Below are 57,671 nucleotides of genomic sequence, written 5' to 3'. Positions count from 1 at the left end.
TTAAGGCATTAGCTCGGGAGTTAGAAGTTCCTGTTATAGCACTGTCTCAATTATCTCGTGGCGTTGAGCAACGTCAAGATAAACGTCCGATGATGAGTGACCTTCGTGAATCTGGAAGTATTGAGCAAGATGCCGATATCGTAGCATTCTTATACCGTGAAGATTATTATGATAAAGAAACAGAAGATGCAAATACAATTGAAATTATTATTGCAAAGCAACGTAATGGCCCAACAGATACTGTAAAATTGGCGTTTAAAAAAGAATTCAACAAATTTGTTAGCGTTGACTGGAGTGCTGAGGCACCAGCAGGAGGCTATTAAACAACAAAACACGAACATTGATGTCTGACGTATATGATATGTTCGTGTTTCTTATTGGTTTTTGTTGACTATACTCGTTTTCGTTGTTACAATAAGTCTGTTTGAATCAGGACACTATGAAAGTGTCTGACGGAGGTGCTGATCATGACATCAGTTGTAGTAGTAGGAACACAATGGGGAGACGAAGGTAAGGGTAAAATTACTGACTTCCTATCTAAAAAGGCAGATGCAATCGCTCGTTATTCTGGTGGCGATAACGCAGGACATACAATTCAATTTGAAGGCGAAACTTATAAACTACATTTAATCCCTTCAGGTATTTTTTATAAAGAAAAAACTTCAGTAATGGGTAACGGTATGGTTATTAACCCTGAATCTTTAGTAAAAGAGCTTAAAGGTTTACAAGATCGAGGAATTGATACTTCTAACTTACGTATCTCAAACCGTGCTCAAGTTATTCTTCCTTACCATATTTATCAAGATAAGGTAGACGAAGAATCTCGCGGAGATGCAAAAATCGGTACTACTTGTAAAGGTATCGGACCTTGCTATACAGATAAAGTTCAACGTATTGGTATCCGTATCGCGGATCTTTTAGACAAAGACGTATTTGAAGAGAAACTTCGTAATAACTTAGAAATCAAAAATCGTTTATTCACTAAATTCTATGAAGTAGAACCTTTAAAATTCGAAGATATCTTCGAATCATTCTATGCATACGGCCAAGAAATCGCTCAATACGTAACAGATACTTCTAAAGTATTAAACGACGTATTAGACGAAGATGGTAAAGTATTATTTGAAGGCGCACAAGGTATTTTACTTGATGTTGACCATGGTACTTACCCATATGTAACTTCATCTAACCCAGTTGCAGGCGGTGTAGCTACAGGTGCTGGCGTAGGCCCATCTGCAGTAACACGTGTAATTGGCGTATCAAAAGCTTATACTTCTCGTGTTGGTGATGGCCCATTCCCAACTGAATTATTTGATGAAGTAGGTCATCAAATTCGTGAAGTTGGTCGTGAATATGGTACAACTACTGGCCGTCCACGTCGTGTAGGTTGGTTTGACTCAGTTGTTGTACGTCATTCTCGCCGTGTATCAGGTATTACAGATTTAGCTCTTAACTCAATTGACGTATTAACAGGTCTAGATACAGTTAAAATCTGTACTGCATATGATTACAATGGTGAAATCATCACTGAATACCCTGCAAACCTTCACATTATTGAAGGCTGCAAACCAATTTATGAAGAACTTCCTGGTTGGACTGAAGATGTTACAGGATGCAAAACACTAGAAGAGCTACCTGAAAATGCACGTAACTATGTAAAACGCGTTAGTGAATTAACAGGTATCCGTATTGCAACATTCTCTGTAGGTCCAGACCGTGAACAAACAAATGTATTAATAGATGTTTGGGAACAAGCATAATTGATAAATTAAATGGAGCAGCTAGCTTTTGCTAGCTGCTTTTTTATGCACTTTTACTTTAGGAAGTTATGCTTAGCACATTTGTTGATGCAAAGCATTATTTGGGTTCATATTAGAAATGATTAAGTCTTACTAAATTGTTAATACTTTCAAATCAACTATAAAACTGATCATATCAACTTTATTCGCCTTTTGAAAAAATTTATGAATAATCTTAGTTGAATTAAAAAGTAGAAAAAAGTCTAAAATAATTTGGATGAATATGTACTTTAGAATGTGTTTATTGATTAAATATGAGTCCTTTTAACCTTAACATTAGGAAATCCTGCTTGTTTACTTTATGTTAAACTTATATAGATTCATTCTTTTTATTGTCGATTAATAGCATATTATTGCCTAGGAAATACTAAACTTTTGGAAAAGCGAAAGATGCGAATAATATTAAAGCATGGTAGAGTTAGTATATAGAATTTAATCTAACAGTAATCAACAACCTATACTGACTGTAAGAAAGGGGAAAAAGACTGTGGATAAAACAATTTTAGTAGTAGATGACGAAAAACCGATTGCAGATATATTACAATTTAATTTAATAAAAGAGGGCTATAAAGTAGTCTGTGCCTATGATGGTGATGAAGCATTAGAAAAGGTAGAGGAGTTAAAACCAGATTTAATGCTTTTAGATATAATGCTGCCAAAACGTGATGGAGTGGAAGTATGCCGTGAAGTGCGCAAAAAATATGATTTACCAATCATTATGCTTACAGCAAAGGATTCAGAAATTGATAAAGTTCTTGGCCTTGAACTTGGTGCTGATGATTATGTGACAAAACCTTTTAGTACACGTGAATTAATCGCCCGTGTTAAAGCCAATATGCGTAGACATCAAACGATTACAACAAATGAAGAAGTAGTAGAAGAAAATAATGATATCGTTATCGGTTCTTTAGTGATTCAACCAGATGCATATCTTGTATTAAAACGTGAGGAAGCCATTGAATTAACTCATCGTGAATTTGAATTACTTCATTATTTAGCAAAACATATTGGTCAAGTAATGACGCGTGAACATTTACTTCAAACGGTTTGGGGATACGACTATTTTGGAGATGTACGAACAGTTGATGTCACCATTCGCCGTTTACGAGAAAAAATTGAAGATAACCCAAGCCATCCTACATGGATCGTCACACGTCGTGGTGTTGGATATTATTTAAGAAATCCTGAACAGGAGTAAAGAATAATGCAAAAGGTTCGTTTTTTTAAATCGGTACAGGTCAAACTTGTACTGATTTATGTGTTGCTCATATTAATTGCGATGCAAATTATTGGGCTATATTTTGCAAGAGGATTAGAAGAAACATTAAAAGATAACTTCGAAACATCCATTACGGATCGTTTAAAGCTTGTAAACTTTAGTGTAAAAGAGGAAATATTAAAAGAGCGAACGGATAAGGACCCAACACTTGAGCAAAGCTTGAAGACTGTATTAACTGGATTGAAATCAGAAGATATTAAGGAAATACAGGTAATAGATGCACGCAACCGGATATTAGCATCATCAGATGTGAGCAATCAATCGATTGTTGGTCAGCGCTCCATGGAACCACTTGTTCTCAAGTCGCTAAGTTCCAAAACGCCAACTGACACAATTGCACTTGACGAAAAGACGAGAAAAAGGGTTTGGGTAGTTGCGACTCCAATAATAAATACGTCTAATGGAAAAGTATTAGGAACAGTATATGTAAAATCAAATATTGAACGAATATTTGAACAGATGAATGAAATTAATCAGATTTTAGCTGTGGGTACTGCATTAGCATTAGCTATTACCATTATTCTAGGGATTTTTATTGCTCGAACAATCACTAAGCCAATTTTAGATATGCGTAGACAAGCACAGGCAATGGCTAAAGGCAATTTCTCTCGTAAAGTTAGAGTTTACGGTAATGATGAAATAGGACAATTAGCAATTGCTTTCAACCATTTAACGAATAGGTTGCAAGAAGCACAGTCTACAACTGAAGGCGAGCGAAGAAAACTAGCTTCAGTTTTAACAAATATGACAGATGGTGTCATTGCAACAGATCGTAAAGGGAAGATTATTTTGATTAACACGCCAGCTCAGAAACTTTTGAATGGCGAACAGGATGAATTAATGGGGAGACCATTAGTTTCTGTTTTAGGATTAGAAGAAGAGCATACATTTGAAGATTTAATTCATATGAAGGATTCTATTAATCTAGATTTCAGTTCTCAGGATCGTCCTTATATTTGGCGTGCTAACTTTTCTGTTATTCAAAAGGAAACGGGCTTTGTTAATGGGGTAATTACTGTATTGCACGATATTACAGAACAAGAGAAGATTGAGATGGAGCGTCGTGAATTTGTATCAAATGTTTCTCATGAATTACGCACACCACTTACAACAATGCGAAGCTATTTAGAAGCGTTAGCAGATGGAGCATGGCAAAACAAAGAGATTGCACCTCAATTTTTAAATGTTACGCAAACAGAGACAGAACGTATGATTCGTCTTGTGAATGATTTACTACAACTTTCACGTATGGATAGCAGAGAGTATGAAATAAATGCAGATATTGTAGATTTTAATAAATTCTTTAATCGTATAATTGACCGTTTTGAAATGTCGAAATCGAAAAACGTTGAATTTCAGCGTATATTACCTAGTACACCATGCTATGTAGAGCTTGATACAGATAAAATCACTCAAGTAATCGATAATATTATCTCTAACGCTTTAAAATATTCACCTGATGGCGGTAATATTCGCTTCGGCATGACAGCAAATGATGGCGTACTGACTGTAATGATTTCGGATGATGGTATGGGGATTCCTAAAGAAAATGTAGAGCGTATTTTTGATCGTTTCTATCGAGTAGATAGAGCGAGAGCACGTTCTATGGGTGGCACGGGCCTTGGTTTAGCTATTTCTCGGGAAATGATTTTGGCGCATAACGGTAAAATTTGGGCGGAAAGTGAAGAAGGAGTCGGAACAACCATTTTCTTCACATTACCTTATGAAGATGAAGAGGCAGGTGAGTGGGATTGAAACATATCGAACAGATAAAATCAGTCTTACTCTTTGTCATGGTGCTATTAAGTATTACATTAACATTTTCAATTTGGACCTATAAGCCAAATTATGACCCAATAGAGAAAACACCGCCTGTTCCTTTTTCCGTTGAAAAGAAACTCCGTCTTGTAGATGTCATTAAACCTTATCGAATGGTTTTTCATGAAAATGGTGAATGGCGTGGAACAGATCGTTATGACGAGATGAAAAGCATTTTGAATCAGATGCAAAGTTGGCAAGTATCAAATCCAGTACTAGTTAGTAATAATATGAATAGTACGAGAGTAAACAGATTGGTAAGTGGAGATAATCAATTTACACTATTCTTCCCTGGAGAAATACCTTACTCAATCTTCCGAAGTCTTTTGCCAACATCTCAGGATAAAGTAATTGATATGTCCTTTAATCAAATGATTGTTGGCTGGAATCAACTTTCAAATACGGAAGAGTTAACCGTGTTATTTGTCAATACAACGAAAAAGCAAGTATATAAAGCGAAAATCCATGTTAATAGTGAATCCATTTTTATGAAGCAAGTTGTAGAACAATCTCATAACTTAGAAGAGTATATGGCATTTACACGAGAGCAAGGAAGTACTATTTATTTACCTGCAAAAGAATCTACTATGGTGAAGTATACGTATCTAATTTCTACGTCATCTATAGAGCGATTTAAGAATGCGTTATTTTTAAATACGAAAATTGTCAAAAACAGTGTAGATGATGCAACTGCGGAAGAGAATTATACAGATGGTGTATCGATGATGACCGTGAATAACAATAAAAGAGTATTAGATTTTGTCAATACAGCAGCTTCAGACCATCCTGATGTATTAGATAAATCAAAGTTAATATTAAATACATTTGATTTTATCAATCAACATGGCGGATGGACTGGTGATTTCCGATACGATTCATTAAATATAGATACTAATAAAGTTGTTTATCAACTTTATATGCAGGATTATCCTGTATATGCTGATTCACTCGTAACTTCTACACAGATTGAAACAATATGGGGTAACAATGATATTGCCCGCTATATTCGTCCTTATTATAAATTGGTATCAGTTCCTGAAAATGAAGCCTTAACGATCATGAATGGACAAGGTGTTGTAGCGGAGTTAATGAAATCTAATATAGTAGACTTCAATGACATTGAAGAAATTCGTGCAGGTTATTTTGTAACAAAAAATGATCGACCAAATGTATTCATCCTTAAACCAACGTGGTTCTATTTAATCAATGGTAAGTGGACAGCTTTATCGCCTACTAATATTGGAGGTGACCAAGTTGGATTGGAATAAAACGAAAACTATTTTCATCATTGTTTTTTCGATATTAAATGTTTTCCTTTATACGATGTATGTGAAAAATTACAATGAAGATAAGGAAGTCCAACTTCTTGGTGGTGATACGGATATCTCCACACGTTTAAAGGATGAGAATATTACCGTTAAAAGCCAGCCTGTAGAAGGAGAAAATGTATCGTATATTTCAGGTAAGATTAAACAATTTACTCCAAATGAATTGTCTTATCTACCAAATCAACATATTCAAATTCCAAACGGCACAGTAATAAAATCAAAAATTACTAATCCATCACCATTGACAGAAATTACAGAAGACACATTGACCCAGTTCGTTGAGAAAAATCTTTATAAAGGTAGTTCTTATAAGTTATGGAAGATTGATATGGATGAAAAACAAGCAATTTTCTTCCAAAGTTCTGAAAACCGTATGATTTACTACAATCAAAATGCCGAGATTATACTTCATTGGAATGATGATTTAGAAATTACTCGCTATGAGCAGACGATGTTTGACTCATTAAAAAGCTTTGGCGAAAAATATACGCTCTTTTCATCGCAACAGGCCATCAAGGCTGTTTTTGATCAAGGCTATTTAACTGCCAATTCAACCATTACGAAAACACAGCTTGGATATTCTACACTTGTACTATTAACAGAAACACAAGTGTTGTCGCCTACCTGGTATATTCATGTCGTATTTCCGAAAGACGAAAATGGTGAAAAGAAAGAAGCAGATTACTTTGTTAATGCGGTAGATAATTCAATTGTAGATATCGAGCAAAATGCAAAAGAAAAAGAATTAGAAAAGCAGTAAGGAGTCTTTACGATGCAGTTCAGTGTATTAGCCAGTGGTAGTACGGGCAACTCCATATATGTAGAAAGCGGAGAACATTCTTTTATCGTGGATGCAGGATTAACAGGTAAAAAAATGGAGCAGCTATTTGATAAAGTTGACCGTGATATAAAAAAACTAAGTGGTATTCTAGTTACACACGAGCATTCTGACCATATTAAAGGTGTTGGTGTACTAGCTAGAAAATATAACATTCCTGTTTTTGCAAATGAGAAAACATGGCATGCCATGGATGGTTTAGTTGGTGACATTCCTGTCGAACAACGATTTCAATTTGATATGGAAACCATTAAAACGTTCGGCTCTTTAGATATCGAGTCATTTGCGGTATCTCATGATGCTGTAGATCCAATGTTCTATTGTTTTCACGAAAACGGTCAAAAGCTTGTTGTTATTACAGATACAGGCTATGTGAGTGATCGTATGAAAGGAATTATTAAAGGTGCAGACTCATTTGTCTTTGAAAGCAATCATGATGTCGGTATGCTACAAATGGGACGATATCCTTGGTCTATTAAACGCCGTATCTTAAGTGATCTTGGCCATGTAAGTAACGAAGATGCAGCTGTTGCCATGAGCGAAGTGGTGGAACAAAAACCAACTCGTATATATCTTTCCCATTTGAGTAAAGATAATAATATGAAGGATTTAGCTAGAATGAGCGTTTCACAAACTTTACAGTCATGTGGTATTATGCCCGGCGAATTTGTAAACTTGTATGATACAGATGCAAATGAGCCAACAGAACTAGTCACTATATAAAATAATTCTCCCCCATTTTTGGGGTTTTTTTATGCGTAAATGGGGAAATTAAGATAAGTAACAAAAACATTCTTTATAATTTTGAACTGATTTTTAATTTATTTTCATCTGATTTTAATCTTTGTAGGTTAAAGTATAAGTAACAAAACAGAAGAACACAGAAAGGAAGAGCATAATGGGATATTACGATAATGATGAAACAAAAAGTCGCAGAAAAGGTGGCAATAAATCCGGCTATTTCTTTAGTGGAGTGGTTGGCGTGATTGTTGGTGCATTACTTGTTTGGCTCTTGCTACCATCTATGGTAGGTTATTTGCCAAATAGTTCAAATGTGAATACGGCAATAAACAAAACAACAACACCACAACTATCAACATCAATTAACACTGATGTAACAGATGCAGTGGAAAAAACAAAGGATGCAGTTGTAGGAATTACAAACATTCAAGAAACTCAAAATGATTTATGGAGTACGTTCCCATTCCAAGATGGAGGTAGTAGTAATTCTTCCAATAAAAAAGGTAAAAAAGAAGCAGTTGGCAGTGGTTCAGGTGTTATCTATAAAAAAGTAGGTGACACAGCATACATCGTGACAAATAATCACGTAGTAGAGGGAGCTAAACAACTAGAAGTAACATTTTCAGATGGTTCAAAAGAAGAAGCAAAACTAGTTGGTAAAGATATATGGACAGACTTAGCTGTCATTTCAATTCCAAGCAATAAAGTAAAAACTGTCGCAACATTTGGTGACTCAGATAAACTAAAACAAGGTGAATCAGTCATTGCAATTGGTAATCCACTAGGCATGGATTTCTACGGATCTGTAACGACCGGCGTTATTTCAGGAACAGACCGTACAGTGCCAGTTGATTTAAATGAAGATGGTACTGAAGATTGGCAATCTGAAGTATTACAAACAGATGCAGCCATTAACCCAGGTAACAGTGGTGGAGCTCTAATCAACCTAGCAGGACAAGTAATCGGCATTAACTCAATGAAAATTGCCGAATCTACAATAGAAGGATTAGGATTCGCTATTCCAATTAATACAGCAATTCCAGTTATTGATGAATTACAACGAACTGGTAAAGTTGAAAGACCTTCAATGGGAGTTGCACTAATCGACTTAACAGATGTTCCAGTTTATCATCAAAGAAATACACTTAAATTACCAGGAGAAGTAACATCCGGCGTTGTCGTTAGTGAAGTGATAAAAAATTCATCTGCTGCAAAAGCTGGTTTAGAACAATATGATGTCATCGTTGAAATGGATGGCGAAAAAATTGATAATTCAATTGACCTACGCAAAATACTTTATAACAAAAAGCATGTTGGCGATCAAGTAAAAATCAAAGCGTATCGCGGCGGGGAAATAATTGAAAAAACAATCACATTAGCGGATAGTTCAAAAAATCATTAATGTGGATAATTAAAATAACAAGATAAAATAATAAAATATGCACAAGCGAGCAAGGAAAGAGAGCACCGGTCTTTCCTGCTCGCTTTTCATTTGTTACAATGGGTTGTGGATAACAATCGATAAATTGTGCATAAGTCTGTGGAAATCAGAGAAATCGAAAGGATGAAATATTTTGAAAATATATAGCTGTGAAACGCATATAGGACACGCTTTAGACATGTTTGTGGCAACAGAAAAAGAAGTGCCGATAATGGAAAAAATAAACGAGGAAGAAAAGTTATCCACAAATTGTAGTTATTGCGATGAACAAGCGACATATATTGTGGCGAACGAATGAGCGTATACAATATATTGGATTAGCCTGTGGATATGTGCATAACTTTTGTGGATAAATTGTTTGTAAACTGAATGTAAAGGTGGATAACCTGTGGGTATTACGATTATAAGTGTTGGGAAATTAAAAGAAAAGTACTTGAAGATGGGGATCGAGGAATATGCCAAACGCCTTAGCGGCTACACAAAAATTGATCTCATTGAAGTTCCAGACGAAAAAGCACCCGAGCAACTAAGTGAAGCAGAGATGGAAATCGTCAAAAAGAAAGAAGGAGAACGTATTCTTGCCAAGATTGCACCAGACAGTTACGTAATTGCTCTAGCGATCAACGGCAAAATGCGAAGCTCCGAAGAACTATCAAAAGACATCGAAAATCTCATGACATATGGCCACAGCAAAATTGCCTTCGTCATTGGTGGTTCACTAGGATTGCATGATGATGTACTAAATCGTGCGGACGATAAACTATCATTTGGTAAAATGACGTTACCACATCAATTGATGAAGCTTGTTTTGGTAGAGCAAATTTATCGTAGCTATCGGATTATGAAGGGTGAACCGTATCATAAGTAAATGAGGTTTTATTTTCCTTTGACCGAGTTGTTGCCTTACAAATAAAAAGCCATTCCGCTAAAAGTGTTGTGGAATGGCCTTTTTATTCTAATTTTCGTTCTTTGTAGTAAAATCAGGTACGAGCCAATAGATGAGCAATCCGGCAACCGTGGCGTAGGCGATACCATGGGCATATCCAACTCCGATGATAAAGATAATTGCGACGATGACTAAATTTTTCATATTAGCCAGACTAACTTTTTCCTCAATGATGTGACGGATCCCCATTCCTGCAATCATACCAAACAACAAGATACATATGCCGCCCATCACTGCAACTGGAATGGATTGGATAGCAGCTCCAACTTTACCGAACAAGCCAAGAAGAATCGCAAGAACAGCAGCACCTTGAATAATCCTACTTGAAAACTGACGTGTGATGGCTAGAACCCCGAGATTTTCCGCGTAAGTAGTTTGTGCAGGTCCACCGATGAAGCCGGAGATTAATGTTGCAAGGCCATTCCCCCATAGGATGCTTGAAAATCCAGGGTCCTTTGTCACTTCTTTTCCTGTAATCTCATTTAGAACAAACATATGTCCAAGGTCTTCGATGATGGTAACCAAGGCAATCGGCGCCATTCCGAGGATCACAACCCATGTGAATTCCGGCATGACGAAATGTGGAAGAGCAAAGGCAGGTGCTCTGGCGATGGTGTCAAAATCAACAAATCCACGCATAGCAGCATAAGCATACCCTATTGCAAGACCAATTAAGAGCGGGAAGAGGCGGATCATCTTAGTTCCTGCAAGCGTAGCAATAATCGCTGCAAGAAGGCTGACGATAGCGACATCCCATTGGGTAGAAGCCATGTTGGTCACCGCAGTGGTTGCAAGCGAAAGACCGATTATACTTACAACCGGTCCGACGACAACTGCAGGAATTACTTTTCGGACTTTTTCAAAACCGATAACTGAAATGATAATAGATACAATGGCATAAACAATGGAAACGCTGATAAGACCTGCAACTGCTTGACCTGGTGAATTTAACTTCCCCACATACAATGCTAGCGGAGCAATAAAAGCGAAGGATGAACCTAGATACGTAGGAACCTTCCCACGTGTAATAAGATGGAAAATCAAGGTTCCTAAACCGCTGGCAATAAGTGCACTTCCTGGATCAAGACCGGTTAGTGCTGGAACCAAAACTGTTGCACCAAACATTGCTAACAAATGCTGTAAAGATAATGGTATCGCGCGAAAAAAATTTTTCAAACGTGTCCCCCCTTTACTATTGTCTTGCTATATGTTATTTCTCCTATGTAATTTTTAGAATAAAAATTACATAATAATTTGATTTAAAATTCTATGAGAAGTGAAGTAGATATTTCTTAATAGGTAATAAGAAAAACTACCCATGACGAAAGTGATTATGATAGACTTAAAGTAACAAAATTACCAAGTGAAAAAGGCAAATCATAGGAAACTATGAGACGCAAAGCCAAGGGCCTGACCTATGAGAAATATTTCTTGTGGAAGGTAGCCGGTTGCCACAAGGAATCATAGTTCTACTGATCTATGGACCTTGTTTGAGGTTCCTTTTTTATGGCCTTTTTTACAGGAGAGGTGGAGATTATGATAGGTAGAAAAAGAAAGTTCGGTTCAATGATTGCTATACTGTTTCTTTTGATACAGCTTGTTTCACCATTAGGGAATGCATTCGCAGCAGACAGTGGAGTTCTTTTGCCACCAAGCAATCTTGCTTATAAGGCAACTACCCCGGATGATGGAAATTTAGTATGGAGTTCTGTATATGGTGCAACAGGTTACAATGTTTACGAAATTACCGATGGACAGCTAATCTTACTTGGTAAGGCAACAACCAACAGTTACTCTTTAAACAATTTATCTGAAGGTACTCACAGTTATGTTGTTTCGACATTGAGCACATATGGTGAATCAGGTCCATGTGCCCCGGTGGATGTTACCGTTAGTTATCCAACAATGGTAGCACCAACCTCTTTAACCAACACTATTCAAAATGGAAATGACATTGTCCTTAATTGGGGAGCCTCTTCTCATGCAGAAAATTATAAGGTTTACCAATTAGCCCAAAATGGGACAAAAAAGCTCTTAACAACCACTACATCCCGTTCTTACACTATTGTAAATGCGAATGAAGGGACTTATACCTATGTGGTTTCAGCTGTAAATTCGCTGTATGGGGAGTCAACCACTTCAACACCAATCGATGTAAATGTTGTTTATCCAGTAATGAAAGGACCTACAAATCTAACTTTTATTTTAACAAATGGCAGTGATATCAATTTAAAATGGATAGCAGCAACCTATGCCAATAGTTATAAAATTTATCAGGTTATTAATGGACAGGAAGTTTATCAGAAATCTGTTACATCAACCAGTGCCCAATTTACAAATATGTCACAAGGGGACTATGAATATAGGGTTTATTCTGTAAGTGACCGGTTTGGGCAATCTGGAACAGCTGCATCTATTAGTCTAAATGTAAGTAATGTGTCAATGCTACCACCTAGCAATGCCGTTTCTACAATAAAAAACTTGAATGATATTGTTTTATCATGGGCTTCGGCCTCTTATGCTGACAGCTATAATGTTTATCAAATTATCGATGGTCAGCGAGTATTGAAAAGTACAGTAACCAGTACCACGGCTACCTTTACTAATATGCCTGCAGGAGATTATACATATGAGATTACATCGAATAGCAGTCGATTTGGTGAGTCAGAGGTAGGCAGTGATGTTTCGTTAACACTGGATCCTGTTATTATGGAAAAACCAGACAGATTCAACTACCAGATTAATAATGGAAACGATATTTCTTTAACCTGGCAACCAGCTGCAAATGCTACAAATTATCGAATCTATCAAATTGTGAATGGACAAAAGGTTTTAAAGAGTACAGTTACTGGTACTTCCATATCCTATACCAATATGCCGGCAGGGGATTATAGCTATCAAGTATATTCATTCAATAGCCGTTTTGGGGAATCTGCTGAAGGAGCCTCTCTTTCTTTTCCCCTTATATTGCCAACAATGGTGGCACCAGCAAATCAAGTATCTAACATAACGAGCCCTACTAGTTTTTCAATTAGTTGGGATGCATCACCATATGCAACTTCCTATAAGGTTTATCAAATTGTAAACGGGACAAAAACTCTTAAAAACACGGTATCAGGTACAAGTATTAATTATACGAGTATGCCGGCAGGTCAATATCAGTACGAAATTCATTCGTACTCTTCAAGATTTGGTGAGTCAAGTGACGGCAGTTCGGTATCCCTTAATTTAACTGGCCAAGCAATGGGTACGCCAACCAATCTTGCCTATACCATTTCAAACGGCAATGACATTAAATTGACTTGGAGCCCAGTTCAATATGCAACCAATTATAAAATCTATAAGGTTGTTGCTGGTTTTAAAATCTTACAAAGTACGGTTACTGGAACAAGTGTGACTTATACGAATCAGCCCGCAGGGGACTATGATTATATAGTAGATTCCTATTCCTTACTATTAGGTGAATCGCCCCAAGGGGCTGAAGCACAATTCACATTAGCTTGGCCTACTATGACTGCACCAACGAACCTTTCTGGAACTACTCCAAATATAAGTGATATTGCTTTGAAATGGGATTCTGTTCCGTATGCAACAAGCTATAAAGTTTATGAAATCATTGATGGTCAGGAAGTATTTCAAAGAACGGTAACAACTGCTTATACGACTTTTTCAAAGGTTACTGAAGGAACCCACACGTATGTGGTCCATTCCTACAGCAGTCGTTTTGGTGAATCAGAGCGAGGAAGCAGTGCAAGTTTCACGATTACTTTTCCAAAAGTTCAAGCACCAAACAATTTGACTTATAGCATTGCGAACGGAAATGATATTACTTTGAAGTGGAATGCTGCTACCTATGGAACGTCGTATAGTATTTATCAAAATGTAGATGGGCAATTAAAATACCTAAAAACGGTTACAGGAACTTCTACTACTCTTGTAAACATGCCAGAAGGTGATTACACCTATGAAGTTCATACCATCAGTGATCGTTTTGGGGAAACTACTAATGGCAGTGTTGTTTCACTTTCAATCGTTTTTTCAACAATGCAGGCACCTTTAAGTCTTACAAAAAATATTACAAATGGAAATGATATTGTTTTAAGCTGGCCGTCAGCCACGTATGCAACAGCCTATAATATTTACCAAAGAATTGATGGGCAACTACTCTTAATAAAAACGGTTACAGGCACTTCTTTAACTCTTGCAAACATGCCTGAAGGTGATTACCAATATGAAGTGCATTCCTACAGCAGTCGTTTTGGAGAGTCGGAAAATGGCAGTGATGTTTCATTTACCCTAGTATTTCCAATTATGCAGGCGCCAGTTGCAACATACTCTATTGTAAATGGAAATGATATCACCTTAAAATGGAATGCTACTTCATATGCAACAGGATACAATATCTATCAAATTATAGACGGGCAAGAGGTATTGAAGAAAACAGTGACAGGAACATCAACCACCTTTACTAATATGCCAGAAGGCAATTATATCTATGTGGTCCATTCCTATAGCAGCCGTTTTGGTGAATCCCCAATAGGCGGAACGGTAAGTTTCAATTTAGATTGGCCAATTGTTCAAGCACCAGCACTTCAGGGAACGATTTTTAATGCAAATAACGTAACCTTTTCATGGAATTCAGTTTCATGGGCAAATGAATATCACTTATATGAATTAAAAGGGGATACGAAGGTTTTACTTTATAAGGGGACCTCTTCTAGCTACACTGCCTACAACTTATCTGAAGAGCCCCATTTGTATCAAGTCACGGCTTATAGCACTCGATTTGGAGAGTCAGGTTTGTCTAATCTAGTATCTGAAAATATTATTTACCCAGACATGCAGGCACCTATTGCAACTTTGAGGGTCACTGGTCCAGCTAGTGCGGTGATATCCTGGAATTTTGTCACATATGCAAATGGATATAATATCTACGAGTTAGTGGATGGTATACCGGTGTTGCTTGCAAATAATATAAACAATCTTTCGTATACTTTATCCAATCTTTCATATAAAAATCATGAGTATTACGTTACTTCTTCTAGTAATTCATTTGGGGAATCTGGTCCATCTAATTCTGTTATCGCCAAGTTAATTACAGATACGTTACCACCTGTAACAACAGCAGATGCCGCATCTAATTGGACAAAGGAAAGCCAGACGGTAAAATTAACGGCAACGGATAATGAATCAGGTGTAGCAAAAACCTATTACTCGATCAATGGCTCTGATTATGTTGAAGGAACCTCCTTCACGGTTGAGCAAGAGGGGATCAACGAGGTTTCATTCTACTCAATTGACAAAGCAGGCAATAAAGAAGATGTCAAAACAGTCGAAGTAAAAGTGGACAAAACAGCACCAGAAACAAAGGCAGATGTACCAACTGAATGGGTTAATAAAAACGTAAAAGTGAATTTATTAGCAACTGACAGTGAGAGCGGAGTAGCGAAAACCTATTACTCCATTAATGGCTCTGGTTATGTGGAAGGAACCTCCTTCACGGTTGAGCAAGAGGAAATCAACAATGTTTCATTCTACTCAATTGACAAAGCAGGCAATAAAGAAGATGTCAAAACAGTCGAAGTGAAAGTGGACAAAACAGCACCAGAAACAAAGGCAGATGCACCAACTGAATGGGTTAATAAAAACGTAAAAGTGAATTTATCAGCAACTGACAGTGAGAGCGGAATAGCGAAAACCTATTACTCCATTAATGGCTCGGATTATGTGGAGGGAACCTCCTTCACAGTTGAAAGAGAGGGGATCAACGAGGTTTCATTCTACTCAATTGACAAAGCAGGCAATAAAGAAGATGTTAAGAAAGTGGAAGTAAAGGTGGATAAGACAGCACCAGTAATCACTACCAATTTTAATGACTATTATAAATTGGGAAGTACATTCCAGTTAGATTATGAAACACAGGATTATTTATCTGGGGTAGCAATTGAAAAGGTACTATTCACTGCTCCTAATGATCCTTTGGGAAAAGTTGTGAATAGCTTAAATCAAATCATCTTAAATAAGCCAGGAGAATACACTGTTACGATTTTTGCAACCGACTATGCTGGAAATCTTCAAATTATGAAAAAGACATTTACTGTTTTCATTCCAGCTTCTATTGAAGTAACTCCAAACGTAATTAAACCAAATACAGGAGTATTTACACTTCGTGTAGATTTGCCTGAAGGGTTCCAAGCTAACCAATTTGATTTGGATACTGCCCAGTTAAACGGGGTTAAAGCATTAAGTAGTAATAATGGGTATTATAACCAAGCGAAGCAAGGGCAGTTTAAATTTGAAAGATCAAACTTTACATGGGCTGCAGGTGAGCAAGCTTTAGAGTTCCGTTGTAACGTTAATGGTTACTTAGTTATTGGTCAAACAGTTGTAAAGGTACTAAATTAACAATTTAATAACCTATTAGAGTCAGATTTCTCCTAATACCGAAATACTGTATAGATGATACTGTATTCTACGGTTGAGACGTCTGGCTCTTAATTTTGATTTCTAATTGAAAGTAAAAAAGAGATAAGTTTTTATATGAGGTGTTTGAATATGGAAGTAAAAGGGTATTGATTCGCCATCAAAATGCAGGTTCACTTATCGCTGTTGTTTCCGATGTACAATCACTTCAATAGCATTTTGAAATATATTAATAAACACTTGTTTAATTTCGTTCGGGTTACACATTATTTGGTTAATATGATGTAATTCTGAGTGAATAGTAATATTTTTCAGGTTTGAGAGTTTGGAAACCATGGGAAAATATCAAAAAAATCAACTTCTGATTTTTTATTGATCCATTGGGCAGAAATTTAGTTGTATGTTTTAGGTGTACCTTTTAATAGTTTAAGAATTTCTTTATGAAAGATAAAAATAAAACCTCATTAAGATGCGCTGCGGCGAACCGTATCATAAGTAAATGAAAACCATAAAAAAAGCCAAACCCTCTTTATGAATGGGTTGTGGCTTTTTATGATTATTTATGTTGAAGTTACAAAGTTCATTCGACATTTCTCAGGGAGTGACAATGGGTTATTTTTTATAATTCTATTTTCTAATCGCAACGTTTCTCTAGATTTTTAGCCGTTTTACTTTGATCAACATCTTTTTGGTTTTTAAAGGTCCCCATGAGAAAATCATAGGCTGGGTTCGTAACACCATACCAGTAATTTTCATTTTTGAAATGATGCCATAAATGAACCTTTTTCATCCAACGCCCCCATGGAGATATTGGCCGAAGAGGGCGATGGGCGATATAATGCTTCCATTCATAAAATAATAAAAAGAGCATGATACCTGCAATGAATGCGTTTGTAAGTACAAAGCTAGATGAAAGAAAATAAAAAATGGCTGCTACAATTGCAATGTTTGGCAAACTATACCATAAGGGTAAAAATAATAAATGTAATTCGTTCGGATTTGTATGGTGGTCATAATGTAAGCGTTTAAGCATTTTTAATAAAAATGCATTCTTTGGTGGTTTCAGATGAAAAAGAAACCTGTGTGTAACATACTCAGCTAAGGAATACATAATCATTCCCAGAATAAAAGCACCCCAAATTACGATAGAGGTTAAATGTAGAATCATAAATCCAAAGCTAATGAGGAATAGACAGCTCATAATTAATATATCAGGGTAAGAAAAATATTCTTTAAAATATTTCAATCTCATTTAGCACGCCTCCAGCTTTCTTTATTTTTTTCTATCTTTCCAGAGAGCCAAGCTTTTCACCATTGTTGTCTTAGACAACTTTTCCGCTTCCATTGCATCTCCCTTTAATGCAGAATTTAATAAGTCCTGGTAATAGTTGAAGGACAACCCACGATGATCTTTTACAGAAAAATATCTTTTCGCCATATCTACATAAAAGGAATCGAAGCTATTTAAAATGAGTAGAAAGATAGGATTGGCAGCAAGACCAGCACACTTTTTTTGCAAATCCCAATCAAATGTTGCATAGCTTTCTGCACTATCTTCAAGCTGTTCTAGATTCGCAAGGAGAGCAACCACTTTAGGTTGATTAAACGTAACAGCATCACGAATATAAGTCGGAGTCAAAGAAATTCTTAATTCTAATAAGTACATGATAAATTCATCTGTAATGGTATGATGATTCTCAACAATATTAACAAGAGTCGTTAGATTCCCATTGCGCCAATAATCATTAACAATCGCAGGCATTCCTTTTCTCCCTGTTATCCATCCACCCCTTCCTAAACGTTGAAGTGCCTCCCGAATAGTTGGACGACCAACACCAAATTCTTTTGCAAGCTCTCTTTCCGGCGGTAAAGTACTTCCTACAGAATAAACACCAGCCAATATGGATCTAATTAATTCATTCTCAATTTTATCTGAGGAGCGTTCCTTTTCTTTCAAATCCTCGTCCCCTTTGTTTTATGGTAATACAAGTTAAAGTCAGTGGTAATACCAAAAATTATAATTAAATTTGAATTTTCTGTCAATAAGAAGGGGGGATTTTTTATAAATAGTGAACCGTATCATAAGTAAATGAGGTTTTCTTATACGGAGCAAAGTCCCATTAAAAAATGACTAAGCTTATCCAGATTGGATAAGCCTGCTTCATAATGTATTTTCTTATAACTCTATTTTTCGGTTAGGGTTTTAGGGATGCCTTGATTTTTGAGGGGAATTTCCTTTCTAAGTTCCAGTTTTCTATATAAAAGTGCAAGAAGCATTGATGGAATAGTACAAACAATCATGCCGATAAAGGCATATCTTGGCTCAATTTCGTATAAATAGCCACCGAAAATTGTAAACACGGCAGTGCTCCAGCTAAGAGCCAGCGCTGAATACATGCCTTGTACTTTCGGAATCTGCGCATGTGGGATGTTTTTGATTAGGTATTTCATAAAGGCATAATGCCCCATAGCAAATGAACATGCATGCAAGGTTTGCGCGATACAGAAAACAATTACATTAGGAAAGGCAAATACTAATATCCAACGTACGGAGGAACCAAGTGCTGCCAGTGCAAGTAAGGAGCCTACTGAAAAGTTATGAAATCTCCGGTCTGCAATTGAGAAAAAAATGATTTCCGCTATTACGGCAATGTTAATAATTATACCTATTAAATATTTGGGTGCATGGATTTCTTGTAAAAAGAGATAACCATAATTGTAATAAGAAGCGTGTGCCGCCTGCAGTAAAATCACAATGACGAGCACCAAACCAAAGTGTTTGATGCGAAATAATTTCAGCATACCGCCTTTTTTTGTTTGATCCTCTGGCGGTTTTTCAGATAAAACAACGGGTGCACGCATAAAACCAAGACATACGAATACCAATATGCCGAGTAAAAGCGCCCATAAAATCACTTCATCCCCAAACGCTCCCGTAAAGATGGTTAAGATCATACCTGCCACGACAAACCCAATGGATCCCCACGAGCGGCTCTTCCCGTAATGTCTTAATTGGTTACTTTGGACGAGGACGCCAGCAGCGCTATCTAAAGCAGGCATCAATGTTGGATAAAAAAAATGGAATATTAATGTGACTATAAGTAAGCTGGTAAAGGAACCTGCCGGAATATAACACAGAATAGCAATCAGCGTACCGATTCCTGCTCCATTTAATAAGGTTTTACTACTAAATTTCCCTGATAAATAAGGAAATGCAAATAATGTGGAAAGGCCTCTTGCAACTAGGCCTAGGCTCATAATCAAACTAGCTTGAGGAACCGTAATCCCTTTTGTATGAATCATCCACCCTGTCCAATAGGGCAGAAAAATCCCCCATGTCATAAAAAAACTAAAAAACTGTCTACTCATCCAGCGTTGTGTGTTCATTCTGTATCCCCCTCATTGTTTGCATGATATCATGGAGATACGTACAATAATATGAGATATCTCATATTTTGGGGTGGATTATGGAAATTTATAAAAATGAGAAAAGACAAAGCTATTTGAAGGAGTATTCCATTGAGCATTTATTTTCCTTTCCTATTGAAGGATTTATAGAAATACATGAATATAAACGCGATGAATGGATTATTCAAGAAGGCATGAGACCGGATTTTCTATTTTATTTAATTGAGGGAAAAGCAAAAACTTATGTAACACATAAAAATGGAAAGGTTTCCCTGATTAATTTTATCAACACGAATGAGTATATTGGGGAAATGGAATTGATAAATGAGGTGTACTATACAAAAGGGATCCAAGCATCCACTAAGACCATTTGCTTTGCACTTCCTTTTCAGCGCTGTCGTGCACAAATGCTAGAAGATGCGAAATTTCTACGCGAACTAACCAAGTTTTTAAGTTTAAAAGCAACAAAATTTTCTACGAAGTATTCGCAAAGTCTCGCCTTCCCGCTTGAAAATCGTCTTGCGGATTTTATTTTACAAACTGCTGATGAAGAGGTATATAAGGAGAAACACGTAACTGTTTGTGATTTTTTAGGCGTCTCCTATCGACACTTATTGCATGTGCTTGCACAATTTTGTGATAAAGGGTATTTGCAAAAGGAAGGACGTCACTATCGCATTCAGCAACATTCCACACTATATGAACTTGCAGAGATGTTGAAGAATAGTAATATTTAGGTAAAAGTATATTGTGAAGTGAAAAATGTAATTGGAAGCAAAAAACTCATTTAAATACGATAAGGAGAACGTGGGGAATTAATGGTGAAAAAATTTAAGAAGTTTTACTTAGAGATTACGAGTGTATGTAATCTTGCATGCAGCTTTTGTCCGCCAACAGAACGACAGAAGCAATTCATTTCTGTGGAGGATTTTTCTAAGAGATTAGACCAAATTAAACCGCACACAGACTACATTTATTTACATGTAAAAGGTGAGCCACTGCTCCATCCTAAAATTGGCCAATTGTTAGACTTAAGTCATGAAAAAGGGTTTAAAGTTAATATCACAACCAATGGAACATTAATTAATAAAAAGAGGGAAAAGTTATTAAATAAGCCTGCGCTAAGACAGATGAATTTTTCGCTTCATAGTTTTGATGGTCATGAAGGCTCTACAGATAAGGAAGGATATGTGAGAAGTATACTTTCTTTTATTAAAGAAGCGACGAGCCAATCAGATTTGATTGTTTCGCTCAGACTATGGAACTTAACGCAAGACAATAAGACGAATCTGGAAATACAGCGAAACAGACAGTTGTTAGAAATCATTGAGAAGGAATTTGATTTACCATACAAAATTGAAGAGAAGATCACACCAGGAAGCGGCGTGAAAATTGCAGATCGCATCTTCATCAATCAAGATTACGAGTTTCAGTGGCCTGCGTTACATGAAGAAGAAGATGATGGTAAGGGCTTCTGCTATGGCATGCGAAATCAAGCAGGTATTTTAGCAAACGGAACTGTTATTCCTTGTTGTCTAGATGGTGAGGGAGTTATCAACCTCGGTAATATTAATGATAATTCATTTTCTGATATTATCGAGATGGATAGAGCAAAAAATCTTGTAGATGGTTTTTCACGAAGAGAGGCAGTGGAAGAACTATGTAGAAAATGCGGATATCGCAAAAGGTTTGGAAAATAGATAGGTAAAAGGTTAGGATTTAGTAAGTTAGATAGAGTTATTCTAACTTATTACTTTATTTAGATATAACTCGGTGAACCGTATCATAAAAATGCAAAAGAGAGTTCAATGTTAATATAAAAGTGAAATTGAACCATTAATAAGCATATGGTCAGTATTTATTGAAAAAGTATCAAGGAACAACAAAATGTTCTTGATACTTTTTTTATTAATTATTTATAAAGGGTTAACTTTAATCGCATTAATTATGCCATGGTAAGTTTTTTGTGCTTCTGAAGATACAATAGGAAGCATGCCGTGCACTTTTTGCTTCCCTCTTAGCTTATTTCTTTAGTTTTTGGTCTAAAAGATGACTAAAGAAAGTTAGAAGACTTGCACAGATTGCAACTATTCCACCGACCCATGTGACATTCATTAAATTTCCTTGATGATATACAATTCCGCCTAATGCAGAACCAAAAGCGATACCTACGTTACTTGCCACTGGCATAAGCGAAGCAGCAAGTCCTGTTGCTTTTGGCTGATAAATTCCGGCAAGGTCTATTAAATAAAGCTGAGTGGATGTTGTTAAGAGGATGGACATTAACGACATTAAGCCAATGTTTGCAAGTCCTAAAATATAATGATTTGTAGTCCAAAATAAACTTGTCAGAACAACTGCTTGCACGAGAAAAACAAACCTAAGACGACCAATTGCGTTGTGGTTGGCAATTTTGCCTGCGAGGATGTTGCTGAAAATCGAGATAAATCCGTAACCAAACAAGATTAAACTAATTGAATGATTTGGCACTTCCATTCCCTTCAAGATAGGAACAAGGAACGTAAAGACTACATAAGTTGCGCCAAATCCGAGAGCAGGAATAAAAAAAGCCATCAAAATTCTTGGCTTGGTCAATAAAGAAAACTGATCCCGTATCGAACTGCGCATTTGGCTGAGCTTATCAGGCAAGACGAGAAAGGATGCCAAAAACGCCAATCCTCCTAGGAAAGTAGTTAACATGAAAGTGGCATTCCAGCCGTATAAATCGGCGATGACAGTACCAATTGGCACTCCAACGACATTTGCAAGTGTGAAACCACCAAAAACAAATGATATAGCAAGTCCGCGTTTTTCAATCGGCATGGTTTCACTTGCAACGATCATGGCTAGGGAGATTAATACTCCTGTTACTATTGCCGTCATCATCCGAAGTACAAGGAGCATGATGTAGCTCGTCGAAATTACGCACAGAGCATTCAGGACGATGAAAGACCCTATCAAAAACAACATCCATTTACGCTTTGGAAAATGACTTGTTGCTGACATCACTAGTGGTGTGGCGATGGCAAAAGTAATCGCAAACGCAGAAATGAGTGTGCCGGCTGTTGCATTTGTTATATGAAGGCTCGAGGAAATATCGGTTAAGATTCCGACAATAACAAATTCGCTTGTCCCGAGAACAAATGTTAATAAAGTAAGTGTTAAAATGAGCAACCAATGTCGCTTGGATAATTTTGTGGGGTGCATAAATACCTCTTTTCTTAGATGAATGTAAATGTGTCACATGGTAGATACACAGCCTAAACATCATACCATAAAACATTTTTGCGAGGAAAACTCTTTCTTATTAAATAACTGATTCAGTTATAAAGAAAAAGCTACGGCTTTTGAGAGAATATCGTGCTCAAAGCCGTAGCTATTTTATTAGTTTTCAGTACTTAATTGTGTAGCAGTCTTCTTTTCGCGTGGCTTAATAAGCCCAAATGGTTTACCGATTGGTAGAAATTCAAAACCAAAATGTTTGTTTAACACGTTAGCACCTGCTCCGTATAGAGAAACAAGACCAATTGCTAGCTCAGAGTATGCTGCTAGTAGATGCATGCCATATTCCATAATACCAAGAGTACTTAATCCTAAACCGATAAATAGTAGGTCTATTAGGAAGAAGATTGAAAATAATACTTTGTTTGTTTCCAATGCGCCAATTGTCATGAAAACTGAAAAGCCTAGATAACCTAAATAAACAATGCCTAATTGATGAACATCCGCACTGTTCTTCAGTGCTTCACCAAAGGCACCTAATTGGATAAACCAAGTTGTCGCTACTCCCATCCAAAAAAGCCCATACGCGCCAAATGCTGACATACCAAAAACATTATTATGTTTTGAATCTAAAATTGATGCATAAAATTGTGCTATGCCCCCTAAAAAGATGGCCCAAGGAATAACTAGACCTAATCCTTCTGTCCAACCTAGCTTTACTGATGAAGCGACTAGGGTAACGATTGCTAAACCGAATAGACCAATACCAGATGGATCTGCTGTTACAATTTTAATGTTGTTTGATTCTGACATCTCAACTATCCCCTAACTCATGTTGTGTTTTTTCTTGAATAGGTAGATTTTAAATTAACTTTTACAAAATAACTATAGAAAAAGCGGATTCTAAAAGAAATAAGTCATTAACTAAAAAAAAACGGGTATTATTAACAATAATAATCCATTAGGGAAAATGGAAAATAATTAAAATTGGTTTCAAAGGCGAATTTTTATATATTAATATAGAAAATTTCTTCATAAACTGTTCTAGTACAAATTGTTGAATGAATAATTTCGCGATCAGTATCCAAGCTCGAGGCTCCTTATTATTAATAACTGCAGTTGAAAAAAACGAAAAGATGTGTAAATGGAGTTTTGAATTACATAGTTGAAGAATTTCGCCTAAAAATGTTGATTTCTAAAATAAATATAAAACCAACTCATTTTTTCAACGTCTATATACTAAGTAAATGATTATACTATTAGTGTTTGCTTTTTTGGGGACAATTTCCAATATGCAGTGAGGAGCGAAGGCCATGTCTGTAAGAGAGAAGGACAAAATTTTGATACTTTCAGCCACATTCGGAGATGGTCATAAGCAGGTTGCAAAGGCGATTAGTGAGGCGGTTAATTCTTGTTCTGCTAATTTGGAACCTATTACAATAGATGTTATGCAATGGCTTCATCCATATTTGAATCCAGTAATTAATTACTTTTACAAAATGGTTATTAAAAAGTTTCCAAATATATACGGTTATTTTTATCAAAAAACAAAAAAGAGAAACTCCTTTTCAGATAAATTAGATGTTCTGTTTTCTTCAGACATGGATACAATGCTTGATATTTTAAAAAGGGTAAACCCAAAAGTCGTTGTAAGCACCTATCCGTTTGCTGCAAGTATTATCTCAAAGTTAAAGGAACAGAGGTTAATTGATATCCCAGTCGTCACAATTATTACAGATTACACGAATCATTCTTATTGGATGCACCCATTCACTGATCAATATTTAGTTGGCTCTGAACAAGTAAAGGCCAGCTTAATTGCCTCGGGAGTTGAGAGTGACAAAATCAAGTGTACGGGCATTCCGATTATGCAAAAATTCGCTCATAAAGAGCCAAGAGAGCAGTTAGCACTTAAATATAGCTTAAATCCTAAGCAGCTTACCGTCCTCGTAATGGGAGGAGGGGACGGCTTTATTGGAAAAGGGCTTAAAACCTTTAAAGCGTTTGAAAAGCTTGAGGTTCCTATTCAGCTTATTATTATTTGTGGAAGAAATAATAAATTGCAAAAACAATTATCAGAAGTGTTGTCAGATTCTAAACACAAAGTTTTGCTTTTGGGCTACAGCGAAAATGTCCATGAGTTAATGGCAATATCCGATCTTTTAATTTCCAAGCCTGGAGGGGTCACCATCACAGAGGCTATGGCGATGGAGCTGCCACTATTAATTTATCATCCTCTTCCTGGACAGGAGGCAGGAAATGCAGATTATTTAATGGATTTAGAACTGGCAATGTTATGTGAGAATGAAATTGATGTAATTAATAAAATTCAGCAAATCATGAATAATTCTTTCCAATTAGATTCCATAAAGCATAGGACTAAATTGTTTCCTGCAAAAAACTCATCCATCGATGCTGTTGATGTAATCCTTCAAACCTCTTTCAATGGAAGAGAGTAATCTATTGAAAGAGATTAACTTGAAATCCTCATAGTGTTGATAAAAAGAGGATATGAGGTGAATATAAATGTTTTTAAAGATATTAGTTCTTATTACAATAATACTTGTCGTCTATCTTTTTATTCCGTACCTTTTAACGGCTTGGCTAGGAATAGGTGTATTAAAACGAAATGATTGTTCTGATAAAATCGCTTTTACGTTTGATGATGGACCCAACCCGATTTATACACCAATGTTACTCGACGTATTAAAAAAGTATCATATAAAAGCTACTTTTTTTGTAGTAGGTTCAAAAGCGGAAAAATATCCTGAGATTATTTCTCGAATCCACGAAGAAGGGCATTTAATTGGAATGCATAATTATGTGCACACGTCTAACTGGTTGATGACTCCTAGAGGTACTCGTTCACAATTGGCTAAGACTGTTTCCGTAATCGAAGGTATTACTGGAGAAAGACCTTATTATTATCGCCCACCATGGGGATTGATGACATTACTTGATTTATTTTTATTAAAGCAATATAAAATCGTTCACTGGTCAGTTATGGCAGAAGATTGGCGTAGTAAAGGTGGAAGTGAAAAGATTACTTCAATTCTTTTACAAAAAGTCAAAAAAGGTGATGTAATACTACTTCATGATTGTGGAGAAACATGGGGGGCTAATGCAGATGCTCCTATGAATACAATTAATGCCTTGAAAACAGTGCTGAACGAAGTATCGAATCGTGGATTTACTTGTGTTCGAATCGATGAACTTGATTCTGAGAGGGCAAAGTAGACAATGAAAATAAAGCTACCATTCACTTATTCTCATGGATGTATTACAGTGAATTGTTAAATGAAGTTTGGGATTTTATCTAAAAAAACAGTCTGATTAAGTAATAAATCAGACTGTTTTTTTGTGGGATTTATGGATCGATTATAAAAAAGGAATAAATGTAGATACATTCTAATCGAATATATTATGAAATATAGCATTCTGATATTCTTTATGAATTCAATCTATTAGTGATACGATAAAAATAGTAATAATACATTTGAGAGGTGAGGGAGATTCATGTTCCTAGATAAATTGAAGGACAAGTTACATCAAAATCAATCCCTATTTATAGGAGAGGAAACAGCTTTTCGTTCAGCAGTTTTGATTCCATTAGTTCAAGTGGATGAAGAATGGCATGTCCTTTTCGAAGTTCGTGCATTCACTTTGAGAAAACAACCAGGTGATATTAGTTTTCCTGGTGGGCAAATCGACTTAACAGATTCATCCCCATTAGAAGCAGCTTTACGAGAAACATATGAAGAATTAGGTGTTGATCCAAAGTCAGTTAATATATTAGGGCAATTAAGTCCGTATGTTGCTTCTCCTTCATTTGTCATCTACCCTTTTGTAGCAACTATTGATTACAATCAAATCATTTACAATAAAGAAGAAGTAGCAGAAGTCTTTACGGTACCAGTTAAATGGCTTTTAAATTATGAGCCCTATATGCATTTGGTGTCCTTTGAACCTGTACCTTCACCAGACTTTCCTTTTGAAAAAATTGCGAACGGTACTCAGTATCAATGGAGAATTCGTTCGATGGAAGAATGGTTTTTTGATTATGGGAAGTATACAATATGGGGCTTAACAGCGAGGATTTTAAAACATTTTATAGAAATCATAAAATAAAGTAATACTTTTAATTTTGAAGGAAGTTATTTTTTTGCCATCTTTCAAATTTTCGCTAGAAATACTTTACATTTTCATTAATGAGAGATACTATACATACATATGAATGTATGTAAGGAGTGCAGCATCTTGCCAAGAAATAAATATCCAGAGATAACAGAAAAAAGAATTTTGGATACAGCAACAAAGTTGTTTTTAGAAAATGGATGGGAAGAAACTACCATTCAGGATATTGTAGATGAATTGGGAGATTTAACTAGAGGTGCATTTTACCATCACTTTAAATCTAAAGAGGATATTATTGACGCTGTTCTCAATCGACTGGCAACTGAAAACGACCCGTTCAAAAAGGCTAAAAATATCTCTGGAATAAGCGGACTGGAAAAGTTAAGGATGGCATTTTTACTTTCATTTGAAAATATTGGACAATTAGAAGCCGTTAAAACGATACCAACGATCCTAAACAATCCCAAATTGATTGCCAGACAATTACAGGATTGTGTCAATTCAGGGGCACCTGATATACTGGCCTTTATCGAAGAAGGGGTAATAGATGGATCTATTTCAGTTCAATATCCTAAACAGACATCTGAAACATTTATGCTGCTGACCAATATTTGGTTGAGTCCTATTATCTTTTCAGTAGATACAGAAGAATATCTATTAAAAATAAAACATTTACAAGAATTATTTGATAGCATCGGACTCTCAGTTATTGATGACAACATACTTGCTGTCCTTGAAAAATTTCACAAAATCATTGCAAATATCTAAGTGGACTGCCTTTGGGCAGTTTACTTTTACATATATACATACATATATATGTATGTAAAAACTTTAGGAGGAATTTGATATGGATTATGAATATGCTGTAAAAATATCTGGATTAGTAAAGACCTTCAATCAAAAAGAAGTCATAAGAAATTGCAACATGACTGTTCCAAAAGGAAGCATCTACGGACTATTGGGTATAAATGGAGCAGGAAAAACGACAATTTTAAAAATACTAATAGGATTACTTCGCCCCACTGCCGGACTCATACAGATTTTCTGCGAGGATATTCAAGTTGAAAAAAAGGAGATATTAAAGAATGTGGGAAGCATAATAGAAACTCCTCTTTTTTATGAACATTTATCTGCTATTGAAAATTTAGAAATTCATCTTTCCTATATGGGTGTTCAAAATACAGATATTCAAAAAACATTAGGAATGGTTGGGTTACATGATCTAGGTAATCAACCTGTTTCTCAATTTTCTCTAGGTATGCGTCAGCGATTAGGAATAGCAAGAGCCATCATCCATCATCCAAAACTTTTAATCTTGGATGAACCAATTAACGGGTTAGATCCAGTGGGAATTCGTGAAATGAGGGAGCTTTTTCAAGAACTTGTAAAAAAACATGATATGACTATACTTGTTTCCAGCCATATTTTGAGTGAAATCGAACAAATATCAGATGTAATAGGAATTATCTCAGATGGAAGTATTGTTGAAGAAATAGAGTTAGCCACTATCGAGAAGGATTTTGCGGATGGCTTAGAAGAATATTTCTTTAATATTGTGAATGGAGGAATGATACAAAATGATAAACTTATTAAAACTTGAATTGAAAAAGACCAATATTCGTACCTATATTATTTCAGCCTGTATCATTGGAATCTGCATGTTAGGAATGATATATTTATTCGCCTATGCTCCTAGGATTGAGCCAAATGATCCGGACCTAAAAATGTTTGCAGGATATGAAAATATCATTCCATTATTTAACACAATTTGTATGTTTGCCTTCAGCTTATTATCATCAGCAATGTTTTCAAAAATTGTAATTGAAGAATATGCAGGAAAACGCACCATCCTACTATTCTCATACCCAACCAGCAGAAGAAAGGTTTTTTTTGCAAAGATTGCAGTGGTTTCACTGTTTGTGGCAACTGCAATGATCATATCAAATATAATTATTTTCATTATTTTTGGTATTAGCGAATCTATTTCCCCATTGATAGAAGGAAACATCACTTTTGAAATAATAAGTAGGGCTGCCAAAACCACATTTTATATGTCTATTTCAGCTGTAAGTGTTGGGATTATCTCGATGGCAATCGGCTTTATAAAAAAGTCTATACCAACCACTATTATATCCGCAGTCTTACTCTGTTCTCTACTAAGTAACATCGTGGCAGGTTTTATATCTTCGGATAGTCCAATCATTATTTTTACAATAATTCTTGTATTGATCAGTGTTATTGTCATCAACATAATTACTTATAAGATTAACTGCATGGAGGTTTAAGAAATATGGAACAAAGAATTGAAAATGCAATAGATAGTACTCTTGAAAACCTTGCACCACTATTTTATTGGGCTAGTATAATAATAGGTATTCTTTTAGTTTTATTTGGACTTTTATTTTTCTTCATTAAACCATCTAAAAAGAAATTAAGAACTGTTTGCATGAGTTGTATTGGAATAGGTATATTAGCCATAGTTAGTGGTATTATGCAAATGAAATAAAATTAAATACTTGAGTAAGCGGTTGGTGAAACCTCATTTAGACTCGTTGCGGTGAACCGTATCATAAGTAGATATGAGCCTTACAAGGATGGATATATATTTTGCATTTATTAATATATACTTAACTTACTAACTATAAACTTTTCAAAGGAGGGGAGCCTATTGAAGTGGATTTCTAAAAAGAATAAGAACTCCCTAATAGTATTAATCATTATTATTTTGTTCATTGCAGGTTTACTCGATATCAAATATGAAGGATTATTCTTTCAATTATTACCTAAATCGATTCAATCCTATTTAGCTAATATATTTTAAAAAGTGAATTATATCTTCTAGAGCACCCAAAAGGGAGTTTATTAGAAATACTTAAAGCAAATTAATAGGTAATCACTTAAAGCCCTGATTGGACATAAAAGTCAATCAGGGTTTTGTTGTGAATTAGGGAATTTCTTTTTAATAAGAACTATTCTTGCATAATTTGGATGTTCCGCTACAGACAGGCGCTTTCCGCGGGCAAGCATCAAGCCTCCTCCTCCTCACTTCGTTCGTGCGGGGTCTTGATTCACTTGCTCATCCCGCAGGAGTCGCCTGTCTTTCGCTCTATTGGTAACTATTCATTCGTATATGGCATCAATCTTGGAATATCAAAATAAATTAATCCATTTTCGGTTTATAAAACATTTCAACTCATTAACCTTTCACTATTCAGATTTAGATATTCTGCTACAGACGGCGCTTTCCACGGGCTTGTCTTCAATCTCCTCATTGAACCTTAAAAAGTAAAACTAGATGAAAATTTATAATAATAATCTTGTATAGCTATCTTTGGTGATGTGGAATTAGCGAAGACTCCTGCGGGAATGCGAGAAAGGTGAGACCCCGCAGGCAGTTTACTGCCGAGGAGGCTCAACGCTCGCCCGCGGAAAGCGAAGCTAATTCCACATCATGCAGAAAACAGATTAAAACAATTACTTTTTGTATTTATGTACAAGAAATCATTTTATAGATTACACAGGTATTCTTCACTCTATCCATGCATATTTTTCTGGACTTTTTACAATACTATGCTTTAGATAATTTATCTAATTGGAGGAAGGGAAGAGATATAATTGGCTAAGCATTCAGATGTAAGTTGGAAACAAGATCATCCAAGCACTTTGTTCGGTAACTCTGTCCAAAAGGCAGAGCGTCTGTTGAAGCAAGCGAAGTCACATCCGGAGGAGATAGCACTTGAGCATGCTTTCAATCAAATATCACATGCAGAAAATGCACTCATGAATGCAGTAGAATATGGTGAGCATATGGATACAATCCAGCAAAATAAAGAACATTTAGAGCTAATCAAGCATCAATTACATGAAGTGCAAAAGAAAGTGGAAGAGCAGTAAAATAAGACAATAACCCCCGCCGATTTCACAAAATGCACGGGGGTTATTTTTTTAGTTAGACAATTGGAATGTTTTTCATCCAAGACTTTAGAATTGATTATATAAAATAAACTTTCTCTATATAGTATTACACCAAACGATTATTTTATAAGGTGTGGTTTGGGCAGGGATACTTCTTGTAGTAGGACCATATATCACGATTAGGTTTCGATTTGCAGGACTTTTTGAAAAAGGTTGCCCATTTGTGAGCAAGATAATGGTATAGGGAGAGATATTTAATTTTAATTGGCCATCACTACTCAACAATTGGCTATTAAAAAAGTCTGCTTTTACATTTTGATAGTTGTTTTCCTTTACTACGACAAGTGCTCGATATTGTGGTGGGTATATCAAAGGTACAGGTGCATTCCCATCATAATATCCAGTAATACGATCACCGATAGTCACAATTTCTTGGTTTACAAAATAAGTAGTAGGTGAAATTACAAAATTGACGATGCCACCAAGACCATCTTCTACAGTCATTAGTGTATAACAACCTTCTCCTTCTCCATTTTGCCCAATCATAAAATCATTTATCTGAGTAACGATGCCACCAAAAGATTTAAAATTTACCATAGTCATTCCTTTCTTTATATAATCTCAATCGTTCATTGGTGGTGCGAAATTATTTCCTGGTTATCAATTCAATCTATGAAGAAAAACCTATTGAGTACCTTTTGTACAGTATAATTTTAATTTATGTGACATAACCAAGATAGGTGACAAAGAATGAATTGAACCTACATTAGGTTTATCGTTCTAGAACTTGAGCTAATTGACTTATCTTTTTAAGTAAAAATATCATTTGAACCGTACCACAAGTAACAGTAAACCAAGACTTAATCTTTGTAGAAAGCAGAGTTAGGTCCTTGTTTTTTGTGTGACTATGCCCTTGCAAATGAAATTCTCACTTTTTACTGCTTTTAAATAGCTTTTAGCTATTGTATAATAGAAGATATTTTATTCTTTAATTAATTATGATACGCTATGATAAGGTATAATTGATACAGAAAAGGTGTGTGACTAGGTCGCGCTCCTGCTTGCTGTGACACCGAAGCAGGAGACCTTACATCCTTTCTGCAAATCTTAAGACTATAAGGATGGTAATAATGAGTAACAGACAAACTAAAACAGATGTTATCTTAATTGGTGCCGGAATCATGAGTGCGACTTTGGGTACACTGCTAAAAGAATTAGTACCGGACTGGAATATTAAAGTATTTGAGAAGCTCGACAAACCAGGAGAGGAAAGTTCTAACGAATGGAATAACGCAGGTACTGGGCACTCTGCACTTTGCGAGCTAAACTATACTGTTGAAAAATCAGATGGATCTATAGATATTAGCAAAGCCATCAATATTAATGAGCAGTTCCAAGTTTCAAGACAATTTTGGTCTTATCTAGTAAACCACAACCTAATCAGTAATCCTCAGGATTTCATCATGCCACTACCACATATGAGTTTAGTTCAAGGTGAAGAAAATGTAGAGTTTTTGAAAAAACGTTTTGAAGCGCTTTCAAATAACCCTCTATTCCAAGGTATGGAATTCTCTGATGATGCGGAAAAACTGATGGAATGGATTCCACTTATTATGGAAGGCCGTACATCAAATACTCCGATTGCGGCAACAAAAATTGACTCTGGTACAGACGTCAACTTTGGCGCTTTAACACGCATTTTAATTGATCACTTAAAAAATCAAAATGTTGAAGTGAACTATGAACATACAGTTGAAAATATTAAACAAACTAGCGACGGCCTATGGGAAGTAAAAGTAAAAAGCGCTGACGGTAAACTACAATACCATACTGCAAAATTCGTATTTATCGGTGCTGGTGGCGGTAGTCTACCTCTACTTCAAAAAACAGGTATTCCTGAAAGCAAACATGTTGGTGGATTCCCTGTAAGTGGTCTATTCCTAGTATGTAACAACCAAGAAATAATCGAACAACATCACGCAAAAGTTTACGGTAAAGCTGCAGTTGGTGCACCACCAATGTCTGTACCGCATCTTGATACACGATACATCGATAACAAAAAATCATTACTATTTGGACCATTCGCTGGTTTCTCACCTAAGTTCCTAAAAACAGGTTCAAACATGGACTTAATAGGTTCTGTAAAACCAAACAACGTGTTCACTATGTTAGCAGCAGGTGCTAAAAACATGGATTTAACAAAATACCTTGTTCAACAATTGATGTTATCAAAAGACCAACGTATTGAAGAATTACGCGATTTCATTCCAAACGCTAAAGGCGAAGATTGGGATATCGTAGTAGCGGGTCAACGTGTACAAGTTATTAAAGACACTGAAAAAGGTGGCAAAGGAACACTTCAATTTGGTACAGAAGTTATTACTGGAGCTAACGGAACAATTTCTGCATTGTTAGGTGCTTCTCCAGGTGCTTCTACTGCTGTTCCTGTTATGCTTGATATCATCAATAAATGTTTCCCACAACATATGAAAGAATGGGAACCAAAAATCAAAGAAATGATTCCTTCTTATGGCACGAAACTAATTGATAACCCAGAACTTCTTCAAGATCTTCATGCTTCAACAGATAAGGCGCTTCAACTAAGCGAAAAATAAAAAATTTACTTAGAGAAGTAAGTTGAAAAAGTATTTCATTAGAAATTAAACATAGAACCTTTAATCTATCTTTCGATTAAAGGTTCTTTTTTTTTTAGCTTTTTCGGTTATCCGACATACAAAGAACCTATATAAGACTATGGTGCACTTGAAAAGGTACATTAGCTTAGGGAAGCGAATGTTCTCTATAAAGTCTTTATTTAATCTTGAGTTTTTAACACTTAACTAATGAGGTTCAATTTTCTTCTATAATATGAAAAGTCAGCTATTACCATGAGTTTTAAACTAAAACGGTAATGCTGACTTTTCTTTTTAAAATCACATTAATGAAATTTTTAGAATACAGTAAAACTGTGGTGCGTTTTGATAAAGAATCAAACAATTAGTACCTTTTTCTGTTTTTATTTCAATTATCCTGGAGGTTGAAAAGTTGGTTAATTACAGAAAATCTTTTATTGTTATTATTCTCTTTGTCTTTTTTGTTTCATTTCTCCAACCATATTCTCAGGCATCAACTGTTAAAGCTTCCCAGCAATCATTCAAAGAAAGTCTTTCAAAGGATGTAGAACAATACATAAAAAAAACTGGTGGCGATATTGCAATTGAATATCGCGACTTAAGTACAGGAGAATCATTCCAAAGAAAAAGTACGAAAGCACATATGGGTGCAAGTACGATTAAACTCCCGCTTGCTATGTATGTCATGGAATTAGCAGATAAGAAAAAAATTAATCTTAAACAAAAACTAACCTATAAAAGTTACCATTATGTAGGTGGAAGTGGTGTCATTCAATATCAAAAAGTAGGAACGAAATATACGATTATTGATTTAGTAAAAAAAGCAATGATTTATAGTGATAACATTGCGTTTAATATGCTGAAAGAAAAAGTTGGGCAAACTAACTTTATAAAATATATGAAAAGTTTAGGTGCTAGCTATTCCTCTCCAAGAGCTTACAGTAATACTTCCGCACATGATTTAAGTATTTATGCTCGGCATTTGTATAAATATAGTCAAGAAAGTAAAAATGGAAAAACGATAATCAACTATTTGCAAAACACAATTTATAATGAAGCTATTCCAAAGGGGATTAAGGGAGTTAAAATATCTCATAAAGTTGGGATGATTCCGATGTATCGAGTATCCCATGATTACGGAATTATCTATGATCAAAATCCATTTGTGCTAGTTGTGATGACAAAGGGCTTTACTTATGAAAAATCGAATAAGGTTCTTGCCGATATTGCTTCAATCGTAAATAAGCATCACAAAAATAAGGTGAAAAAGTAATCATTGGAGCATTAAATAAACAATAGAAAAGGAGAAAGCTTGATTTACGAAACTTTCTCCTTTTTTCATTGAACAAATTGGATGGGACTGCCGAAAAACAAGCTACCTAGCTCACACAAGAAACGTTAGCTGAAATTTTTCTTAGACGAGTAACCAAAGGAGCGTATCTTATTCTGGGAAGTGAAAAGCATATAGGAAAAACAGAAAATCTTCAATTGGAAGGGATGATTCTCCCCCAAGTTCGCCATTTCCAGATACGCTTGTTTGGATAGAGTTCCCCCAAATTTGCAGGCTGTCGTTATTTGGATTGTAAAAGTAAACGCGAATTGTACCGGTAGGATCAGGGGCTATCCTTTGAATTAGTACAGCATGGGCACCAAGCACTTGGCCTGAGCGATTATAAATAGTAATGCCTGCAGGTTGAGGAAGTCCTTTATTGACTTCAGGGTTATTTGCTGGATGATAATAACGAAGGAAGTTGGATTTAAACTCTAAGTCATTATAGATATCTGAAAAACCCGACCATATTCCAGTTTTATGAAAGGCTGGATTAATCCATTTATGTGAATCTTGCCCGCGTCCATCAGCAGCTTTTAACATTTCAAAATAGATAGAATCTAGGTGAGGAATTATAAGGAATGAAACCACGTCGATATTGATTTCATCTTCAAGTGGAACAGGGGAAAGTGTATCAGAGGAGATAGCCCTCCCTTCAAAATGAATCGTGATGTACCCTTTTTTCAGAAATTGATTAAACATTTTTAGTAACATGACAGGCTCTTTTTGTGCCCAATAACTAAGTGCTCTTGTCGATTGACATGTAGGATTAAAGCCTTGCCCAATACCTAAAGGGGTTCCTAAAATGCTTAAAATACCTGAGACCAGGAGTGCTTGTAGGGTGACGGGATTTGTTGATTTATGGAAACTTAAGAGCCTGTTTTTAATATTATCATGAATAGGAATCTTCATAAGATCTTCTAATTCATTAAGCAGTTCATTTGAAAATATATCTCTTTGCAAAAAACGTAGTAATCCATAGATGCTTCTCTGAGTCTGTAATGTAATCGAAGAAGTAATGAGAGAAGAAATAACGGATAGATTCGATTGTAAATTTTCCTTTGCTTTTTCATCGACAGCAAGTATGTGGTGAAGCAAATAGGGCTTTTCATTATTGATATAATTCAAAAAAATTGCATGATATGTTGATACTAGCCCCGTTTGTACCATAGATAAAAGGAGTTGCTTCGCTTCTTTAGCTAGAAATAAGTCGCTTGAGGTTTTTAGTTTATTTTCATAACTTTCCTCAGTACCTGTAGCTATATCTGATGGTGAATAAACTGCCTTTTCATAAAGGAGTAGTCTTGAGTCTACATCTTCCAAACCATCCGTTAACTTTTTCGCACTGGCAATTAGTTTTAAAATCTTATCCGTGACAATAGGTCTTTGTACAGCGAGGTTATCTATTTCTTGATAGAGGTTTTGAAAAACGCGTGGCGAGAAACAATGTTCGGAAATAAACCTTAAAATTTCAGAAGCTTGTTGATCTTTGTAAAGCATATTTACACGGTTTTCTTCTGTTTCCTTCATTAAAAGTAAATCAATATTTAAAGCTAAAACCCTTGATAAAAATTCAGTTGCTTCATTAGCAGACATTTCTGGATGTATATAATCACCTCTGGCAATGGCAAGAATTCTTAACTCACTCAGTGCCTCAGCTACCGCCGTCGAGCCGCCAGCATGAAGAGTACCTCTAACAAGAACAGGATTAAGTTTTTGGACATATTCCCACGGTTTCCCTACAAAAATCCCTGACTGGTCAAAGAGAGGGGCGTACTGAAAAAGTATCTCTAATCCATTACGCTCGTTTAGAAGGACGGATGCTTCATCTAATACTATTTGCTGAAATAATTTTTTACTTGGTAAGGAAGCCAGTGTTAATTGGCAAATGGCCTTCTGGAATGCTTTCTCTGAAGAAAATTGTAAAAGTCCCATATATCTATCCTCCTTTAAAGTATTTGTCCGTTATATATTTTATTGTGGAGTACAGTTTGAGTTACTATTCGATAAAAATAATCTTTTAGGAAAAGCGGTGGTGGCCCCCTCTTCAATATCATTTGAATAGAAGGGGATAAGTCGAAATAATAGAGGGTTTTATTTTTAGATTATTTAAAGTTCTGATTAATGTACCATAAAATAAATAACTTTTTAAATAATTGTATCCTCAATTCATCAAAAAAGACCACGAAAAATTTCGGGTCTTTTTGAATTTTTGTTTATTAAAATGAACTGATAGTGGAGCTATTTTATGATACCCAAATATAATTTTTTCCCCAGCTGTTCTTGGCCAATACTTTCACTTTTTCGACTAGGTTGTCTTCCACCATATAGGTATCGCCTTGTTCATATGGATTATAATGGTACGCATACATTCTCGAAACAAATTCATGAAACGGTAGGGAAGATTCTCCCGCATTTTCACCAAATCCTGAAACACTAGCCTTAATACCTTGACCCCAATTTTGTGTGCTGTCGTTATTTGGATTGTAAAAGTAAATTCGATAATCACCATGTTGGTCTTTTTGAATTCTTTGAATAGAAACGGCATGAAGACCAAGTAATTCTGCGTGCACATTTGTAATCAAAATACCGACTGGATTTGGATAGATTAACTCGTTACCTTCATTAAAATCAGGATGATGTGTGGCATAGAAGAGCTTTACAAAAGCTGAATAATTTGTGACTTTCAGTGAAAACTGATCAATCACATTAATAAAACCTCTCGAAATCCATTCGCCATAGAATTCAGGATTTATCCATTTATGACCGTCTTCTCCACGAAGAAGAGTTCGCTTCATCATTTCGTTATAAATTTTATCAAGATGAGGGACAAGTAAAATAGATACCAAATCTAAGTCTTCTTGGATTTCACTTGCAACTCCTATATCCAGTAGACTGGAGTGAATCGTCTCACCTTCAAAAGCCATTTCAATATCATTATCTCTTGCTGCACGAGTAATATATTCTAACAATCGAACAGTATCAAACTGTGCCCACAGGGATATGGCTCTAGCTGATTGGCAAATTGGATTCAGGCCTTGTCCAATACCTAGAGGTTGCCCAAGGACACTTATCACCCCTGCAACGAGAATTCCATTTACGCTCATTCCACTTTGCTCATTCGCAAATTTTGAAAGTGCATTACGTACTTGAGCATGAAGGGGGAGTTCGAATAACCGGCGAAAAGCAGGAATCAGGGGCTCATTCATCAGTACTCCACGATCAAGCATTTTTGCAAGTCCATATATGGATTGTCTGGTTTCGGGATAAATGGAAATCTGGATAATATCATGAATTAATTCTTTATTAGCATTAAAGCTTGAAATGCCCGTTTCCGATAAATCCAGTGCTGCAGGAATAGCATCGTGATCCTTCCGATTAAGGAATCGAAGAAAAACAGCATGTAAGGGTGAAACAAGGCCCGTTTCATTCATGAACTGTGCAAATATCCTAGCCTCAGTTACGAGTTCTTCCTCTTTGGCATACTCTAATCTCAGTCTGTACTCCCTTTGATCAGATATATCCTTGCCTAATGGAGTTGGAGCAGAAGTAGCATGTAAGTACTTTTCAAGGGCTTTTGCTGTTTTTTCTTCGATATTACTAAATATTAAGCGGTGAGACATTTGAATCATTTCTAAAATTCTACCGGTCATAATAGGGCGTTGCACTATCAGTCTATCAATCTCTTGAACCATTTTATTAGCGATGGCATTAAAAGAAAGTTCTTGGCCAAGATAATTGAATAAGTTTTGGGCTCGAGTCATGTGATCTTCTAAAGAGATTCTTTCTTCTTCCATTTTAGTTGGGGATAAAAGATCGAGATTCAGGGCTAGGACCGCATTTAGAAATGTACTTGCTTCTTCCTTCGTCAAGCCCTCATGTAGATATGTTCCTTTCGCAATAGCGAGCATTCTCATTTCACTCAACAATTCAATAATGGAATTGATTCCTCTAAGTCTTAATGATCCACCTACGAATGGAGGTTGCATTTTAGTGACATCTTCCCATTGTCCTCCAAGGAATACGCCAGCTTGATCAAATAAATGAGCATTATTATAAATAACTGGCATTCCTTCTTTAGTAGAAGCAAGCTCAACAGCTAACTGAAAAACTTCAGTTTGATACAGGCTTTTCGCAAATGGCTTAGCTTGTTCTAGCGTTTTTAGTGCTGTTTCAAATTTATTTTTCAAAACGGTGGTTCTTTTATCCAATCGCTTTTTTCTAGTTGCAGTGCTTGCCTTTTTAGTATTCGTAGCAGTACTTACCTTTTTCTCTTTAATTGCAGTCGCCATCTTCGAATCACTCCTTATAGGTAAAAATTGTGTTTTTCATATTGTTCTAGAAGGGATTTTACTTCTTGGCTATCTTCTCCAAAGAAAAAAATAGCGCCGTAATGGTTACCAAATCCTACTCGCTCCGCTACCTTGGATGTAGCAGGAATGAACATATTATGTTTTACAAAATAAGGATGTTCTTTCAGTTCTTTTGGTATATCGAGTCTTTCAACAGTTTTCACTTTTGGATAAATCATAAGATTACCTGAATATCCTTTTGATGAAACCACTTCCTTAGGGAAAAAGGATTCAAGCTCTTCTTCAGTTGTTTCCGGATCACTGCAAAGTATCTGAGCCTGATATGGGCTGAAGCCATATACATTTTCAATATGTTCAAAAATATGACCACCAGGAATACGTCCAGCTACCTCACCAAAATACACAATTCCATCAGGAGAAATGAAAAACTCTGGGTGGATCATTCCATATTCGATTTCAAATGCATTTACAAGATTTTCAATGGCCTCTTTAATTTGTGGTCTCCATTTTTCAAGTGAAGGAGAAGCTGGAACAAAGTTAGAGTGTCCAAGTTTTACATACTCAGTAATATTTAAAAATTTTACTTCGCCGTTATGGATAAAGGCTTCACATGAAAATTCTTGTCCTTCCAAGTGACTTTCCATAAGTAGAGGGAATTCTGAATCGTCAATTTGATCAATTTCTTCTGGTTTTCGAATCAATCGGTGACCGACAGTACCAGCTTTATCAAATGGCTTTACATGGATAGGTTCATTGATATCTCCATCAAGCTTAATTAATGCTTGATTGATACGTTTTAAGAATCGATGAATATCATCTTTGTCATAAGCTTCCTCAAAGACTCCTACTCGTAGGCCAGCTAAGTGTGCTCTGCGTTTCATTAAGCCTTTGTCTCTTAATAGCAAGGATTTGTTGAAAATTTTTGGGTTGTCCCAAATTTTTGAATTCAGAATACCAGCCCATTCCACTGTATTTTCATATATTGGAACAGTAATTTTCGTATGAAGTTCTTTTAATTTTTCATAGAGTTCCTCTGCTTTTTCGATTGAATCATCAAATTGCCAAGGAACAAACGATATTCCATGTGTGTCAGCGAAAGACTGAAATTCAGGCGGTCCAACAACAACATAATGGCGTCCCATTTTATCAATAGCTTCCATTGCTTGCAGGCTCCATCCTAGTAATGCTGTTTTTTTCTCATGATTCTCTCTCATATCCATGTCATACTCCCCGTCTGTTAAAAGATTTGAAGTGCTATACGCAATCTATATTTTACTGAAAATTCAATTAAATTTGAACGTTTGTTTTTAATTTATCTAATAATTTACATTACTGTAATTTTTAAAATAAAAAGTTAACAATATTTAGGAGACTTTGTGTTTCTAATGTTACGAAGTGATGTTAAAATGAAAAATGCAAAATTCAGATTTTACAGAATAAATATAATTTTAAAAATATTATATTTATAATGGTAACTTTTGCAATTAGGGGAAGGGTTAAATCTAATTTCAATTGAGGGAGTGTATGGGATGAGTAACTGGTATAATAAGTTGATGGAATATTTTCCGGAAAGAGAAATGAAATCAAAAGAGCATTTTGAAAAACTTCTTCAAGAAAAACAAGAAATCTATCAAATAATGGACGATCCAGATTATATTATTGTGTATTTTGAACAACTCGATTATATTTTCATTGACTATATGCTAGTAAAAGGAAACACTCGTGGAAAAGGTGTAGGAAGTACAGCTCTTAATGAAATCAAAAAGAAGGGGAAAGCCATTATTTTGGAAGTTGAACCTATTACTTTTGAAGATCCAGACTCAGAGAAAAGAGTTCGATTCTATCATCGAAATGACTTCCTAAAGATGGACTCAATAGGGTATGAGAGAATCCATATGGTATCTAATGAGTTAAATATTATGGATATTTATTGCTGGTCACCAGAATGTGTAACAGAACAATGGGTGCTTGACCGAATGAAAAAAATATATACCGATGTCCATGCCTTTCAGGGAAAAGAAATATATGGCCGTGATCCTCAGCCCGTATCAGACGTACTCTGGCTAAGAGAAAGTCTAGAAGCCTCTAAAATAATCGTTTAATAGATGTTATTTGTACTGGAATTAATAATTGTGCAATTTCAATTGAAATTAAAAGAGAAGCTGACTTACCAATTGGTTAGCTTCTCTTTTTTAATTATAAATATTATAGATCTAGCCAGTTACTTCGTTACTTTAATCAGTCCGTTATTAGTAGTAAGCTTAATTAAATTCTCCCCCTTACCAATAACAGTGGAATCCTTATATTTATCAAGGATATTGACACTACCATTATCAACATGAACATCAAAAGTGACATTGGTAGGTTCTGTTTCTGTTTGAACGGTAATACTTCCATTGTCACAATCTAATTGCATAGGGCGATCTAATTCTTTTGTTTTTAAAATAATTTTTCCATTATTTGTTTTTCCAGAAAGCTCCCCTTCTACATTATTAAGGATAATTTTTCCGTTATTCGTTACCACATTTGCCTTAGTCGATCTTATATTTTCTAAAGTAATTAGTCCGTTGGCTGTCTTTGTATATAAATCATCTACTTCAAGATCGGATGCTTGTATTTTCCCGTTGTCACAATCTATTTTTATATCCTTATAAGACTTTTCTGGAACATATACTTTTAAGTATAGAGGTGTTGACCAGAATTCGAAACTAAAGAGTTTAAATTCACGCTCTCTTAATTCAATAGAAAGTGTGTCGTCGTTAACTGAAGTTGATAGCTTTGGTTCAGAGGAATTTGATCTCTTGCCAGTTAGCTCAACCTTAGTTGTATTGCCTTTTATAGGAATTAATTCTACACTGGCATTCTCAATATGAACATCTAATGCCTTAATATCTGGATTAGTAATTTCTTTTGTTTTTGCAACTGAAACAACATCATTGCTGGAGCGGAAAGTTAGAAGGCCACCAACTAGACCAATTAATAGAAGAACGAGTGCAATAATTGAGATTTTTAAAATCTTACTCATGCTTTTAAACCACCTTTCACAAGAGATATATTAAATTTCAAATACATTATAAATCCCTTAGTAAGCCATTTTGTGACAAAAAACATGCCCAATATAATAAATATTCCAAGTCCGCAAAGCCCAATGGATGCAAATAAGTCAAAAAGTTCAAAAGTTCCAATTATAGTATTCACTAAGACAAATAAAGGTGAGGCGATAAAGGATACCCCTGTTACCCAACCAGCAAATACCACGCCTAATAACCCTATAAATGGGCCAAGGACTATGACTAAATTAAAAAATCCCAATCCAATCGCAGCCCAAACAGCACGAAAAATATTCCCTGTTGTAGCGGTTGCTTCAACTTTTTCAAGGTGATAATTTGCAAGTAACTCCTTGGCAATATTATGGGGTGTGCCTAGAGATGCAGCAATTTGTTCTTCTGTTTTTCCTTCTTCTAATCCGATTGCAAAATGTTCTTCATAATCCTCTAAAATATCTTGGCGTTCAACTGATGATAGTCCTTCTAAAGCTAAATTTAAATTTTTTAGAAATTGTTCTTTAGTCAAAATTCTCACCTTCTTTTATTAATTGATTGACACCTTTTGTGAATTTTTTCCAATCATTGATAAGCTCATGAAGATATTCTCTTCCTTTGTCTGTTAGTCTGTAGTACTTCCTAGAAGGTCCCTCTGATGATTCTTGTAAGTAGGTTGTAAAGTATTCTTCTTTCGTTAACCGTCTTAAAAGAGGATAAACGGACCCCTCAGAAATCTCAATTTGGTCAGAAATTTTTTGTACTAATTCATATCCATAACGATCTTGCTTATCTAAAAGAACGAGTACACAAAGCTCTAATACACCTTTTTTAAATTGCACATTCACAACTGAATCACCTCATTCAATAAATTAACTACTGTTCATTGTATAGTACAATGCTTTGAATAATAGCTATTGGCTATAATATAACATCCAGTATTATACATTGCAAGGTACTAAAACCTAATTTTCCTTATTTTTAATTTTATCTTGAATCAATTTTTTGTTTTGAGCAATTAAAAAACAGAAAATAAAAAAGCATATCAATGTATGAATGATATGCTTTCAATTTTATTTTCATGTAGTTAGTTGCCCATTTTCATAATAAAACTTAAATGTCTTCCGACTTGTTTGTCTTGGCGATAAGAAAATCCTTCTGGGTTTAAAAATGTGCAAGTAGGATCTATCGTAATATGGTCAGATGGGATTCCTGCTAGTTCGCATTGTTTTTTTACAGTTTGCTGATTGTCGATATGATACTTATGTGTTTGATCATTGTAATACATAAAGTCATCTGCGTAACCAAGGTTTTTGAACTTTTCATATACATCTTCATCCACTTCAAATTTCTCTTGACTTAGAGCTGTGCCAATATGAATATGCAAATCACTCGGATTACAATGCTCAACTTGTTTTAGATGTTCAAATGTTTTCAAAGAAATTTCTTTGACAGTCCCTTGCCATCCAGAATGAATCACACCAATGAGACCATTCTCTTCATGATAAAAAGTGACGGGTACACAGTCGGCTGTAAAAGAGCATAATAATAAATTTGGCTCAAAAGTGTACAGGGCATCTGTATTCGGAATAGCAGTGTCTTTACTCTCAGCACCTCTGCCTTTATCAGCAAACGTTACCTTATAGACATTTGCGCTATGAGTTTGATTGGCGCAAACAAAATGATCTAGTCCACAACCGAGGGAACTGGCTAATCTTTTACGATTTTCCAATACATCATCGGGGTTTGCACAAGTATGTAGTGCCATGTTTCCTTGTTCACGTTCGATTTCATCCCTTAGAGTAATACCTGCAATGAACTTTTCATTATTTAAGTAAATGTTTGTTTTCATATCATCACCTAATTTTAATATATCTTAATGGACAGAAGATGTATAGGCATTCGGTATTCCCATAAAAAAGCCCATATAGCATTACGCTATATGAGCTCCGATTTATTTGTTTAATAGGCTATGTTTTTTACCATAAATGAAGTAAATAATTAATCCTATAATCATCCAAATACCACAGAAAATAATGGTATGTAGAGACAATTGGCTCATTAAGTAAATACATAGAACAAATGAGATAATTGGGATGACTGGGAAGAATGGAACTTTGAATCCACCAGTTGGAATATCCTTATTCTTACGTAATTGGATTATGCCGATTGATACAACAGTAAAGGCTAATAAAGTACCCATATTGACAAGTTCAGTTAGCTTGTCTAAAGGTACAAAACCCGCACAAATAGCGATTAGGATTGCTGTAATCCAGGTGTTTTTAATAGGCGTTTGATTTTTTGAGTTTACTTCAGACATTACTTTTGGAAGTAAGCCGTCACGACTAAATGCAAAAATAAGACGAGTACTACCATATAGCATTACTAGTATTACTGTCATCATCCCAATTACTGCACCTAGAGAAATGATATCTGACACCCAATCTTGATGTACTAGTTGCATAGCGAAACTTACTGGGTTACTTACATTTAATTCTGTGTAAGGAACCATTCCAGTTAAAACAAGTGAGACCGTTACATATAAAATAGTGCAAATGAGTAATGAACCGATGATCCCGATTGGCATATTACGTTGAGGATTTTTCACTTCTTCAGCAGCTGATGACACTGCATCAAAACCAAGATAGGCAAAGAATACAAGAGCAGCTCCAGATAATATACCACTTGTACCGAAAGGCATGAAAGGTTTCCAGTTCGCAGGTTCTACATAAAATACACCAACAATGATGAATAGAAGAATAACCGCAACTTTTAAACCGACCATAATCGTGTTAAGTTTTGTTGATTCTTTAACGCCAAAGGATAAAAGGAATGCCATTATAATAATGATTAAAATGGCAGGTAAATTAACATACGTTCCATTTGCGGGATCAAATGCACCTGATAATGCTTTGGGAATATGAATATTAAAACCAGCTAATAAAGAATTTAAATAGGCTGACCAACCTGTTGCGACTGCAGCAACAGCTAAACAATATTCTAATATTAATGACCAACCGACAATCCAAGCAACCAACTCTCCAAATACTACATAACTATATGTGTATGCGCTACCTGTTACGGGTATGGATGAAGAAAATTCAGAGTAACACATGGCAGCAAATGCACAAACAATGGCAGCGATGATAAAGGAGAAAATAATCCCTGGACCTGCATGCTCAGCAGCGACAGTACCTGGTAAGATAAATATCCCCGTACCAACAATGGCACCGACACCTAGTAACATTAAATCAAATGCGCCAAGGGTTTTATTTAGCTGAACTTTTCCGTGTTGATGTAAAAGTTCATCAACTGACTTTTTGCGGAAAATTGAATTTTTCATTCGAAACACTCGATTCTGTTTTAATTATATAAAAATTCTAAACATTTATATTATCAAAGTCAAACAGATTTGCCGAATTTCCATATTTTATGTCGAATGAATGAAGCGAATGGCATCGATTACATAACGAAAATTCAATATAAATATACAAATATTTAATGATATCCAATTTTTTCATTGTGGAGCAAGACGGTGAGTCCTACGGGAGAACTTGAGCTGAAAGCCCAGGAGGAACTTAGTGAAGGTGCTTAAAAGTAAAAATGGATGGGGAAATTTATAATAATAATCTTGAATAGCTATCTTTGTTGATGTGGGATTAGCGAAGACTTCTGCGGGAAAGCGAGACAGGTGAGACCCCGCAGTGAACGAATAGGGTACGGAGTCTAAGAGCGCCACGTCTTGTGGCAACGACTCCGTGTCCAACATCCGTTTGCCCCGAGGAGGCTCAACGCTCGTCCGCGGAAATCGAAGTTAATTCCACATCACGATTAATACTATTAATATTTGCATTGATTAATTGCACAATAATAGACTTTTTCGCGTTGGAGCTTTAAAGCTTATTATGTTCTATTGTTATATGCGATTTAGATAAACTCTATTTAAAAGAAAGAAAACTGTAGATAAACCTATTTTAGGCTCATCTACAGTTTACCTTCTTAATAAGTATATTTTAGGCTAAATATGCCTCTCGTATCTCTTCGTTTTCAATTAAATCATAGCCTTTGCCACTTAAGACAATTTCGCCATTTTGAATAACATAGCCTCTATTTGCGATACTTAAAGCTTGATAGGCATTTTGTTCGACTAATAGAATCGTCATTCCATCTTGATTTAATTGGTTAATGATTTCAAATATTTTCTCTACAATAATTGGAGCTAATCCCATTGATGGTTCATCTAACATTAATAATTCGGGTTTCATCATTAACGCTCGGCCAATGGCGAGCATTTGTTGTTCACCACCACTCATTGTCCCACCTTTTTGATCAAGTCTTTCCTTTAAAATGGGGAAGTAGTTGAATGCCATTTCCATTCTTTCTTCTATAATATTCTTTTTCTTTACCGAAAAGGCGCCCATCAATAGATTCTCTTTTACTGTTAAATTTGAAAATATTCTTCTTCCTTCTGGTACATGTGCGACTCCTAATAACGTCGTTTCATGAGGGGGTTTGTTTGTGATATCCTGCTTTTTAAACTTGATTGACCCAGATTTCACTTTTGCTAAACCGCTAATAGACTTTAAAGTTGTTGATTTTCCAGCACCATTACTACCGATTAATGTAACGATTTCGCCTTGAGTTACATCGATACTGATTCCTTTTAAAGCTTGGATTCCACCATAGTATGTGTTGATGTTGTTAACTTCTAAAATAGGCAATCTAACTCACTCCCTTTATATCTAATGAATAGCAGCTGATCCTAAATAAGCCTCGATTACCTTTGGGTTTGTTCGAATCGCCTTTGGATTTCCCTCTGCAATTTTTTCTCCATGATCTAGTACAATAATATGTTCAGAGATCTCCATTACTAGTTTCATATCATGCTCGATTAACAAAATTGATACATTAAATTCTTCACCCATACGTTTAATGATTTCTGTTAATTCTTTTGTTTCTTTAGGGTTCATACCAGCTGCAGGCTCGTCTAACAAAATTAATTTAGGCTTTGTTGCAAGTGCACGGGCAATTTCTAATTTTCTTTGTGCACCATAACTTAGGTTGCATGCTTTTTCATTTAATAGAGATTCGAGTCCAAAGTATTTTAGCAAACGGTAGGCTTCTTTTTCAGCCTCTATTTCTTCTTTTTTAGTGGCAGGTAAATTTAGAAAGATACCAAATAGATTTGTTTTTAGATGTGTATGCATACCTATTAGAACATTTTCAATGACTGACATTTCACCAAATAACCGTATATTTTGGAATGTTCGAGATACCCCTTTTTTGGCAACTTCATCAGGTTTAAGTTTTAGTAATGATTCACCATTTAATTTAATATCACCTGAAGTAGGCTGATAAACCCCTGTTATCATATTGAAAAATGTCGTTTTGCCAGCTCCATTTGGCCCGATAACAGCAGTAATTGACCCTTCATCCACATGCATCGAAATATTATGATTGGCTGTTAAACCGCCAAATTGTTTTGTGATTTTAGTAACCTCTAATATTGGCATATGCATTCCTCCTACGAGAAAATCTTTTTCTGATCAGTTGATACAGAATCTGTTGAACCCCCAATACTGCCATCTTGATCAGTATTTCCAAAGTCATTTGGAGATTCGCCATTAGCTGCTAATTTACTTTTATCAAACACTTTATTCTTTGCAGGGATTAAGCCAGAAGGTCTATATAAAGCGAAAGTAATTAGCAATGCTCCAAAAATGAACTTTTGCATTTTAGCGGGAGACAATGCATCTGGGATCGAGACAACCCCACTAAGATTAAGTTGGTTTACCCAGTTTGTGAGCTCTGTTAAAACTTGCAAATTCAAAATCGTAACAACGGAAGCACCTAGAATAACCCCCGGTACGCTGCCCATCCCTCCAAGTACAACCATTACAAGAATCGTAAATGATTCCATTAAAGTAAAACTTGTCGGGTCAATGAATGCTTGTTTTGCTGCAAACACAACGCCCATCATGCCAGAAAAAGAAGCACCAAGAGCAAAAGCCATTAACTTTGTTTTCACTAGAGGAATACCCATTGCTTGGGCTGCAATTTCATTTTCACGAATAGCCTTCCAGGAGCGTCCGATTTTTGATTGTTCCAATCGTCGGACTGCAAAAAGTGTGAATAATAATATGATTAATGTAACGAAGTAAAACTGATTAGGAAAAACGAGTTCATACCCAAAAATTTTAGGGGGAGTAACAGATGCGATCCCCATTCCACCGCCAGTAACATTGACGGGTGAATCCCCGTTATTGAATAAAATTCGGATAATCTCACCAAATCCTAATGTGACAATCGCTAAATAATCCCCTTTAACCCTAAGTACCGGAACACCAATGAGAACTCCGACAATAGCCGCCGCAATAGCTCCTATAATTAAAAATATCCAAAAACTATTGCCATCCAGAGGATAATGGCCAAATGGCATAAAGTTTGCAGCTTGAGGTGTAGCGAAAATACTATATGAATATGCCCCTACGGCAAAAAATGCAACAAATCCTAAGTCGAGTAGTCCAGCCATACCGACAACGATATTCAGACCTAATGCCATGGTGACATATATTCCGACCATTGTAGCAACTTCCATATAGGATTGAAAGGCTGGTCCACCGCTAGATGCGAGTGGGATTAGGATAAATAACAATACAGAACCCATAATCCATTTTGTTACGTTTTTTAGATTCATATAGTAAAGCAGTAGTAGGGAAGAGAGTAATAGTAAAAATGATATTACGGATTTTTGAGACAAATAGAGTGCTGTGGATGTCACAGCAACAAATACGGTGAATAATATTATTTGTGGCCATTTCTGTAGTCGAAATAATGATAATTTTTCTTTCATTATCTTCACCTACACTTTCTCAGCCACAGGTTTACCTAATAAACCTTCTGGCTTAAAGATTAAAACCAATATTAGAATTGCAAAGGCAAAAACGTCTTTATATTCGGCGCCAAATACACCGCCGGTTAATAATGATAAGTTTGCTGAAGCGAACATCTCCATGACACCTAAAAGGATTCCTCCAATCATGGCACCACGGATATTACCAATACCACCTAAAACGGCAGCCGTAAATGCTTTAAGACCAAGTATAAATCCGATGTACGGATCGATTGTCCCATATTGAACTGCAAATAATACACCTGTTGCACCACCTAATGCTGAACCGATGAAGAAAGTAATCGAAATTACTTTATTTACGTTAATAGACATTAGTGAGGCTGTTTCTCTGTCTAAAGCAACGGCACGCATTGCTGTTCCCCATTTAGTTTTATTAACAAAATAATCAAGTATAATCATCAAAAGAATCGCCGTAATCAAAACAATGAAAAAAGAAGATTTAAAGCTTGAATCGTGGAAAATGCTTGAAATTGAAGAAGTGTGAATTTCTATTTGCTTTGTAAATAGTGAAGGTCCTGTAACAATATAATTTCCTTTTGTTAATTCAGCTATAAAGCGAACAATGTCTTGCAAAACAAAGGAAATACCGATGGCAGTAATAAGTGGTATTAATCTTGGGGCATTACGGAGAGGGCGGTATGCGACTCTTTCTATCCCCATTCCAAGAAAGCCAGTTAAAATTGAGGTTGTCAATAATACTAAAATAAGCAATAGAATTGCTGGAATTGATGAGATCCATCCAATATTAGTGAAAATGAGGAGAAATGCTGTACCAATAAATGCACCTGTCATAAAAATTTCCCCATGAGCAAAATTAATTAATTGTAAAATTCCATATACCATCGTGTACCCTAGCGCAACAACAGCATAAACTGTACCTAATGTAAGTCCATCAATTAAAACTTGAGGTAAACTTTGTATCATTTCATGAAGCATGCAAATCCCCCTAACTTTATCTCATTTACAAGTAAGAGTGTTGAAACGTAGAAACATCTCAACACCCTTTTATAGATCACTATTTTTTATTGATTTCTGCCTCTAGTACTGCTGGATAACTAGCTTTATCAAATTTATATAGATAAATTTTTGCATTTGCGTTATCCCCTTTATCATCAAACGATACGTTAGTCAAAGCACCTTTAAAGTCTTTAATCGAACGAACAGCTTCTGCTACAGCTTCCTTAGTAGGTAGCTTATTATTGTTCGCTTTAATTGCATTTTCAAGTCCTTGAAGGTATACCCCCATAGCATCGTAGCCATATACAGAGTAAGATTCTGGTTGTTTATTGAATTTTGCTTTGTATTCTTCAATGAATTTTTTACCGGATTCTGTGGTCGTACTATCACCTGCAACTGAAGTAATATACGTATTAGCCACTTTATCTCCAGCGATATCGACTAAACCTGAAGAGTCCATCCCATCGCCACCCATAATAGGTACATTAATCCCTTTTTCACGGGCTTGTTTAATAATTAAGCCGCCCTCTGCATATATTCCTCCGAAGTAAAGTACATCTGGATTAGTAGTTTTAGCTTTGTTAATAACGCCGTTGAAGTCTTTTTCACCAACTGTGATGCCTTCATATCCGACGATTTGTGCACCAAGTTTTTCTGCAGCAGCCTTAAATTCTTTCGCTAATCCAGATCCATAGGCAGTTTTATCTTGAATGATAAAAATTTTCTTTGCCTTTAATGTTTCAACTGCATACTCAGCTCCAGCAGGTCCTTGGAAATCATCTCGTCCTACGATACGGTTAACGGTTTTTAAACCTCGATCTGTTACGTCAACGGCTGTATTCGCTGGAGATACCATAGCAATATGATACTTTTCATATACTTCAGAGGATGGAATGGCAACCCCTGAGTTGTAATGACCGATAACACCATAAATTTGTTTATCCGCACCTATTAAATTAGCATTTGAAACGCCTTTTTTCGGATCGGCTTGATCGTCATAAGGTTCAAGTTGAAGAGTGAAGCCTAAATCTTTAAATTTATCAGATTCCTGTTCCAACTTTAACTGGGCACCGAGCTTGATTGCTTCGCCAATAATAGCTGACCCACCTGATAATGGTGTTTGCGTAGCAATTTTAATGACTGTTTTTCCGTTTGATGACGAATTCTCATTTGATTTGGAGGAATTGGAAGAGCAACCAGCTAAGATGCCTACAAATAATGCACTAGAAAGAAGCAGAGCTAAAGTTTTCTTGAATTTCATATTTAACCCCCTAATGTTTTATCAAATCCGGTAACTAATTTTGATTGGATTCATTTTTAGTATATTTTTAACCGTTAAAAAAAACATTAAGTGTGTTAGGAAATATGACATAGTTTTTTATGTAAAATAGTATTTTATTAGATTCTGTTAAAATAATTAACTTTTAAAGTAAATTATCATAACAATAAATTGAAAAAATAGTTGTTTTTATTAGAAGGTAAACATAAAGTAAGTTATCAGAATTTTGTAAAAATATAGAGGGGGGATAATTATTAGTTGGAATGATAGTTCTTATAAAGAGAAGAAAGTAATTTCTATTGGTATAGTTAGTGAATTAACTGGACTTTCAGAAAGGCAAATTCGCTATTATGAAGATAGAAAACTCGTATTCCCAGAAAGGTCAAAATCGAGGATAAGGAAATATTCATTTCAAGATATTGAAATCCTAGTAGATATAGCTAATCAGCTAGAAGATGGAATTTGGACAAATGAAATAAGAAAAGAATTGAAGCGTCGAGAACAGGATTTAAAGAATGAGAAAGTTTGCGATTTACTTATTAATACAGAAGCTAGATAATTAGTTTTAGAATACGAAAAGATAAGTATGAATTAGTATTGTAAAACTTATAGACAATTAAAGACACAAGTCTATTCAACGTATATTCAAGTGGAATATACGTATTTTCTTTTTTAGGAACTAATTATATCATTCCCCTATTTTTTTACTGTATTGTTATGACGGAGATTTCTACTTAAACTTTCCACGCCGCTTCGTTTAAGTAGAAATTGGGTAGGAAAATGAGAGAACATCTTTGAATCTATTATAAAAGGCTAATATTTTCCATATTAAAAAGTTAGTTTGAAAGGTTAATAACTGTGGGATTGTTATGGATTTTCAAAAAATAAAAATATACATATGCTATCAAAAGTCGATATATCTCAAATAATACAATACTCAATTGCGTGGTCTAAAAAATTTTTTAGAAGTGATTGAGTCAGAAACAATTATTGTATAGTTCTTAATGCTTTACATAACATCGATTTCCCTCAGTGGTATTCCTTTTTGGTAATAATAGTTTTGTTTAGTTTTATTATTAGAAAATCCAAGTAACCCAGTAATATAAAATCACAAGTGTAAATAGTACTGCAGGCGGTATTACAACAACGGTAATTTTAATATATTTCCACCAAGTGATTTTTATATTTCCCTTCTTCACAATGTGCATCCACATTAGTGTAGCTAGTGTACCCATTGGAAGTAAAAGTGAGCCGACGTCACTTCCAATAACATTAGCCAAATAGGCAACTTTTAAGGAGAGTGGATCTAAGTTCATATTCGTTAAGGTCAATGTCCCAACCATAAGTGCTGGGTGATTATTGAATATGTTAGAGAGGATAGTAAGTAGTACCCCCATTAACACGCTTGTATGAAGTAAACTTCCAGTAACCATTGGGCGCATAAATCCAATCAACCACTCAGTTAAACCGATGTTGTTAAGTCCGTATATGATGATATACATACTAAACGCAAAAATGATGATATACCATGGGGTTTTTTTCAACATGTCACTTGGTGGTATTTTTAGGTAAGCCCATCTCCAACCTAAAAGAACGAGCGAACCTACAACAGCCATAACGGAAACAGGAATGGCAAAAAAAGAAGCGGCAAATAGACTAAGACGTACTGCAAAGACGAATAGTAGGATGTTACGCATAAATTTTGTACGGTCATTCCCTGAAGCATACATAGAACTGTGCTTGAGGGGATGGTAATTAGGAAGTGATAATCCAGTAACTTTAGTAGGGACACTTTTCGGTAAATCCTTTTTAAATCTTAAGAAAAGAAGCACAACCAATAAGATTAAACCCAGTGTTGCAGGAACGAACATCATTGCTGTGTGTGAAATTAAACTCATATTCACAATTTTTAGAGCAATTAAATTTACAATGTTACTTACACCGATTGGAGCACTTGAGGCAGTTGCGATTAAACCTCCAGATAGTAGATATGGAATTTTTTCACTATTCTTTAAGCCCATATTGTTTAATAACATAACTAAAATAGGTGTTGTGATTAAAATACTACCGTCGTTATTAAAAAAGAGCGTCATAAGAAAACATAAAAGATTCACATACCAGAATAGGCGGATACTTGATCCTTGTGCTTTTTCTGCTAATTTTTCTGCAACCCAGTTAAAGAAGCCAAAACTTTCTAAAACTATTGCCATAACGATTGTTGCCATAATGGTGATTGCTGCACCACTTATGGTTTCTGAAATGATCCCGAGTTCAGAAAGTGACACGCTTCCACTGAGTAATACAATAATTGCGCCAATAGAAGCAGGTATAGCTTCATTAATACCTTTAGGTCTCCAAAGAATAAATACGAGTGTAACCAGAAAAGTAATAATGGTGATCCAAGCCGTTGGTCCCATATAATTCCGACCTCCTTTCCGGCTTGATTTTTGGTATTAGTAATGTGTTGCTATTGATGATTATTACGTTTCACCTCTTCCAAGATGCTCTGATTTTCCTTACGGTATTTATATGTAAATTCAATAAATATCGGCTTGGCATTATACCCAGATTTCAAAAATTTCATTTGCTGGTCAATATGAATAAGAGGATATGGTTAAAGGTTAGTATTTATAAAATATGGTAAAATTACTATTGAATCTAAATGTTAAATTGGAAGGAACATGATATATGCTTTCTATGAATACTTATCCAAAAGAATATATTGATGAATGCCGATCAAAGATTAATCAACAGCTTTCAGCCTATAAGAACTTGGTTGAAGCTGGGTCAAATAATGAACAACTAAACACAGCATTTGAAGTGTTCGAATTGCATTTTTTCAATCACATGGTTTTAGCTCTAGACCATTACTTCTGCCATAGAAGTAGAACAATAGAAAAGAAAGATGGAAATCCATTAAACGAAGTAAGAATGCTTTGTAATTCAATTATGGAACATGAAAATAAGCTAACAGTGGAAAAATCAATTAAATATAAACCGGAGAAATCGGTTTTAAAAATTGAAATCGGTGATGAAATTAAATTAACTGTTAAGGATTTTGAATTGTTGTCCAAAGCATTCCTTGATGAAATGGAAAGTAAATTTTTGGGGTAAATGAAACGGAAAATCAACCATAAAAAGGACGTCTTAAAAGTGTAGGAAATACTTTTAAGACGTCCTTTTGTTTTAGTACTAGTCAAATACAATTATCGTAAGAAGTCGTCCAAATCGAACAGACATCTTTCGTTGTTATTCATTACAGGTTTTTAAAATGACCAATGTTGATGTCTACATTGGGAATGCTATTCAAATATTGATCTGAAATACTGGCTAATTGGTTATAAGTGATTCCTGCCCTATAGCCTCTTTTTGCCGTTTCTTTTCTGGCTTTCTAAGCTGTGGTCTTTTTTGCCTCAGCATTTGCTTTTGCCTTTTTCTCAGAATCAATCTTAATGGCTTGTTCCTTGGCAGCATCTTCTGCAATTTTTCTCTCCTGTTCCATTTTATTTAGTTTGAATAATAGCTTGACCCAAAAAATACCCCTTCAAGTTTAGAATTCTAAGATGCATTCTTTGGAAAACTTCACAGTAGGGTAAAAATGAATGCCCTGTACCAAATTTTTATGCAAAAGAATACTAAATTATGAAAGGGCGTTATAGGGTGGATTATCTTCTTTTTTCCTTTTGTAAACAATTTTTAAGATATTAGTTTACATCTTCTGAACAATTTAATATAATACCTATAAGATAACTAGGATATAGAAAGCAAAGGAGAGGTTGAGATGAATACAAATGCATTTTTTAGATCTACAATGGCGAATAATTTTGCGACAAGAAGGTTTTTCAAACGTGTAGCAAGTGATATCGAAAGCCAGTTGAAAGAGTGGCACATAGATTATAAAGTTACAGTTGAAACTTGGAGAACATATGCATTGTGTGTACAAAATGGAGAAAAAATGTACCATGTTGCATTATCTAAAAATTTTGTAGATATCCTTCAACATGAAACTCCTTATGCATTAGACGAGGCGCTTTGGAAAGGGCTATTTAACCAAGGTTTAGAGTTAGAAGATGCAACGGGTAATTACTTAGATGCTGCTCTCAATTTTCATCAATATGAGAAACAATTTTCATTAAAAAATGTAAAGTAAAAGTTAATATCGCAGAATTTAATCAAACATTTACAATATCTTAAAAACCATCTAGCTTCATCTGAGCTAGATGGTTTTTTTACCGGAACGGGTTTATTGATGCTTTCGAAGTCTTACCTCAACCTTTAATATAGATCCGATATTTCTTAGAAGTCGCCACCCTCAATAGAAACATTTTGACGTTCCGTTACAAATTGCTTTCCATCCCAAAACAGCACATTTTGTACATATCCTAAGCCATCTGCGTGATATCTACCGGCAATTTTTTGAAATGCTAGAAGTTCATACGTACCATTACGATCAAAATCGATAGGATAAAGGCCTCCTAATGGATCAACCCATCCGGTAATTGGCGCTTTTAATGTACCATCTGGGTTGTATATTTCGGACAAGTATTCCTTTCCTTTATAGCGTATATCCAAAATGTACCGCTTTTTAGGTGATGAGCTAATCACACCCACTTTATAAAAATCTTCATAATTGACAGTGTAATGTGATTGTTGCTGATATGTTTCACCATCAAAAATTAGATGCGTTCTGCCGTTAATATAAGAATAAATATAGGCATAAATTGTGCCGCCGCTTCCACCAGTATCAATGGTAATTAATATATCTTGTACATGATTGCCTGTAAAATCACCTAAGAAAATAGTTGGGTTATAGCCACTATCTTCATTTTCTTTCAAAGGGATTTTTTCATAAGTGTTTTTGGAAGGCTGAAAAATCACGAGATGAATATTCTGCCAATAAGGGCTATCTGCTTGTTTAGTACCGGTAAGATAGACTGTATCAATAGTGCCATCCCCAGTTACATCTCCATAACTTTTCGCAATGACGATTTGAGGGGAGTCTACGGGAACTCGTTCAAAGCCATTAGGAGTCCATACTAAATAATCAAGATAGGAAGGTAAATATTTCATTTTCCATTCAATTACTAATGCCTTTTGGCTGCTATGATTAAGCTTTACCGAATGTAGTTCTGCAAGTGTATGCTCGTCTATTTTCATATGAACAATTGGCTGCCACTGAAAATTTATTTGTTTGAGCATCAGAAGAAAAGTATCACCCCTATAGGTATACGCAATAACTAATTCTTCTATGGAATCCCCATCAACATCTACATGTTGAATGACAGGGCCTTTTTGTGGCAATTCTAAAATAGAGGCTGTTGGAGGTAAGAAGTATCGAATAAATTGCAAATCATTATTAATAGGAAATCCCACCTTTTTTATATAAATCTATGCTGAGCAGGAATTAATATGAAAAAGGTAGAAGGTATATAAGTACATTGAACATCGACCGTAATAGATTCAGGAGGAATATACAAATGATACAGCAATTAGGACAAGTTATGATTTACGTAGACAATCAGGATGCAGCAAAAAGTTTTTGGACAGAAAAAGTAGGATTTACGGTTCGTTCGGAAGTGAAAGAAGGGGAATTCCGAATAATTGAGATTGCACCAACAAAAGACGCGGAAACAAGTTTTGTTTTGCAAGATAAGCAATTGGTTGCGAAAATGGAGCCATACTTGAACTTAGGAACACCTTCTTTAATGTTTTTTGCAGATGATGTAGAAAGTTTATATGAGGAATTTAAAGAAAAAGAAATTACAGTAGGGGAGTTAGTAGAGATCCCTAGTGGTAAAGTGTTCAACTTTGCGGATGATGAAAATAATTACTTTGCGGTACTAGAGAAAAAATAAAAATAGATGAAAATTTATCATAAAAATCTTGTATAGCCATCTTTGTTGATGTGAAATT

At 35.4% G+C, this 57,671-nt stretch carries 51 protein-coding genes and 1 riboswitch (1 of these 52 running past the window's edge); of the genes, 29 read left to right on the top strand and 22 right to left on the bottom strand.

The features are described 5' to 3' along the window. The 10 genes from dnaB to rlmH form a co-directional block, all read left to right on the top strand. Positions 1 to 323, top strand: the 3' end of a protein-coding gene (gene dnaB / locus ABE048_RS06070) for a replicative DNA helicase (RefSeq protein ID WP_430309891.1). The gene continues 1,036 nt to the left of window position 1, outside the view; 323 of the gene's 1,359 nt are visible here — the last part of the coding sequence; the start codon falls outside the window, past its left edge; the stop codon is at positions 321 to 323. A gap of 144 nt (positions 324 to 467) precedes the next feature. Further along, positions 468 to 1,760 carry an adenylosuccinate synthase gene (locus ABE048_RS06065; protein WP_430309890.1) on the top strand — a complete coding sequence of 431 codons (1,293 nt, stop codon included), beginning with the start codon at positions 468 to 470 and terminating at the stop codon, positions 1,758 to 1,760. Positions 1,761 to 2,286: 526 nt separating this feature from the next. Further along, a complete protein-coding gene (yycF, locus tag ABE048_RS06060) occupies positions 2,287 to 2,997 on the top strand; it encodes a response regulator YycF (RefSeq protein WP_430309888.1) in 711 nt (236 codons plus the stop codon). A gap of 6 nt (positions 2,998 to 3,003) precedes the next feature. Continuing rightward, on the top strand, positions 3,004 to 4,833 hold the full coding sequence (walK, locus tag ABE048_RS06055) for a cell wall metabolism sensor histidine kinase WalK (protein WP_430309887.1): 1,830 nt from the start codon (positions 3,004 to 3,006) through the stop codon (positions 4,831 to 4,833). Continuing rightward, entirely contained in the window at positions 4,824 to 6,164 is a 1,341-nt protein-coding gene (locus ABE048_RS06050) for a YycH family regulatory protein (RefSeq protein WP_430309886.1), read from the top strand. Before walK ends, ABE048_RS06050 begins: the two co-directional genes overlap by 10 nt. Further along, positions 6,151 to 6,984, top strand: a complete 834-nt coding sequence (locus ABE048_RS06045; protein ID WP_430309885.1) for a two-component system regulatory protein YycI — start codon at positions 6,151 to 6,153, stop codon at positions 6,982 to 6,984. Before ABE048_RS06050 ends, ABE048_RS06045 begins: the two co-directional genes overlap by 14 nt. A 12-nt stretch (positions 6,985 to 6,996) precedes the next feature. Next, on the top strand, positions 6,997 to 7,785 hold the full coding sequence (locus ABE048_RS06040; protein ID WP_430309884.1) for an MBL fold metallo-hydrolase: 789 nt from the start codon (positions 6,997 to 6,999) through the stop codon (positions 7,783 to 7,785). Positions 7,786 to 7,960: 175 nt separating this feature from the next. Continuing rightward, positions 7,961 to 9,205 carry a S1C family serine protease gene (locus ABE048_RS06035; protein ID WP_430309882.1) on the top strand — a complete coding sequence of 415 codons (1,245 nt, stop codon included), beginning with the start codon at positions 7,961 to 7,963 and terminating at the stop codon, positions 9,203 to 9,205. Between the two features lie 172 nt (positions 9,206 to 9,377). Then, positions 9,378 to 9,542, top strand: coding sequence for a CxxH/CxxC protein (locus ABE048_RS06030; protein ID WP_430309881.1), 165 nt, complete (start codon positions 9,378 to 9,380; stop codon positions 9,540 to 9,542). Positions 9,543 to 9,632: 90 nt separating this feature from the next. Further along, positions 9,633 to 10,112 carry a 23S rRNA (pseudouridine(1915)-N(3))-methyltransferase RlmH gene (gene rlmH / locus ABE048_RS06025; protein ID WP_430309879.1) on the top strand — a complete coding sequence of 160 codons (480 nt, stop codon included), beginning with the start codon at positions 9,633 to 9,635 and terminating at the stop codon, positions 10,110 to 10,112. An 87-nt stretch (positions 10,113 to 10,199) separates the two neighbouring features. Here rlmH and ABE048_RS06020 read toward each other — a convergent pair whose 3' ends face one another. After that, the gene (locus ABE048_RS06020) at positions 10,200 to 11,366 is read right to left on the bottom strand and encodes a uracil-xanthine permease family protein (RefSeq protein ID WP_430309878.1); all 1,167 of its coding nucleotides are present in this window, start codon (positions 11,364 to 11,366) and stop codon (positions 10,200 to 10,202) included. A 185-nt stretch (positions 11,367 to 11,551) separates the two neighbouring features. Next, positions 11,552 to 11,646, top strand: a riboswitch (cyclic di-GMP riboswitch). A gap of 80 nt (positions 11,647 to 11,726) precedes the next feature. Here ABE048_RS06020 and ABE048_RS06015 point away from each other — a divergent pair. Then, positions 11,727 to 16,595 carry an OmpL47-type beta-barrel domain-containing protein gene (locus tag ABE048_RS06015; protein WP_430309876.1) on the top strand — a complete coding sequence of 1,623 codons (4,869 nt, stop codon included), beginning with the start codon at positions 11,727 to 11,729 and terminating at the stop codon, positions 16,593 to 16,595. Positions 16,596 to 17,247: 652 nt separating this feature from the next. Here ABE048_RS06015 and ABE048_RS06010 read toward each other — a convergent pair. The 3 genes from ABE048_RS06010 to ABE048_RS06000 all read right to left on the bottom strand — a co-directional run bounded on the left by ABE048_RS06010 (position 17,248) and on the right by ABE048_RS06000 (position 20,000). Then, positions 17,248 to 17,865, bottom strand: coding sequence for a sterol desaturase family protein (locus ABE048_RS06010; protein WP_430309874.1), 618 nt, complete (start codon positions 17,863 to 17,865; stop codon positions 17,248 to 17,250). Between the two features lie 21 nt (positions 17,866 to 17,886). Continuing rightward, positions 17,887 to 18,570 (bottom strand): GntR family transcriptional regulator, encoded by a 684-nt coding sequence (locus ABE048_RS06005; RefSeq protein WP_430309872.1) that lies wholly within the window; start codon positions 18,568 to 18,570, stop codon positions 17,887 to 17,889. Positions 18,571 to 18,797: 227 nt separating this feature from the next. After that, positions 18,798 to 20,000, bottom strand: a complete 1,203-nt coding sequence (locus ABE048_RS06000) for an MFS transporter (protein ID WP_430309871.1) — start codon at positions 19,998 to 20,000, stop codon at positions 18,798 to 18,800. 80 nt (positions 20,001 to 20,080) lie between these two features. Between ABE048_RS06000 and yeiL the strand changes: the two genes are divergently transcribed. After that, complete coding sequence (gene yeiL / locus ABE048_RS05995; RefSeq protein WP_430309870.1) at positions 20,081 to 20,758, top strand: transcriptional regulator YeiL; 678 nt, start codon at positions 20,081 to 20,083, stop codon at positions 20,756 to 20,758. An 84-nt stretch (positions 20,759 to 20,842) separates the two neighbouring features. Continuing rightward, positions 20,843 to 21,721: a radical SAM/SPASM domain-containing protein gene (locus ABE048_RS05990; RefSeq protein ID WP_430309869.1), complete on the top strand. Its 879-nt coding sequence runs from the start codon at positions 20,843 to 20,845 to the stop codon at positions 21,719 to 21,721. A gap of 322 nt (positions 21,722 to 22,043) precedes the next feature. On the opposite strand, the gene ABE048_RS05985 is transcribed toward ABE048_RS05990, so the two are convergent. Together ABE048_RS05985 and ABE048_RS05980 are read right to left on the bottom strand one after the other, a co-directional pair. Continuing rightward, complete coding sequence (locus tag ABE048_RS05985; protein WP_430309868.1) at positions 22,044 to 23,228, bottom strand: MFS transporter; 1,185 nt, start codon at positions 23,226 to 23,228, stop codon at positions 22,044 to 22,046. A gap of 177 nt (positions 23,229 to 23,405) precedes the next feature. Next, the gene (locus ABE048_RS05980) at positions 23,406 to 24,056 is read right to left on the bottom strand and encodes an acetate uptake transporter (RefSeq protein ID WP_430309867.1); all 651 of its coding nucleotides are present in this window, start codon (positions 24,054 to 24,056) and stop codon (positions 23,406 to 23,408) included. A gap of 500 nt (positions 24,057 to 24,556) precedes the next feature. On the opposite strand from ABE048_RS05980, the gene ABE048_RS05975 reads away from it, so the two are divergent. The 9 genes from ABE048_RS05975 to ABE048_RS05935 all read left to right on the top strand — a co-directional run bounded on the left by ABE048_RS05975 (position 24,557) and on the right by ABE048_RS05935 (position 31,271). Beyond that, positions 24,557 to 25,702 (top strand): MGDG synthase family glycosyltransferase, encoded by a 1,146-nt coding sequence (locus ABE048_RS05975; protein ID WP_430309866.1) that lies wholly within the window; start codon positions 24,557 to 24,559, stop codon positions 25,700 to 25,702. A gap of 67 nt (positions 25,703 to 25,769) precedes the next feature. After that, entirely contained in the window at positions 25,770 to 26,480 is a 711-nt protein-coding gene (locus tag ABE048_RS05970) for a polysaccharide deacetylase family protein (protein WP_430309864.1), read from the top strand. Between the two features lie 279 nt (positions 26,481 to 26,759). Then, on the top strand, positions 26,760 to 27,371 hold the full coding sequence (locus tag ABE048_RS05965; RefSeq protein WP_430309863.1) for an NUDIX hydrolase: 612 nt from the start codon (positions 26,760 to 26,762) through the stop codon (positions 27,369 to 27,371). Positions 27,372 to 27,500: 129 nt separating this feature from the next. After that, a complete protein-coding gene (locus ABE048_RS05960; RefSeq protein ID WP_430309862.1) occupies positions 27,501 to 28,145 on the top strand; it encodes a TetR/AcrR family transcriptional regulator in 645 nt (214 codons plus the stop codon). A gap of 79 nt (positions 28,146 to 28,224) precedes the next feature. Next, entirely contained in the window at positions 28,225 to 28,977 is a 753-nt protein-coding gene (locus ABE048_RS05955) for an ABC transporter ATP-binding protein (protein ID WP_430309861.1), read from the top strand. Then, positions 28,955 to 29,662 carry an ABC transporter permease gene (locus tag ABE048_RS05950; RefSeq protein WP_430309860.1) on the top strand — a complete coding sequence of 236 codons (708 nt, stop codon included), beginning with the start codon at positions 28,955 to 28,957 and terminating at the stop codon, positions 29,660 to 29,662. Before ABE048_RS05955 ends, ABE048_RS05950 begins: the two co-directional genes overlap by 23 nt. A 5-nt stretch (positions 29,663 to 29,667) precedes the next feature. Next, on the top strand, positions 29,668 to 29,883 hold the full coding sequence (locus tag ABE048_RS05945; protein ID WP_430309859.1) for a hypothetical protein: 216 nt from the start codon (positions 29,668 to 29,670) through the stop codon (positions 29,881 to 29,883). Positions 29,884 to 30,045: 162 nt separating this feature from the next. Beyond that, on the top strand, positions 30,046 to 30,198 hold the full coding sequence (locus ABE048_RS05940; protein ID WP_430309857.1) for a hypothetical protein: 153 nt from the start codon (positions 30,046 to 30,048) through the stop codon (positions 30,196 to 30,198). 794 nt (positions 30,199 to 30,992) lie between these two features. Beyond that, positions 30,993 to 31,271: a hypothetical protein gene (locus ABE048_RS05935; protein WP_430309855.1), complete on the top strand. Its 279-nt coding sequence runs from the start codon at positions 30,993 to 30,995 to the stop codon at positions 31,269 to 31,271. A gap of 117 nt (positions 31,272 to 31,388) precedes the next feature. On the opposite strand, the gene ABE048_RS05930 is transcribed toward ABE048_RS05935, so the two are convergent. Continuing rightward, positions 31,389 to 31,889, bottom strand: coding sequence for a hypothetical protein (locus ABE048_RS05930; RefSeq protein ID WP_430309853.1), 501 nt, complete (start codon positions 31,887 to 31,889; stop codon positions 31,389 to 31,391). A 533-nt stretch (positions 31,890 to 32,422) separates the two neighbouring features. Between ABE048_RS05930 and ABE048_RS05925 the strand changes: the two genes are divergently transcribed. Both ABE048_RS05925 and ABE048_RS05920 read left to right on the top strand, forming a co-directional pair. Then, the gene (locus ABE048_RS05925; RefSeq protein ID WP_430309851.1) at positions 32,423 to 33,907 is read left to right on the top strand and encodes a malate:quinone oxidoreductase; all 1,485 of its coding nucleotides are present in this window, start codon (positions 32,423 to 32,425) and stop codon (positions 33,905 to 33,907) included. Positions 33,908 to 34,337: 430 nt separating this feature from the next. Further along, positions 34,338 to 35,198 carry a serine hydrolase gene (locus tag ABE048_RS05920; RefSeq protein ID WP_430309849.1) on the top strand — a complete coding sequence of 287 codons (861 nt, stop codon included), beginning with the start codon at positions 34,338 to 34,340 and terminating at the stop codon, positions 35,196 to 35,198. Positions 35,199 to 35,366: 168 nt separating this feature from the next. Here the strand turns inward: ABE048_RS05920 and ABE048_RS05915 are convergent, their stop codons facing one another. From ABE048_RS05915 to ABE048_RS05905, 3 genes are all read right to left on the bottom strand, one after another. Then, positions 35,367 to 37,190 carry a hypothetical protein gene (locus ABE048_RS05915; protein WP_430309847.1) on the bottom strand — a complete coding sequence of 608 codons (1,824 nt, stop codon included), beginning with the start codon at positions 37,188 to 37,190 and terminating at the stop codon, positions 35,367 to 35,369. A gap of 311 nt (positions 37,191 to 37,501) precedes the next feature. Beyond that, positions 37,502 to 39,547 (bottom strand): hypothetical protein, encoded by a 2,046-nt coding sequence (locus tag ABE048_RS05910; protein ID WP_430309845.1) that lies wholly within the window; start codon positions 39,545 to 39,547, stop codon positions 37,502 to 37,504. 14 nt (positions 39,548 to 39,561) lie between these two features. Beyond that, complete coding sequence (locus tag ABE048_RS05905) at positions 39,562 to 40,788, bottom strand: ATP-grasp domain-containing protein (RefSeq protein ID WP_430309843.1); 1,227 nt, start codon at positions 40,786 to 40,788, stop codon at positions 39,562 to 39,564. 309 nt (positions 40,789 to 41,097) lie between these two features. Here ABE048_RS05905 and ABE048_RS05900 point away from each other — a divergent pair, with 309 nt between their 5' ends. Next, positions 41,098 to 41,670 carry a GNAT family N-acetyltransferase gene (locus ABE048_RS05900; RefSeq protein WP_430309842.1) on the top strand — a complete coding sequence of 191 codons (573 nt, stop codon included), beginning with the start codon at positions 41,098 to 41,100 and terminating at the stop codon, positions 41,668 to 41,670. A gap of 119 nt (positions 41,671 to 41,789) precedes the next feature. Here ABE048_RS05900 and ABE048_RS05895 read toward each other — a convergent pair whose 3' ends face one another. The 10 genes from ABE048_RS05895 to ABE048_RS05850 form a co-directional block, all read right to left on the bottom strand. Further along, positions 41,790 to 42,593 carry a DUF4097 family beta strand repeat-containing protein gene (locus ABE048_RS05895; RefSeq protein WP_430309840.1) on the bottom strand — a complete coding sequence of 268 codons (804 nt, stop codon included), beginning with the start codon at positions 42,591 to 42,593 and terminating at the stop codon, positions 41,790 to 41,792. Beyond that, positions 42,590 to 43,141, bottom strand: coding sequence for an HAAS signaling domain-containing protein (locus ABE048_RS05890; protein ID WP_430309838.1), 552 nt, complete (start codon positions 43,139 to 43,141; stop codon positions 42,590 to 42,592). Before ABE048_RS05890 ends, ABE048_RS05895 begins: the two co-directional genes overlap by 4 nt. After that, positions 43,134 to 43,457, bottom strand: a complete 324-nt coding sequence (locus ABE048_RS05885; RefSeq protein WP_430309837.1) for a PadR family transcriptional regulator — start codon at positions 43,455 to 43,457, stop codon at positions 43,134 to 43,136. The genes ABE048_RS05890 and ABE048_RS05885 overlap by 8 nt, the downstream gene beginning before the upstream one ends. Positions 43,458 to 43,696: 239 nt before the next feature. Further along, entirely contained in the window at positions 43,697 to 44,461 is a 765-nt protein-coding gene (pgeF, locus tag ABE048_RS05880; RefSeq protein ID WP_430309835.1) for a peptidoglycan editing factor PgeF, read from the bottom strand. Positions 44,462 to 44,563: 102 nt separating this feature from the next. Beyond that, positions 44,564 to 45,952: an amino acid permease gene (locus ABE048_RS05875; protein ID WP_430309833.1), complete on the bottom strand. Its 1,389-nt coding sequence runs from the start codon at positions 45,950 to 45,952 to the stop codon at positions 44,564 to 44,566. Between the two features lie 670 nt (positions 45,953 to 46,622). Further along, a complete protein-coding gene (locus tag ABE048_RS05870; RefSeq protein ID WP_430309831.1) occupies positions 46,623 to 47,330 on the bottom strand; it encodes an ABC transporter ATP-binding protein in 708 nt (235 codons plus the stop codon). A gap of 21 nt (positions 47,331 to 47,351) precedes the next feature. After that, positions 47,352 to 48,122 carry an ABC transporter ATP-binding protein gene (locus ABE048_RS05865; protein ID WP_430309830.1) on the bottom strand — a complete coding sequence of 257 codons (771 nt, stop codon included), beginning with the start codon at positions 48,120 to 48,122 and terminating at the stop codon, positions 47,352 to 47,354. Positions 48,123 to 48,133: 11 nt separating this feature from the next. Next, a complete protein-coding gene (locus tag ABE048_RS05860) occupies positions 48,134 to 49,462 on the bottom strand; it encodes a branched-chain amino acid ABC transporter permease (RefSeq protein WP_430309829.1) in 1,329 nt (442 codons plus the stop codon). Between the two features lie 9 nt (positions 49,463 to 49,471). Then, the gene (locus ABE048_RS05855) at positions 49,472 to 50,458 is read right to left on the bottom strand and encodes a branched-chain amino acid ABC transporter permease (protein WP_430309827.1); all 987 of its coding nucleotides are present in this window, start codon (positions 50,456 to 50,458) and stop codon (positions 49,472 to 49,474) included. Between the two features lie 79 nt (positions 50,459 to 50,537). Further along, positions 50,538 to 51,740 (bottom strand): branched-chain amino acid ABC transporter substrate-binding protein, encoded by a 1,203-nt coding sequence (locus ABE048_RS05850; protein WP_430309825.1) that lies wholly within the window; start codon positions 51,738 to 51,740, stop codon positions 50,538 to 50,540. Positions 51,741 to 52,011: 271 nt separating this feature from the next. Between ABE048_RS05850 and ABE048_RS05845 the strand changes: the two genes are divergently transcribed. Continuing rightward, on the top strand, positions 52,012 to 52,317 hold the full coding sequence (locus ABE048_RS05845; RefSeq protein WP_430309930.1) for a MerR family transcriptional regulator: 306 nt from the start codon (positions 52,012 to 52,014) through the stop codon (positions 52,315 to 52,317). A gap of 517 nt (positions 52,318 to 52,834) precedes the next feature. Here ABE048_RS05845 and ABE048_RS05840 read toward each other — a convergent pair. Then, a complete protein-coding gene (locus ABE048_RS05840) occupies positions 52,835 to 54,175 on the bottom strand; it encodes an arsenic transporter (protein ID WP_430309823.1) in 1,341 nt (446 codons plus the stop codon). Positions 54,176 to 54,446: 271 nt separating this feature from the next. Between ABE048_RS05840 and ABE048_RS05835 the strand changes: the two genes are divergently transcribed. Together ABE048_RS05835 and ABE048_RS05830 are read left to right on the top strand one after the other, a co-directional pair. Continuing rightward, positions 54,447 to 54,872: a hypothetical protein gene (locus ABE048_RS05835; protein WP_430309822.1), complete on the top strand. Its 426-nt coding sequence runs from the start codon at positions 54,447 to 54,449 to the stop codon at positions 54,870 to 54,872. Positions 54,873 to 55,539: 667 nt separating this feature from the next. Then, complete coding sequence (locus tag ABE048_RS05830) at positions 55,540 to 55,908, top strand: hypothetical protein (RefSeq protein ID WP_430309821.1); 369 nt, start codon at positions 55,540 to 55,542, stop codon at positions 55,906 to 55,908. A gap of 146 nt (positions 55,909 to 56,054) precedes the next feature. Here ABE048_RS05830 and ABE048_RS05825 read toward each other — a convergent pair whose 3' ends face one another. Further along, positions 56,055 to 57,131 (bottom strand): hypothetical protein, encoded by a 1,077-nt coding sequence (locus ABE048_RS05825; protein WP_430309820.1) that lies wholly within the window; start codon positions 57,129 to 57,131, stop codon positions 56,055 to 56,057. A gap of 104 nt (positions 57,132 to 57,235) precedes the next feature. Here ABE048_RS05825 and ABE048_RS05820 point away from each other — a divergent pair, with 104 nt between their 5' ends. Continuing rightward, positions 57,236 to 57,613, top strand: a complete 378-nt coding sequence (locus ABE048_RS05820) for a VOC family protein (protein ID WP_430309819.1) — start codon at positions 57,236 to 57,238, stop codon at positions 57,611 to 57,613. The last annotated feature ends 58 nt before the right edge of the window (positions 57,614 to 57,671 follow it).

It is taken from the genome of Rummeliibacillus pycnus (genome assembly GCF_050459865.1).
Classification (GTDB): Bacteria; Bacillota; Bacilli; order Bacillales_A; family Planococcaceae; genus Rummeliibacillus; species Rummeliibacillus pycnus_B.
This window is presented reverse-complemented; position numbering and strand designations above follow the sequence as displayed.

What these genes read in the sequence shown, in the direction of transcription:
- ABE048_RS06065 (WP_430309890.1), top strand. Translation starts at nt 468, where the DNA reads ATGACATCAGTTGTAGTAGTAGGAACACAATGGGGAGACGAAGGTAAG.
- walK (WP_430309887.1), top strand. Translation starts at nt 3,004, where the DNA reads ATGCAAAAGGTTCGTTTTTTTAAATCGGTACAGGTCAAACTTGTACTG.
- ABE048_RS06040 (WP_430309884.1), top strand. Translation starts at nt 6,997, where the DNA reads ATGCAGTTCAGTGTATTAGCCAGTGGTAGTACGGGCAACTCCATATAT.
- ABE048_RS06035 (WP_430309882.1), top strand. Translation starts at nt 7,961, where the DNA reads ATGGGATATTACGATAATGATGAAACAAAAAGTCGCAGAAAAGGTGGC.
- ABE048_RS06015 (WP_430309876.1), top strand. Translation starts at nt 11,727, where the DNA reads ATGATAGGTAGAAAAAGAAAGTTCGGTTCAATGATTGCTATACTGTTT.
- ABE048_RS06010 (WP_430309874.1), bottom strand. Translation starts at nt 17,865, where the DNA reads ATGAGATTGAAATATTTTAAAGAATATTTTTCTTACCCTGATATATTA.
- ABE048_RS06000 (WP_430309871.1), bottom strand. Translation starts at nt 20,000, where the DNA reads ATGAACACACAACGCTGGATGAGTAGACAGTTTTTTAGTTTTTTTATG.
- yeiL (WP_430309870.1), top strand. Translation starts at nt 20,081, where the DNA reads ATGGAAATTTATAAAAATGAGAAAAGACAAAGCTATTTGAAGGAGTAT.
- ABE048_RS05985 (WP_430309868.1), bottom strand. Translation starts at nt 23,228, where the DNA reads ATGCACCCCACAAAATTATCCAAGCGACATTGGTTGCTCATTTTAACA.
- ABE048_RS05980 (WP_430309867.1), bottom strand. Translation starts at nt 24,056, where the DNA reads ATGTCAGAATCAAACAACATTAAAATTGTAACAGCAGATCCATCTGGT.
- ABE048_RS05975 (WP_430309866.1), top strand. Translation starts at nt 24,557, where the DNA reads ATGTCTGTAAGAGAGAAGGACAAAATTTTGATACTTTCAGCCACATTC.
- ABE048_RS05970 (WP_430309864.1), top strand. Translation starts at nt 25,770, where the DNA reads ATGTTTTTAAAGATATTAGTTCTTATTACAATAATACTTGTCGTCTAT.
- ABE048_RS05965 (WP_430309863.1), top strand. Translation starts at nt 26,760, where the DNA reads ATGTTCCTAGATAAATTGAAGGACAAGTTACATCAAAATCAATCCCTA.
- ABE048_RS05955 (WP_430309861.1), top strand. Translation starts at nt 28,225, where the DNA reads ATGGATTATGAATATGCTGTAAAAATATCTGGATTAGTAAAGACCTTC.
- ABE048_RS05950 (WP_430309860.1), top strand. Translation starts at nt 28,955, where the DNA reads ATGATAAACTTATTAAAACTTGAATTGAAAAAGACCAATATTCGTACC.
- ABE048_RS05945 (WP_430309859.1), top strand. Translation starts at nt 29,668, where the DNA reads ATGGAACAAAGAATTGAAAATGCAATAGATAGTACTCTTGAAAACCTT.
- ABE048_RS05930 (WP_430309853.1), bottom strand. Translation starts at nt 31,889, where the DNA reads ATGGTAAATTTTAAATCTTTTGGTGGCATCGTTACTCAGATAAATGAT.
- ABE048_RS05925 (WP_430309851.1), top strand. Translation starts at nt 32,423, where the DNA reads ATGAGTAACAGACAAACTAAAACAGATGTTATCTTAATTGGTGCCGGA.
- ABE048_RS05915 (WP_430309847.1), bottom strand. Translation starts at nt 37,190, where the DNA reads ATGGGACTTTTACAATTTTCTTCAGAGAAAGCATTCCAGAAGGCCATT.
- ABE048_RS05910 (WP_430309845.1), bottom strand. Translation starts at nt 39,547, where the DNA reads ATGGCGACTGCAATTAAAGAGAAAAAGGTAAGTACTGCTACGAATACT.
- ABE048_RS05905 (WP_430309843.1), bottom strand. Translation starts at nt 40,788, where the DNA reads ATGGATATGAGAGAGAATCATGAGAAAAAAACAGCATTACTAGGATGG.
- ABE048_RS05900 (WP_430309842.1), top strand. Translation starts at nt 41,098, where the DNA reads ATGAGTAACTGGTATAATAAGTTGATGGAATATTTTCCGGAAAGAGAA.
- ABE048_RS05895 (WP_430309840.1), bottom strand. Translation starts at nt 42,593, where the DNA reads ATGAGTAAGATTTTAAAAATCTCAATTATTGCACTCGTTCTTCTATTA.
- pgeF (WP_430309835.1), bottom strand. Translation starts at nt 44,461, where the DNA reads ATGAAAACAAACATTTACTTAAATAATGAAAAGTTCATTGCAGGTATT.
- ABE048_RS05875 (WP_430309833.1), bottom strand. Translation starts at nt 45,952, where the DNA reads ATGAAAAATTCAATTTTCCGCAAAAAGTCAGTTGATGAACTTTTACAT.
- ABE048_RS05865 (WP_430309830.1), bottom strand. Translation starts at nt 48,122, where the DNA reads ATGCCAATATTAGAGGTTACTAAAATCACAAAACAATTTGGCGGTTTA.
- ABE048_RS05860 (WP_430309829.1), bottom strand. Translation starts at nt 49,462, where the DNA reads ATGAAAGAAAAATTATCATTATTTCGACTACAGAAATGGCCACAAATA.
- ABE048_RS05855 (WP_430309827.1), bottom strand. Translation starts at nt 50,458, where the DNA reads ATGCTTCATGAAATGATACAAAGTTTACCTCAAGTTTTAATTGATGGA.
- ABE048_RS05850 (WP_430309825.1), bottom strand. Translation starts at nt 51,740, where the DNA reads ATGAAATTCAAGAAAACTTTAGCTCTGCTTCTTTCTAGTGCATTATTT.
- ABE048_RS05840 (WP_430309823.1), bottom strand. Translation starts at nt 54,175, where the DNA reads ATGGGACCAACGGCTTGGATCACCATTATTACTTTTCTGGTTACACTC.
- ABE048_RS05835 (WP_430309822.1), top strand. Translation starts at nt 54,447, where the DNA reads ATGCTTTCTATGAATACTTATCCAAAAGAATATATTGATGAATGCCGA.
- ABE048_RS05830 (WP_430309821.1), top strand. Translation starts at nt 55,540, where the DNA reads ATGAATACAAATGCATTTTTTAGATCTACAATGGCGAATAATTTTGCG.
- ABE048_RS05820 (WP_430309819.1), top strand. Translation starts at nt 57,236, where the DNA reads ATGATACAGCAATTAGGACAAGTTATGATTTACGTAGACAATCAGGAT.